At 71.5% G+C, this 57,671-nt stretch carries 47 protein-coding genes (1 of these 47 running past the window's edge); 27 read left to right on the top strand and 20 right to left on the bottom strand.

All coding sequences use genetic code 11. The annotated features are described in order from the left end of the window. From C3486_RS19925 to C3486_RS19905, 5 genes are all read right to left on the bottom strand, one after another. Positions 1 to 483, bottom strand: the start of a protein-coding gene (locus C3486_RS19925; protein ID WP_258052879.1) for a cytosine permease. 1,026 nt of this gene lie to the left of the window's left edge; the window shows 483 of its 1,509 coding nt (coding positions 1-483); its start codon is at positions 481 to 483; its stop codon lies beyond the left edge, outside the window. A gap of 74 nt (positions 484 to 557) precedes the next feature. Beyond that, on the bottom strand, positions 558 to 1,301 hold the full coding sequence (locus C3486_RS19920) for an enoyl-CoA hydratase/isomerase family protein (RefSeq protein WP_103834091.1): 744 nt from the start codon (positions 1,299 to 1,301) through the stop codon (positions 558 to 560). A gap of 1 nt (position 1,302) precedes the next feature. Next, a complete protein-coding gene (locus tag C3486_RS19915; RefSeq protein WP_103834090.1) occupies positions 1,303 to 2,475 on the bottom strand; it encodes an acyl-CoA dehydrogenase family protein in 1,173 nt (390 codons plus the stop codon). A 64-nt stretch (positions 2,476 to 2,539) separates the two neighbouring features. After that, a complete protein-coding gene (locus tag C3486_RS19910) occupies positions 2,540 to 4,621 on the bottom strand; it encodes an acetate--CoA ligase family protein (RefSeq protein ID WP_103834089.1) in 2,082 nt (693 codons plus the stop codon). Next, complete coding sequence (locus tag C3486_RS19905) at positions 4,618 to 5,466, bottom strand: SDR family oxidoreductase (protein ID WP_258052878.1); 849 nt, start codon at positions 5,464 to 5,466, stop codon at positions 4,618 to 4,620. The genes C3486_RS19910 and C3486_RS19905 overlap by 4 nt, the downstream gene beginning before the upstream one ends. A gap of 217 nt (positions 5,467 to 5,683) precedes the next feature. Here C3486_RS19905 and C3486_RS19900 point away from each other — a divergent pair, with 217 nt between their 5' ends. Then, positions 5,684 to 6,307, top strand: coding sequence for a TetR/AcrR family transcriptional regulator (locus C3486_RS19900; RefSeq protein WP_103834088.1), 624 nt, complete (start codon positions 5,684 to 5,686; stop codon positions 6,305 to 6,307). A gap of 67 nt (positions 6,308 to 6,374) precedes the next feature. Here C3486_RS19900 and C3486_RS19895 read toward each other — a convergent pair whose 3' ends face one another. From C3486_RS19895 to C3486_RS19875, 5 genes are all read right to left on the bottom strand, one after another. Then, the gene (locus C3486_RS19895; RefSeq protein WP_103834087.1) at positions 6,375 to 6,917 is read right to left on the bottom strand and encodes a DUF4232 domain-containing protein; all 543 of its coding nucleotides are present in this window, start codon (positions 6,915 to 6,917) and stop codon (positions 6,375 to 6,377) included. Between the two features lie 238 nt (positions 6,918 to 7,155). After that, complete coding sequence (locus tag C3486_RS19890; protein WP_258052877.1) at positions 7,156 to 8,496, bottom strand: DUF4041 domain-containing protein; 1,341 nt, start codon at positions 8,494 to 8,496, stop codon at positions 7,156 to 7,158. A gap of 483 nt (positions 8,497 to 8,979) precedes the next feature. Further along, positions 8,980 to 9,372, bottom strand: coding sequence for a hypothetical protein (locus tag C3486_RS19885; RefSeq protein ID WP_103834085.1), 393 nt, complete (start codon positions 9,370 to 9,372; stop codon positions 8,980 to 8,982). 26 nt (positions 9,373 to 9,398) lie between these two features. Next, the gene (locus tag C3486_RS19880) at positions 9,399 to 11,108 is read right to left on the bottom strand and encodes a hypothetical protein (RefSeq protein WP_258052876.1); all 1,710 of its coding nucleotides are present in this window, start codon (positions 11,106 to 11,108) and stop codon (positions 9,399 to 9,401) included. A 297-nt stretch (positions 11,109 to 11,405) separates the two neighbouring features. Beyond that, the gene (locus C3486_RS19875) at positions 11,406 to 12,935 is read right to left on the bottom strand and encodes a UDP-N-acetylglucosamine 1-carboxyvinyltransferase (protein ID WP_103834084.1); all 1,530 of its coding nucleotides are present in this window, start codon (positions 12,933 to 12,935) and stop codon (positions 11,406 to 11,408) included. 136 nt (positions 12,936 to 13,071) lie between these two features. On the opposite strand from C3486_RS19875, the gene C3486_RS19870 reads away from it, so the two are divergent. Together C3486_RS19870 and C3486_RS19865 are read left to right on the top strand one after the other, a co-directional pair. Continuing rightward, positions 13,072 to 14,238 carry a DUF1648 domain-containing protein gene (locus C3486_RS19870; protein WP_146075017.1) on the top strand — a complete coding sequence of 389 codons (1,167 nt, stop codon included), beginning with the start codon at positions 13,072 to 13,074 and terminating at the stop codon, positions 14,236 to 14,238. Then, positions 14,238 to 14,609, top strand: coding sequence for a GntR family transcriptional regulator (locus C3486_RS19865; protein ID WP_103834082.1), 372 nt, complete (start codon positions 14,238 to 14,240; stop codon positions 14,607 to 14,609). The genes C3486_RS19870 and C3486_RS19865 overlap by 1 nt, the downstream gene beginning before the upstream one ends. Positions 14,610 to 14,612: 3 nt before the next feature. On the opposite strand, the gene C3486_RS19860 is transcribed toward C3486_RS19865, so the two are convergent. Continuing rightward, positions 14,613 to 15,068, bottom strand: coding sequence for a carboxymuconolactone decarboxylase family protein (locus C3486_RS19860; RefSeq protein ID WP_103834097.1), 456 nt, complete (start codon positions 15,066 to 15,068; stop codon positions 14,613 to 14,615). Between the two features lie 170 nt (positions 15,069 to 15,238). On the opposite strand from C3486_RS19860, the gene C3486_RS19855 reads away from it, so the two are divergent. After that, on the top strand, positions 15,239 to 15,874 hold the full coding sequence (locus C3486_RS19855) for a TetR/AcrR family transcriptional regulator (RefSeq protein ID WP_103834081.1): 636 nt from the start codon (positions 15,239 to 15,241) through the stop codon (positions 15,872 to 15,874). Then, positions 15,874 to 16,500: a DUF4865 family protein gene (locus C3486_RS19850; protein WP_103834080.1), complete on the top strand. Its 627-nt coding sequence runs from the start codon at positions 15,874 to 15,876 to the stop codon at positions 16,498 to 16,500. Before C3486_RS19855 ends, C3486_RS19850 begins: the two co-directional genes overlap by 1 nt. Before the next feature lie 7 nt (positions 16,501 to 16,507). Here C3486_RS19850 and C3486_RS19845 read toward each other — a convergent pair whose 3' ends face one another. After that, complete coding sequence (locus C3486_RS19845; RefSeq protein WP_103834079.1) at positions 16,508 to 17,629, bottom strand: alkene reductase; 1,122 nt, start codon at positions 17,627 to 17,629, stop codon at positions 16,508 to 16,510. 80 nt (positions 17,630 to 17,709) lie between these two features. Here C3486_RS19845 and C3486_RS19840 point away from each other — a divergent pair, with 80 nt between their 5' ends. The 3 genes from C3486_RS19840 (at position 17,710) to C3486_RS19830 (ending at position 22,055) form a co-directional block, all read left to right on the top strand. After that, on the top strand, positions 17,710 to 18,714 hold the full coding sequence (locus C3486_RS19840) for a sigma-70 family RNA polymerase sigma factor (RefSeq protein WP_103834078.1): 1,005 nt from the start codon (positions 17,710 to 17,712) through the stop codon (positions 18,712 to 18,714). 152 nt (positions 18,715 to 18,866) lie between these two features. Next, positions 18,867 to 21,578, top strand: coding sequence for an aconitate hydratase AcnA (acnA, locus tag C3486_RS19835; protein ID WP_103834077.1), 2,712 nt, complete (start codon positions 18,867 to 18,869; stop codon positions 21,576 to 21,578). Between the two features lie 237 nt (positions 21,579 to 21,815). Further along, complete coding sequence (locus C3486_RS19830) at positions 21,816 to 22,055, top strand: hypothetical protein (RefSeq protein ID WP_103834076.1); 240 nt, start codon at positions 21,816 to 21,818, stop codon at positions 22,053 to 22,055. A 70-nt stretch (positions 22,056 to 22,125) separates the two neighbouring features. Here C3486_RS19830 and C3486_RS19825 read toward each other — a convergent pair whose 3' ends face one another. Beyond that, complete coding sequence (locus C3486_RS19825) at positions 22,126 to 25,512, bottom strand: GH92 family glycosyl hydrolase (RefSeq protein WP_103834075.1); 3,387 nt, start codon at positions 25,510 to 25,512, stop codon at positions 22,126 to 22,128. 422 nt (positions 25,513 to 25,934) lie between these two features. Between C3486_RS19825 and ngcE the strand changes: the two genes are divergently transcribed. The 9 genes from ngcE (at position 25,935) to C3486_RS19780 (ending at position 38,168) form a co-directional block, all read left to right on the top strand. Next, positions 25,935 to 27,377: an N-acetylglucosamine/diacetylchitobiose ABC transporter substrate-binding protein gene (ngcE, locus tag C3486_RS19820; RefSeq protein ID WP_103834074.1), complete on the top strand. Its 1,443-nt coding sequence runs from the start codon at positions 25,935 to 25,937 to the stop codon at positions 27,375 to 27,377. Positions 27,378 to 27,438: 61 nt separating this feature from the next. Continuing rightward, positions 27,439 to 28,362 (top strand): carbohydrate ABC transporter permease, encoded by a 924-nt coding sequence (locus tag C3486_RS19815; protein WP_103834073.1) that lies wholly within the window; start codon positions 27,439 to 27,441, stop codon positions 28,360 to 28,362. Then, on the top strand, positions 28,359 to 29,342 hold the full coding sequence (locus C3486_RS19810; RefSeq protein ID WP_374936898.1) for a carbohydrate ABC transporter permease: 984 nt from the start codon (positions 28,359 to 28,361) through the stop codon (positions 29,340 to 29,342). The genes C3486_RS19815 and C3486_RS19810 overlap by 4 nt, the downstream gene beginning before the upstream one ends. Before the next feature lie 256 nt (positions 29,343 to 29,598). Continuing rightward, positions 29,599 to 30,798 carry an ROK family transcriptional regulator gene (locus C3486_RS19805; protein ID WP_103834071.1) on the top strand — a complete coding sequence of 400 codons (1,200 nt, stop codon included), beginning with the start codon at positions 29,599 to 29,601 and terminating at the stop codon, positions 30,796 to 30,798. 188 nt (positions 30,799 to 30,986) lie between these two features. After that, positions 30,987 to 32,078 carry a substrate-binding domain-containing protein gene (locus C3486_RS19800; RefSeq protein ID WP_181138609.1) on the top strand — a complete coding sequence of 364 codons (1,092 nt, stop codon included), beginning with the start codon at positions 30,987 to 30,989 and terminating at the stop codon, positions 32,076 to 32,078. Positions 32,079 to 32,199: 121 nt separating this feature from the next. After that, a complete protein-coding gene (locus C3486_RS19795; protein WP_103834070.1) occupies positions 32,200 to 33,003 on the top strand; it encodes an ATP-binding cassette domain-containing protein in 804 nt (267 codons plus the stop codon). Beyond that, a complete protein-coding gene (locus C3486_RS19790; protein ID WP_103834069.1) occupies positions 33,000 to 34,295 on the top strand; it encodes a sugar ABC transporter permease in 1,296 nt (431 codons plus the stop codon). The genes C3486_RS19795 and C3486_RS19790 overlap by 4 nt, the downstream gene beginning before the upstream one ends. Positions 34,296 to 34,555: 260 nt before the next feature. Then, on the top strand, positions 34,556 to 36,496 hold the full coding sequence (gene dxs, locus C3486_RS19785; RefSeq protein ID WP_103834068.1) for a 1-deoxy-D-xylulose-5-phosphate synthase: 1,941 nt from the start codon (positions 34,556 to 34,558) through the stop codon (positions 36,494 to 36,496). Between the two features lie 169 nt (positions 36,497 to 36,665). Further along, on the top strand, positions 36,666 to 38,168 hold the full coding sequence (locus C3486_RS19780; RefSeq protein ID WP_103834067.1) for an amino acid permease: 1,503 nt from the start codon (positions 36,666 to 36,668) through the stop codon (positions 38,166 to 38,168). 7 nt (positions 38,169 to 38,175) lie between these two features. Here C3486_RS19780 and C3486_RS19775 read toward each other — a convergent pair whose 3' ends face one another. Further along, positions 38,176 to 38,586: an NTP pyrophosphohydrolase gene (locus C3486_RS19775; RefSeq protein ID WP_103834066.1), complete on the bottom strand. Its 411-nt coding sequence runs from the start codon at positions 38,584 to 38,586 to the stop codon at positions 38,176 to 38,178. A 99-nt stretch (positions 38,587 to 38,685) separates the two neighbouring features. On the opposite strand from C3486_RS19775, the gene C3486_RS19770 reads away from it, so the two are divergent. The 7 genes from C3486_RS19770 (at position 38,686) to C3486_RS19740 (ending at position 46,947) form a co-directional block, all read left to right on the top strand. After that, a complete protein-coding gene (locus tag C3486_RS19770) occupies positions 38,686 to 39,435 on the top strand; it encodes a Clp protease N-terminal domain-containing protein (protein ID WP_103834065.1) in 750 nt (249 codons plus the stop codon). 166 nt (positions 39,436 to 39,601) lie between these two features. After that, positions 39,602 to 40,780 carry a CapA family protein gene (locus tag C3486_RS19765; protein WP_103834095.1) on the top strand — a complete coding sequence of 393 codons (1,179 nt, stop codon included), beginning with the start codon at positions 39,602 to 39,604 and terminating at the stop codon, positions 40,778 to 40,780. Between the two features lie 275 nt (positions 40,781 to 41,055). Continuing rightward, positions 41,056 to 43,290: a HAMP domain-containing protein gene (locus tag C3486_RS19760; RefSeq protein ID WP_103834094.1), complete on the top strand. Its 2,235-nt coding sequence runs from the start codon at positions 41,056 to 41,058 to the stop codon at positions 43,288 to 43,290. Between the two features lie 7 nt (positions 43,291 to 43,297). Beyond that, complete coding sequence (gene pgsB / locus C3486_RS19755; protein ID WP_103834064.1) at positions 43,298 to 44,818, top strand: poly-gamma-glutamate synthase PgsB; 1,521 nt, start codon at positions 43,298 to 43,300, stop codon at positions 44,816 to 44,818. Continuing rightward, on the top strand, positions 44,815 to 45,297 hold the full coding sequence (locus tag C3486_RS19750) for a poly-gamma-glutamate biosynthesis protein PgsC/CapC (RefSeq protein ID WP_103834063.1): 483 nt from the start codon (positions 44,815 to 44,817) through the stop codon (positions 45,295 to 45,297). Before pgsB ends, C3486_RS19750 begins: the two co-directional genes overlap by 4 nt. 18 nt (positions 45,298 to 45,315) lie before the next feature. Continuing rightward, positions 45,316 to 46,425 carry a C40 family peptidase gene (locus C3486_RS19745; RefSeq protein WP_103834062.1) on the top strand — a complete coding sequence of 370 codons (1,110 nt, stop codon included), beginning with the start codon at positions 45,316 to 45,318 and terminating at the stop codon, positions 46,423 to 46,425. 9 nt (positions 46,426 to 46,434) lie between these two features. Continuing rightward, a complete protein-coding gene (locus C3486_RS19740) occupies positions 46,435 to 46,947 on the top strand; it encodes an NUDIX domain-containing protein (protein ID WP_103834061.1) in 513 nt (170 codons plus the stop codon). Between the two features lie 101 nt (positions 46,948 to 47,048). On the opposite strand, the gene C3486_RS19735 is transcribed toward C3486_RS19740, so the two are convergent. Together C3486_RS19735 and C3486_RS19730 are read right to left on the bottom strand one after the other, a co-directional pair. Then, positions 47,049 to 49,178 (bottom strand): 3-hydroxyacyl-CoA dehydrogenase NAD-binding domain-containing protein, encoded by a 2,130-nt coding sequence (locus tag C3486_RS19735; protein WP_103834060.1) that lies wholly within the window; start codon positions 49,176 to 49,178, stop codon positions 47,049 to 47,051. Next, a complete protein-coding gene (locus C3486_RS19730) occupies positions 49,175 to 50,395 on the bottom strand; it encodes an acetyl-CoA C-acyltransferase (protein WP_103834059.1) in 1,221 nt (406 codons plus the stop codon). The genes C3486_RS19735 and C3486_RS19730 overlap by 4 nt, the downstream gene beginning before the upstream one ends. 240 nt (positions 50,396 to 50,635) lie before the next feature. On the opposite strand from C3486_RS19730, the gene C3486_RS19725 reads away from it, so the two are divergent. Further along, positions 50,636 to 51,334: a PepSY domain-containing protein gene (locus tag C3486_RS19725; protein ID WP_103834058.1), complete on the top strand. Its 699-nt coding sequence runs from the start codon at positions 50,636 to 50,638 to the stop codon at positions 51,332 to 51,334. Positions 51,335 to 51,426: 92 nt separating this feature from the next. Here the strand turns inward: C3486_RS19725 and C3486_RS19720 are convergent, their stop codons facing one another. From C3486_RS19720 to C3486_RS19710, 3 genes are all read right to left on the bottom strand, one after another. Next, the gene (locus tag C3486_RS19720) at positions 51,427 to 52,701 is read right to left on the bottom strand and encodes a ribonuclease D (protein WP_103834057.1); all 1,275 of its coding nucleotides are present in this window, start codon (positions 52,699 to 52,701) and stop codon (positions 51,427 to 51,429) included. Between the two features lie 130 nt (positions 52,702 to 52,831). Next, positions 52,832 to 53,494 carry a response regulator transcription factor gene (locus tag C3486_RS19715; RefSeq protein WP_030261220.1) on the bottom strand — a complete coding sequence of 221 codons (663 nt, stop codon included), beginning with the start codon at positions 53,492 to 53,494 and terminating at the stop codon, positions 52,832 to 52,834. 251 nt (positions 53,495 to 53,745) lie between these two features. Beyond that, positions 53,746 to 54,393, bottom strand: a complete 648-nt coding sequence (locus tag C3486_RS19710) for a DUF3000 domain-containing protein (RefSeq protein ID WP_103834056.1) — start codon at positions 54,391 to 54,393, stop codon at positions 53,746 to 53,748. A gap of 158 nt (positions 54,394 to 54,551) precedes the next feature. Between C3486_RS19710 and hemE the strand changes: the two genes are divergently transcribed. Then, positions 54,552 to 55,619, top strand: a complete 1,068-nt coding sequence (gene hemE / locus C3486_RS19705) for a uroporphyrinogen decarboxylase (protein ID WP_103834055.1) — start codon at positions 54,552 to 54,554, stop codon at positions 55,617 to 55,619. 48 nt (positions 55,620 to 55,667) lie between these two features. On the opposite strand, the gene C3486_RS19700 is transcribed toward hemE, so the two are convergent. After that, positions 55,668 to 57,050: an FAD-dependent oxidoreductase gene (locus C3486_RS19700; RefSeq protein WP_103834054.1), complete on the bottom strand. Its 1,383-nt coding sequence runs from the start codon at positions 57,048 to 57,050 to the stop codon at positions 55,668 to 55,670. A gap of 203 nt (positions 57,051 to 57,253) precedes the next feature. Between C3486_RS19700 and C3486_RS19695 the strand changes: the two genes are divergently transcribed. Continuing rightward, positions 57,254 to 57,586, top strand: coding sequence for a hypothetical protein (locus C3486_RS19695; RefSeq protein WP_103834053.1), 333 nt, complete (start codon positions 57,254 to 57,256; stop codon positions 57,584 to 57,586). Positions 57,587 to 57,671 lie beyond the last annotated feature (85 nt).

Raw genomic sequence — 57,671 nt, 5'->3', positions numbered from 1 at the left:
CGCCACCGCCGCGTACCCGACGTAACTCACCCCGGCCGGCGTGCCGGCCAGGTGGTGCATCGTCTGCGCGATCAGGATCTGGTTGAACGCGGTGTACCCGATGTACGTCGTCAGCGCCACCACCCATACCAGCAGCGCCCCCACGTACCCGAACTGCGGCCGGGACTGCACCATCTGCGGCAGCCCCAGCTGCGGGCCCTGGGTGGAGTGGAAGGCCATGAAGAACGTGCCGAACGCGCCGCCGAGCACCACGGCGATCGCGGTCCATATGAGGTTGCCGCCCAGCGCGACGCCGATGGCGCCGGTCGCGATCGTGGCGAGGTGCGCGTCGCCCGCGAACCACACGGGGAAGAGGTGCCACACCTTGCCGTGCCGCTCGGCCAGCGGCACGTAGTCGATGGACCGGGTCTCGATCACCGGCTTGGCGGCGCCCCCGGAACCCGGCGGGGTCTGCGGCGAAGTACCGGCCTGATGAGCTGTCACGATGCGACTCCTTGGCTGAGGGAAACGGAAGGGGGCGGGCCACGGTCCCGGTCCGCGGCCCGCCCCCGGGGCTCTCATCGGTCGTCGGTGCGGTGCAGCGCCGCGTAGGCGAGCTGCTCCAGCAGCAGCCCCGTCTCGCGGGGCGACTCCGCTGCGGCACCGATCACCTGCTTGGTGAGCGACACCGCCAGCGGCGGCTGGCCGGCCAGCTCGGCGGCGAGTTCGCGCGCCCGGTCCAGGTGCGCGCCCGGCGGGACCACCTCGGTCACCAGCCCCCACGCGTGCGCCTCGGTCGCGGTGATCCGCCGGCCGCGCAGCACGAGGTCGCGGGTGCGGGCCGGGCCCACCGCGCGTACCAGCCGGGTCACCCCGCCCGAGCTGGGCAGGATGCCGATGCCGACCTCCGGCAGCGCGAACCCGGCGGTGCCGTCGGCGATCCGGAAGTCGGCCGCGAGCGCCAGCTCGAAGCCACCGCCGATGCAGTGGCCCGCGACCGCGGCGACCGTCGGCTGCGGCAGCCGGGCCAGCGCCTCGTACACCGCGCCCGAGGAGCGGTAGTACGCGGCGATCGCGGCGGCCGTCATCGCGCGCAGCTCCACGACGTCGGCGCCGGCCGAGAACACCCGCGGCCCGCCGGTGACCACCACGGCCCGGCTGTCGCGCACCTCGGGGGAGCGCAGCGCCTCCAGGAGCAGCGACTCCAGGTGCGTGGAGAGGGCGTTGAGCTTGGCCTCGCGGCGCAGCGTGAGCACGGCGACGTCGCCGTCCCTGGCCACCGCCACCTCGCCGCCCGGCGCCGTACGGGCCTCGGCGGCCATCTCAGTCCTCCGTCGCGAAGGACAGCAGGCCGTCGAGGCCGCGCTTGGTGATCTCGTTGGCGATCACCAGCCGCTGGATCTCCGAGGTGCCCTCCCAGATGCGGTCCACGCGCAGCTCGCGCCAGAGCCGCTCGACCGGGTAGTCCCGCATGTAGCCGCGCCCGCCGAAGATCTGCTGGCAGCGGTCCACCACGCGGTTGGACGCCTCGGAAGCGGCGAGCTTCACCGTCGCGGCCCGCGCGTGCAGCAGCTTGCGGTCGCCGCCCTCGGTGAACTCCCAGGCCACCTGGTGGGTGAAGGCCCGGTTGGTGGTGATGTCCACGACCGAGTCGGCGAGCATGCCCTGGATGAGCTGACGGTTGATCAGCGGCTCGCCGCCCTGCACCCGCTCCCTCGCCCAGTCGGTGGCGAGCCGCAGCGCCCGCTCGGCGGCGCCGATCGTGCGCGCCCCGATCATCAGCCGCTCCTCGGTGAACCAGTCGCGGGTCAGCTCGTACCCCTGGCCGACCTCGCCGAGCACGGCGCCCGGGCCGACCCGTACGTCCTCGAAGAGGAATTCGGGGTGCTCGTAGACGAAGGTGTGGGTGTAGCGCGGCGTGCGCTTGACCGAGACGCCCGGGGTGTCCTTGTCGATCAGGAAGAGCGTGGGTGCGCCGGCGGGCTGGACGGTGGCGAGCACGATGAGGAAGTCGGCGGCGTCGCCGACGGTGACGAACCACTTCTCGCCGTTGATGACGTAGCCGTCGCCGTCCGGCACGGCGGTGGTGCGGATGGCGGACGGATCGGATCCGGCGTCCGCCTCGGTGATCGCGACCGCGTCCCGGCAGCGGCCCTGGATGCCGGGCAGCAGATAGCGGGAGCGCTGCTCGGGGGTGGCGGCGCGCAGGCAGTTGGCGGGGCGCCAGACCGTGTCCCACAGCGCGCCGGTCAGCTTGCCCAGCTCCTCCTGGACCACGACCTGCTCCAGCACGGTCAGCCCGGCGCCGCCCCACTCGACCGGCATGTTGATCGCCTGCAGGCCGCTGGCCAGCACCTCGTCCCGGATGGCGGCCAGCGCCTCGGGCGTCAGGCCGTTGCGGGCCTCGCACTCCTCCTCGTACGGCATGATCTTCGCGGCCAGTCCGGCGGCACGTTCCTTCAGCTCGGCCAGGCGCGGGGTGTAAGCGAACTGCACGGTGTCTCCCAGGTGATGAGGTGGTGCGGAGCGGTACGGGGGCAGTACGGAGTGGCGGGGGTGGTCAGTCGGCGAGGACGATGCGGGCGTCCAGGCCGACGCAGCCGTCCGGCGTGGCGAGCAGCGGATTGACCTCCAGCTCGGCGATCTCGGGGTGCCCGGCGGCGAGGGTGGCGACGGCCGCGACGGACTCGGCGAGCGCGTCCAGGTCGACGGCGGGCCGGCCGCGCACGCCGTGCAGCAGGGCAGCGGCGCCGAGCCGCAGCAGCAGCTCCCTGGCCTGCGCGGGGACGAGCGGGGCCAGCGCGAAGGTGACGTCCCGCAGCACCTCGGTGGTGATGCCGCCGAGGCCGACCATGGCGACCGGGCCGAACCGCGGGTCGCGCCGCACCCCGACGATGATCTCCACGCCGTCGGTCAGCTCCGCCATGGCCTCGACGCAGAAGCCGGGCGGTGCCAGCCGGCCGGCCATGTCCTCCGCCGCCGCCCGTACGGCGGCGGCGTCCGCGAGCCCGAGGGCCACGCCGCCCGCGTCGGACTTGTGCAGCAGCCCCAGCGCCTTCACGACGTACGGGCCGCCGCCCAGCTCCCGCGCCGCCTCCGCCGCCTCGTCCGGAGTCGTCGCCCGCCGTGCGGCGGGGAACGCGACGCCCGCGGCCCGGACCAGTTCGCGCGCGGTCCAGTAGCCGTCGTCGGTGACCGGGCCGCCGGACCCGTCCGCGCTGCCGGGGCGGCGGTCCGGCTCGGCGCGGCGGGCCAGCATGGCCAGGCACTGCGCGGCGTCCTCCACCGCGGTGAAGACCGGCACGCCCCGGCGGCACAGCTCCTCGACGGCGGCGCTGCCGGGACACATCGTGTGCACGGCGACCGGCTTGCCGTGCTCGCGGACCAGCTCGCCCAGCTCCGCCGCGGTGGCCAGCTCGGCGTCCGCCAGCCGCTCGCCGTAACTGCCGTACCCGCCGAAGTACCCGGTCAGCAGCACCGAGTCGACGTCCGGATCGGCGAGCAGCAGCCGCAGCGTGCGCGCGAAGACAGTGATGTCCCGCTCGCCGGCGCCCGCGATGTCGACGGGGTTGCCGACGCCGGCGGACGGCGGCAGCCCGGCCCGCAGCGCGGCGGACAGCTCCGGCCCGAACTCCGGTACCGACAGGCCCTGCGCCTCGGCCAGATCGCAGGCGAGCGCCGCGTGCCCGCCGCCGTCGGCGAGTACGGCCACCCGCCGGGCCCGGCTCGGCCCGAAGCGGTGCAGCGCCGTGAGCAGGTCGGCCATCTGCCGGGGGCTGGTCACCCGGTCGATGCCGGCCGCCCGGCAGGCCGCGTCGATGACGCTGGTGTCGCTGGTCAGCGCGCCGGTGTGGGACTTGGCGCCGCGTACGGAGGCGGCGCTGCCGCCGACGGTGAGCAGCACGACCGGCTTGCCCGCCGCCACCGCGTCGGCGGCCGCCGCGACGAAGTCCCGGCCGTCCCCGAAGTCCTCGCAGTACACGGCGATCAGCTCGGTGCCGGGGTCCGCGGCGCAGGACCGGATCAGGTCGGCGGCGCCCAGGTCGGCCTGGTTGCCCAGCGAGGCGAAGCGGGAGAAGCCCAGGCCCCGGTCGGTGAGGAAGCGGCTCAGCTCCAGCGCCACGTTGCCGCTCTGCGAGAGGAGACCGACGGTCCCGGCGGGCAGCGGGTTGGGGGCCAGGTAGAGCCCGGTGGTGCTGTCCAGCACGCCGAGGCAGTTCGGGCCGAGCAGGACGGCACCGGCCGCGCGCACCCGTGCGGCCAGCGCCGCCTCCCGCGCCCTGCCCTCAGCGCCCAGCTCGCCGAAGCCCGCGGTGATCCCCACGATCGCCTTCGCGCCGGCCGCGAGCGCGTCGTCCACGGCGGCTTCGAAGCCGGCGGCCGGCACCGCGATGACCACGAGGTCGACGGGCTCGGGGAGGTCGGCGAGCGTGCGGTAGGAGGGCTCGCCGAGCACCGGCTCGCCGCGCCGGCTGACCAGGTACACCGCGCGCCGGCCCCGCATCCGCAGCGCCTGCACGGAGAGCCAGTTGCCGTACTTGGCCTGGTCGTTGCTGGCGCCGACCACGGCGACCGCGCGGGGTGCGAAGAGCGCGGTCAGATCGCGTGCCCCGGCCCGGCTCTCAGGGGTGAGCAGCGTCATGGGTTGGCCTCCTCGGAACGCAGCGGGGACGGGGCGGGGGCGGGGTGCCCGGCGCCCCAGGCGTCGGCGCCGCCGTCGACGACGACGGTGGTGCCGGTGACGTACGCGCCGCCGGACGAGGCGAGGAAGGAGATCAGCCCGGAGACGTCCGCGGCGCGGCCGAGCCGGCCCAGCGGCACGGCGGCGGCCCAGCGTTCCCGGTCGGCCTCGGTGTAGGTCTCTTCGAGACCTTCGGTGGCGATGGTGCCGGGCGCGACGCACACCGTGCGGATGCCGTACCGGCTCCACTCCAGGCTGAGCCCGGCGGCCAGGTTCTCCACGGCGGCGCGGGCCGCGGTGGCGTGCACCATGCCGGGGATGCCGCGGCGCGGTGAGAACGCGAGGAAGAACACCACGCCCGACCGCTGCGGGATCATCGCCTTCCGCGCGACCTCGCGGGTGACGTGCCAGGCGGCGTCCACGGCGAGCCGGTGCACGGCCCGCCAGCCGTTCGCGCTGATCTCCTCGGCGGGCGCGGTGAACTGCCCGCCCGCGTTGTTGACCAGCACGTCGATCCGCCCGAAGGCGTCCAGCGCGCGGTCCACGACCGCGGTGACCTGCTCCTCGTCGCGGATGTCGGCGGGCAGGTCCAGGCAGCGGCCGCCGGCCGCCTCGACCTCCTTGCGGACCTCGGCCAGGGGGCCGGGGCGGCGGCCGCAGACCACCACGTCGGCGCCGCCCGCCGCGAGGTCGAGCGCGGTGGCCCGGCCGATGCCGGTGCCGCCGCCGGTGACCAGTGCGGCCTTGCCTTCGTGTACGTCGGGCCGGAGCACCGGCCGGCCGGCGTGCGGGGGTGATGCGCTCACCACGGGGCGCCCTCCTCGTTGCGGACAACACGGCTGACTGATGCGTCAGTCAGCCTCATCACAAGGGAGGTCGTCAAGGGATACGCAGCGGTAATTCCGGGGGAACCGGCGGGGTGTTCGGCGGCGGGATTGGTCTTTGACTGACGCATCAGTAGGCTGAGCGGGCGCAACGCCGGAAGGCGGCGCGCTGACCGTGTCGCCGGACGCAGGAGGCAGGATGACCGACCGGTCGGGTGCGGACGAGGACCGTCGCCGGGCGATCCTCGAGGCCACCTGGCAGCTCATCGCCGAGCGCGGCATCCACTCCGTACGGATCGCCGACATCGCCCGCGTCTGCGGCACCAGCACCGGTACGGTCCACTACTACTTCCCCGGCAAGAGCGATGTGCTGGCCGAGGCCCTCAAGTACTGCGTGGAGCAGGCGTTCCTCCGGCAGAGCGAGGAGCTGCGGGGCATCGACGACGCCCACGCGCGGCTGCTCAGACTCATCGACATGCAGCTGCCGCGGCTCGGCCGGGTGCGCGACGAGTGGTCGATCTGGCTGCAGTACTGGGCCGAGGCGGTGGTGCGGCCCGAATTCCGCGCCGCGCACAACGAGTTCTACGCCCGCTGGCAGGACGCCGTGATCCGCATCGTGCTGCGCGGCCAGCGGCAGGGCGTCTTCCGCGCCGACCTCGACCTGGAGGGCGTCGCCCTCCGGCTGACCGCGCTCACCGACGGCGCCGCGATCCAGGTCCTCACCGGAGCGCCGCGCATGACGGTCTCCGTCATGCGGGAACTCCTCATCGACTTCGTGCACAGGGAACTGGTCGCCCCGGCGGCGGTCCCCGCGCAGGGGTGACCGGCCCGACCCGGAACGCCGAGGGGCCGGGCACGCCACCGTGCCCGGCCCCTCACGCGGGTACCGCTCAGAAGTCGTACGGCTTCTGCTTGTTCCAGTTCAGGACGTCGGCCTCGGACCAGGTGAACTTCGACGTCGCGCCCTTGGCGTTGCGGGAGGTCAGCGTGGTGGCCGCGCCGCCGTGGCCGGCCTGGTCGCGCAGCGCGAGGGACAGCGTCGACGCGGTGTGCTCCTGCCCGATGCCGGCGAAGAGGGCCACGGCCGAGTAGACCTTGCCGCCCGGCTGGACCGTGATCCGGTCCTTGCCGCCCGGCGCGTCCTTCGTCGAGTGCGGGAGGACGTTCGTGGTCTTCCCGAGCGTGACCGACGGGAGGGACGTCACCCAGCAGGCCTGCGAACCGTTGTTCCGCGCGGTGATCAGCAGGTGCTCGCCCTGCTGCTGCGGGAAGCGGTGCAGCACGGAGTAGGCCAGGTCGTTGACGCCGCACTGGTGGGTGGCGGTGGTGGCGGACTTGGCGGCGGGCGCCGCGGTGGCGACGGCGGCGCCCCCGGCGGTCAGGGCCAGCGCGGCGGCGGTGGCGGCCAGGACGGTGGTGCGGACGGTACGCATGGTGGCTCCCCGTTGGGTCATTCGTCAGACGCGGGCGGTCGTTCCCGCTGAGAACCACCCTGGCCGCCCCCGCTGACGTTCCACTCACGTTTCACTAATGCCCGGCAAATCCCCCGCAATGCCCGGCAAATCCCCCCACCGTGGAACGGGCGGGCACGGCGCCGCAACGGACGCCGTGCCCACCACGCCGGTCAGATGTCCCGGAAGATCTCGATCTGGGCGCCCAGAGGGCCGCACCCTACGATGTTCGGACGGGTGTTCTGTCCAGGCGTACTCCCGGGCCGCCTGCTGCGTCGGCCGGCTTGCTCGCCCGCCATTCCAGTGCCTGCGGTTCTTCGGTGAATTCGATCAGGTGCTGCCCCGCGAATCTGCGCAACGCGTCCCGCACCTCGGCCGGGGTGGCGTAGAAGAACTCCTTCCGGCTGTTCACCTGGTTCACTCGCTGTGAGGCGAAATGCCGGTGCAGTTCTGTCTCCAGCCCCACCGCGTCCTTGCTGAAAATCAGCGCGTGGACGTCGAAGCGGAACGGGACTGCCGCGCCGCTCAACTCGTAGATGCGTTCCAGGGGCTCGAGCCGTCGGGTCATCCCGATCTTCACCATGCGGTCACCGAAGGCGCCGATGTTCGAAATGACGTAGACGTAGCCGGTGCGGACGTTCGCAGCGCGGGATTCGACGTCCTGCAGAGCGTTCTCGATCTCCGACAGCTTGCTCTGTATCTCCGCGACGGCTGCCTCGTCGCCACGCTGCCGCAGGCGCTCGAGTGCCGCTTGGTAGTGGCCGAGTTCCTTGTTCAGCTTCTCCCGCTGGCGGTCGAGCTCCCGCTGGACAGCGGCTTCTTCGCGCTCCCGGGCGCGTGCTTCGCGCTGTGCCTCCTTTTCCTCTTCCTTCTTCTGCAGGTAGTCGGCTGTGAGCTCCAACTCGCGCACCCGGGCGTTGTGGTATTCGTCGGTAATGCGGATGTGCATGGTGGCACCCAGCCTGGCGATCGTCTCGCGGCTCTTGTAGAGCCGGTTGACGAGCGAGTTCAGTCGGTGCGGGCGCATGGACCGCACTGCGTAGTCCGCTTCGGCGTTGTAGGCGCGGAGCATGAGCTTGGAGAAGTCACGCACCATCTTCTGCCCCTCGCGCTTGGAACCATTGACGGTCCAGTCAGTGGCCGCGTGGACGGCGCGACCTCCGCGAGCGAGTGTCTTGATTTCACTCTGCAAGGAGTCGAGTTGGCTGCGGTAGGCGATCGCGTCGTGCAGGGCGTGCCGGTAGGCGTAGATGCCCGCCTCCTGCAGCATGGCGGTCTCTTCTGTATTGACTATCCGTACCTGCAGTTCGGCGAGGCGTTGTTCGGCCTCGAAGGCCGTCCTGCGGTGACGGTCGGCTTCCTTGCGAGCCTTCTCGGTGTCCTTTGCCGTCCGACGCGCTTCTTCGAGTATCTCCTTCGCCGTCTCCCGCGCATCCCTGAGGATTCCCTCGGCTTCCGCGGCGGCTTCGGCCTTGACCTCTCGTACGAGGCCGGCGAGCCGCGCAGCATCCAGCCCTTGGGTCCGCGCGATCCACTCCCGCAGTTCTTCGGCCTCGGACACGGCATCCGCGCGGCGTCGTCCGAAAAGCCCGCTCTTCCGTGGCGCCGGACCCGCCACTGGGCTGCCAGGAACGGCCGTGGCCGGTGGCGGGAGAACACCTGTGGCAGCGTCAGTGCCGGAAGCATTGACGGCGTCGGTTTCCGCGACCCACAGCTGCCACCCCGCCGGGACCGGCGGCCACGACGGGTCGGGCCGCCAGTCCTGCGGCGGCACCCACCCGGCAGGCGGTACAGGCCACCCCGGCGGCGGATTGAAGCGATACGTACTCATTCCCCGGCCCCCTCGCCCCTGAGGCGCTCCCCAGCGCCTGGAATCGCCTGCTAAATCAGACGAATACGGAGAATGACATTCTGTTGCTTCGCCCTTACCGGGTCACTGGCATATTCACTCTCGTGACCATTTCGTGACTACGGGAGGTGAAGCGTTCGACTGCCCGGCGCGTCACAGCGGCTCCCTGCGCCACGTCCCCAGGCATCGGGAGCCTCAGGAACTGGGCAGCAGAGCCGTGACGGTGGACTGGACGAGCTGCGCCGCGGCCAGAACTCCAGGGATTCCTCCGCAACGTTCGACGAGGTTCTGGAGCATGTAGCGCATGGTGCCGGGATCGCGTTCCGGATCATCCAGTCGCGGGGCGATCATGTCGAGGTCGCGCAGGGCGCGGTCCGCCTCGGGGTGCTGGCTGCGCAGTTCTTCCAGGCGCCGCCGCAGGTCCTCGATGCTTCTATGGGCACTGTCAACGGTTTCACTGATGTGGTTGTTCTGGGCGGCGTTCCGGGAGAACGGCGCGGCTTGCGCCGGCCCGGTCATGCTGCCGGTATTGATAATGCCGAAGTTGGCGTTGTCCGGGATCGGGTCCGGCTGGCGGCGGATGGACATGTTCGGGGCTCCCAGCGGGCTCGGTGTCAGTTCGTCATGGAGGAGTCGACGGAGAACGGCGTGGCCTGAACGGCACCGGTCATGGTCCCGCCGTTCATGACGCCGAAGTTGTAGATGGCGGTTGACTGCTGGCGGTAGGCGGCGATATCGACGTTGTGGTCGCGCAGGAATACTTCGGTGGAGTCGAAGACGCGGCGTTGCATCATCTGCACGTAGTAGCGGGCGTCGTCGTACATGTGCATGTCCTCCAGCCGGCGGATGCTGTACACCTCGCGAAGGCTGACCGGCCCGCTGCCGGGGTCGAGTTCGGGGCAGGGGCGGGCCTTGCGGCGTACGAGTCGGCCGAGTCCTGCGAAGATATCGACGAGCGCGTTGAATGCGGCCCGGCCCAGCCATCTCGGGGTGAGCAGGTCTGCGGATCCGAGGTCGGCCACCCTCGGGTTGAGGGGGCCCATGATGTGCGGGCGGACGGTGACGCGGAGGAAACCGCCCCGGTAGGCGAAGTTAACGAGAATTGCGGCGATGAGTTCGCCGTTCCAGGCGGTGACGCGGGCCCAGATGTAGCGCCGGGCGATCTCCTCGGCGGGTTTGTCACCGGTGCTGTCGACGGCAAGGGCGTGCAGGCTGCGCCAGCCGTCGTCGTCGATCTGGTCCCACCGCTTGTGGTGGATACCGGCGATGCCCGTCACCTCGACGCGCAGCTTGGGGTGATCGGGGTGGTGGGAGGGTGCCGGGTCGTTCAGTCGGCGTGCGATGTAGTCGTGCAGCTGAGCGGCCGTGAAATGCTTCAGCGGCTTTCGGTCCACCGGCTTGCTGTGCTTCGCCAGCGCCTCCAGGACAGCGTTGGCCATCTGGACCATGTCAGGATGCCCCGGGTTCCGCGTCGTTGAGCTTGTGCTCGGGGCAGGCCCCGTGTTGTCGTCCTCGTCGTCCTGGCTCTCGGGGGCGGGCTCGACATCGATGCCGATGACAGCCTCTTGCCATGCCTGCAGCCCTGCCCCGATGAACCGGTGCCGGTCACCGCTCCGGCGACGCTCGTAGAAGTACGGCAGGGCGCGGGACTGCTCCGTTTCTGCCTGGCTGCGCAGTTCCCCGGCCAGCAGCGCGTTCATACGCAGTTGCGCCAGACAGCGCTCTGCCAGGTGGATACCCCATAGTCCCGCCAGCAGGGCGACGACTGCCCATCCCACGGTGAGCGTAGCGACGGCGGCCTGCCAGAGAACGAGCGCGGACACCGCCAGGACGGCTGCTCGGCGTCTGCGCATGTGCTGGAGGGCGCGATCGCACGCGTGCACCACGGGCTCCTGACGGAAGCCGTGGGTCGGCACCGGCCGTGCCGACTTCTTGATCCGACGGCGGACCCAGACGGCGTAGTCCTCGCCCAGCACAACCGCCGGCGGTGTCGGCCCTTTCGTATCGACGACCTTTTCCGCCTTCTCCGCTGGGAAGAGCCAGCGCAGGCGTCTGCGCACGGCAGCTGTGAGTTTCTGCCGCAGGTGTGTCAGTACGGCGCGGAGCGTGGCCAGCCAGTCGGTACGGGCGAAGGCGGCGGCGCTCATCCGGCGGGTGATGTCCTCGGTGTAGACCCCGTGCCTGACCGATTCGCGGGCGCCGGCCGAGGCTCCCAGTGGTACTGCGGGCGCCAAGAAGACCGGCTCGTCCTCCGCGTATGGCAAGTCCTTACCCCCGATTTCCCCATGCCGACCGTGGCCACGGCGACGGTCGGTGACGGACAAAGGGGCATTCTCACCGGGCGCAGTAGGCGGCGCCATGCCGCAAAATTGCACAAAGCGCACTGGGCGGAGTTCCGGGCGAACAATGACCGAAAGTCAACTGCCGCCCGGTGGCCCGGTGTGGGGGTGAGCGGCGCAGCCGCGGGGCTCGGCACTGTGAGCGGCCGGTGCCGGGCCAGGGGCGGGCGAGGGGCTTTGCCTCGGGGCGGGCGCTGATTGTTCGGGAAGGGGCCCGGAGGTACCGCCGGACCCCAGCGGGCCTGCGGGCGGCGCAGGCCGGAGGGTCCGGCGGAGTGTGCCTCAGATGTCCCGGAAGATCTCGATCTGGGCGCCCAGGGAGTTCAGGCGTTCGGCGAGGTCTTCGTAGCCGCGGTTGATGACGTAGACGTTGCGCAGGACGGACGTGCCCTCGGCGGCCATCATGGCCAGGAGGACGACGACGGCGGGGCGCAGGGCCGGCGGGCACATCATCTCCGCCGAGCGCCAGCGGGTCGGGCCGTCGACCAGGACGCGGTGCGGGTCGAGCAGCTTGACCTGGGCGCCGAGGCGGTTGAGGTCCGTCAGGTAGATCGCGCGGTTGTCGTAGACCCAGTCGTGGATCAGGGTCTGGCCCTGGGCGCTGGCCGCGATGGCCGCGAAGAACGGCACGTTGTCGATGTTCAGGCCCGGGAACGGCATCGGGTGGATCTTGTCCAGCGGGGCGCTGAGCTTGGACGGACGGACCGTCAGGTCGATCAGCCGGGTGCGGCCGTTGTCGGCGGTGTACTCGGCGCTGCGCTCGTGGTCCAGGCCCATCTCCTCCAGGACCGCGAGCTCGATCTCCAGGAACTCCACCGGGACCCGGCGGATCGTCAGTTCGGACTCGGTGACCACGGCGGCGGCCAGCAGGCTCATCGCCTCGACCGGGTCCTCCGACGGCGCGTAGTCCACGTCGCGGTCGATGTGCGCGACGCCGTGCACGGTGAGGGTGGTGGTGCCGATGCCCTCGACCCGAACGCCCAGCTGCTCCAGGAAGAAGCACAGGTCCTGGACCATGTAGTTGGAGGAGGCGTTGCGGATGACCGTGACGCCGTCGTGCCGGGCCGCGGCGAGCAGGGCGTTCTCGGTCACGGTGTCGCCGCGCTCGGTCAGCACGATCGCGCGCTTGGGGGCCACGGCCCGGTCGACGTGCGCGTGGTAGGTGCCCTCGGTGGCGGTGACCTCCAGGCCGAAGTGGCGCAGCGCGGTCATGTGCGGGGTGACCGTACGGGTGCCGAGGTCGCAGCCGCCCGCGTACGGGATCTTGAAGTGGTCCATGCGGTGCAGCAGCGGGCCCAGGAACATGATGACGCTGCGGGTGCGCCGCGCGGCCTCGGTGTCCATGGAGTCCAGGTCCAGCTCGGCGGGCGGCACGATCTCCAGGTCGTTGCCGTCGTTGATCCAGCGGGTGCGGACGCCGATGCTGCCGAGCACTTCGAGGATGCGGTAGACCTCCTCGATGCGCGCGACCCGGCGCAGGGTGGTGCGGCCGGCGTTCAGCAGCGTCGCGCAGAGCAGTGCCACACAGGCGTTCTTGCTCGTCTTGACGTCGATGCTGCCGGACAGCCGCCTGCCGCCGACTACGCGGAGATGCATGGGTCCTGCGTACCCCAGGGAGACGATTTCACTGTCGAGCGCCTCGCCGATGCGCGCGATCATCTCAAGGCTGATGTTCTGGTTACCGCGCTCGATGCGATTCACCGCGCTCTGGCTGGTGCCGAGCGCCTCCGCCAGCTGCGTCTGTGTCCAGCCCCGGTGTTGCCGGGCGTCACGGATGAGCTTGCCGATACGTACGAGGTAGTCGTCTGCCATGAGGAGAACGGTATCTCAGATATGAGATGGATGTTCAACCGTCGATTGTTCTACTACTATGCGAACAATAGGCCGTACGGCGGCAGGGGCAGGAGTGCCGGGACGGCTGCGGACGGACGCGAGGGGGGATCGGGAGATGGCCGGTCGGGGAGGCATCGCCGCAGGACAGCGGGGTGACGGGACGGGCGCACGGGGCGGCCCCGGCATCCGCCGGGTGATCGTCGCGGCGGCACCCTTTCCGGTGGCCGCCGCAATCGTCGCAACGGCGTACGGAACCCTCGCCGATCGGCTGCCCGCCACGCTGGCCACACACTTCCGCGCGGACGGCCGTGCCGACGGCTTCACCTCGGCAAGCGGCTTCCTCGCCCTGGCGCTCGGCATGCTCCTCGTATTCGGTGCCGTTTTCGGGCTCCTCGTCCTGCTGCCCGCCACCGGTCGGCGTACGGGGGCGGTGCGGCGCCCGGGGGACGGGCATCGTGCGGACGGCGTACGGGGCGCGTACCCACGCCCGGTGACCGCCGGGAAGTGGCGGCCGGGGCAGGCGCTCGGCGCGGCACGCGCCGCCCTCACCCTCGCCTACGGTCTCGCGGGCCTCCTGGCCTACGCGTTCGTGAGCACACTGCAGGTCAACGCGGCGGCCGGCGGTGACCCTGCAGCAGCCGAGCTCCCGCTGTGGCAGCTCGCCGCCGCGGTCGGTGCCGGCGTGGTGGCCGGTGCGCTCGGCCGGCTGCTGGCCGGCAAGGACACCCCGCTGCCGGACGACGGCGTACGCGGCGCGGCCCCGCGCCTGCCCCTCGCCGATTCCGAGGTCGCCGGCTGGTCCCGCACGGTCGCCTCGCCGTTCATGTACGCCGTGGGACTCGCGCTCCTCCTCGCGGGCCTGGTCTGGGGTCTGGCCGCCGACTGGTCGGCTGCACCCGGCCTGTTCGTCGGCGCGGTCCTCGTCCTCGCACTGGCCGGGCTGCGGGTGACCGCCGACCGGCACGGCCTGACCGTGAGCCCGCCGCTCCTCCGCTACCCCCGCATGCGCATCCCGCTGTCCCGCATCCAGGAGGCCGACCGCCGGGAGATCGTCCCGCTGCGCGACTTCGGCGGCTGGGGCTACCGGATCCGGCCCGGTCGCAGCGGATTCGTCCTCCGCTCCGGCGAGGCGCTGTCGCTGCGGCTGGCGGGCGGCAAGGAGTTCGTGGTGACGGTCGGCGACGCGGCCACCGCCGCGGCCCTGCTCAACACCCTCGTCGACCGTGCGGGCCCGGGGACCGGCGAGGCCGGCGGCGCGCCGGGCCCGGAGGGCGGCGCCTGATGCTCGTCCGCATCGACCCGGCGTCCCCCGTGCCGCTGGGCGACCAGATCGCCGCCTCCGTGCGCGGCGCCATCGCCGACGGCTCGGTACGGGCGGGGGAGCGGCTGCCCGCGGCCCGTACCCTCGCCGGCTCGCTCGGCGTCAACGTGCACACCGTCCTCCGCGGCTACCAGCGCCTGAAGGACGAGGGGCTGATCGAACTGCGGCGCGGCCGCGGCGCCGTGGTGACCGGCGCCGCTTCCCCCGCCCGTGCCCGCCTCACCGACGCCGCGGCCGGCCTGATCAGCGATGCCCGTGCCCTCGGCCTCTCGGACGAGGAGATCGTCTCCCTGGTCCGCCGGGGCCTGGGCGGGCCGCTGGGTGCGGGCTGAGGTTCACCAGGTCGGGCCCGCCACCTGCCGGGTCGTGACGTTGATCCGGTTGAAGAGGTTGGTCACGCCGACCATCAGGACGATCGACGCCAGCTGCCGCTCGTCGAAGTGCTCGGCGGCCGCGTCCCAGACCTCGTCCGGCACCGGGTCCGGGCGGTCGGCGAGCCGGGTCGCGGCCTCGGCCAGCGCCAGCGCCGCGCGCTCGGCGTCCGTGAAGAACGGCGCCTCGCGCCAGGCCGACACCGCGATCAGCCGCTCGTCGGTCTCGCCCGCCTTCTTCGCGCTGTGCGCCCCGCCGACCACGCAGTAGCTGCACCCGTTGATCTGGCTCGCCCGCAGGTGCACCAGCTCCAGGACCGTCTCGGGCACCCCGCCCGACTTCGCCGCCTTCAGCAACTGCTGCACGGCCGGCACGGTCTCGGGGAAGAGGGCCGCGGGGTTCTTCATACGTGCCTGCATGATCTGCTCCTCGGTAACGTCCTGCACGGCCTGTTCGCTGCTACACCCCACTGACGGACGGCACCCGGCGGAATGTGACACGGCCGCGCAGCTTTTTTCCGACGGCCCGGCCCGCGGGCCTTTCCGGCAGTCGGCCCGCCTCTGTACCTACTGGTATGTATGCTGACCGCATGACCCCAGTGACCGGACCGCCGTCCGACGCACCGGACGGCCGCCCGAGCGGTACGCCGGGCAGCACCGCCGAACGCCTCATCGAGAGCACCCGCGAACTGCTGTGGGAGCGCGGCTACGTCGGCACCAGCCCCAAGGCGATCCTGCGGCGCGCCAACGCGGGCCAGGGCAGCATGTACCACCACTTCAGCGGCAAGCCGGACCTCGCGCTGGCGGCCATCCGGCGGTCCGCCGAGGAGCTGCGGGCCGAGGCGGCGCGGCTGCTCGACGGGCCCGGCACGGCGCTGGACCGGGTCGGCGCCTACCTGCGGCGCGAGCGCGAGGTGCTCAAGGGCTGCCCGGTCGGGCGGCTCACCCAGGACCCGGACGTGATGGCCGACCCGGCGCTGCGCGCGCCGGTCGACGAGACCTTCGACTGGCTGCGCGGCCGCCTCACCGAGGTGCTCGCCGAGGGCCGCGAGCGCGGCGAGCTGGACCCGGCGCTGGACCCGGCCGCCACGGCCGCGAGCGTGGTCGCCGTGGTGCAGGGCGGCTACGTCCTCGCCCGCGCCGCCGGTGCGCCCGCCGCCTTCGACCAGGCGGTCGCGGGCGTGCTCGGGCTGCTCGCCGGCCACGACACCACCCGGCGGCCCTGATGTACGCGGCGCAGTACGAGATCACGCTGCCCGCAGGCCACGACATGGCGACCATCCGCAGGCGGGTGGCGACGACCGGTCATCTGCTCGACGACCGCGCCGGGCTGGGCCTGAAGGCGTATTTGGTCCGCGAGCGCGGCAGGGACGGCTCGCCGGTCAACCAGTACGCGCCGTTCTACCTCTGGCGGGACACGGGCGCGATGGGCCGCTTCCTCCTCGGCGGGGGCGGCTTCCAGAACATCGTCCGGGACTTCGGCCGGCCCGCCGTGCGCACCTGGACGGGCGTGGCCGCCCTGCTGGGCCCGGCTCGCGGAATGCCCCCGCGCGCCGCCTCCCGCCGTCTCACGCCCCTCCCGGACGGGCCCGGCCCGGACCCCGACGGGCTGGCCCTCAGCCGCCTCCTGGAGCGGGAGACGGCAGCCCTGCGCGAGCTGGCCCGGCACCCCGCCGTGCACACCGCGGCGCTCGCCGTCGACCCCCACCACTGGCAGCTCCTCCGCTTCGTCCTGTGGTCGGACGCCGCCCCCGGAGCCGAGGACGGGGCTGACGAAGCCACCGTGCGGTACGAGGTGCTCCACCTGTCCGCGCCGGAGCTCGCCGGGCTGCCGGAGGGCAGCGTCTGGTGACCGGCCGTCAGGCGCCGCTCGGCGGATAGTCCACGTATCCGGCCGCGCCGCCCGTGTAGTACGTGGCCGGATCGCCGGCCGTCAGAGGGCGGCCGAGCGCGAAGCGGGTGACCAGGTCCGGGTTGGCGATGAAGTGGGTGGCGTACGAGACGGCGTCGGCGAGGCCCGCGTCGAGGACGGCGTCCCCGGACTCCCCGTCGAAGCCGTTGTTCACGATCAGGGGGCCGCTGAACCGGCGGCGGCAGCGCGCGAACGCCGCGAAGTCCGGGGCGGCGCCGGGCTCCGTGCCGTCCGGGCCGCGCAGGTGCAGGTAGGCCAGCGGGCGGTCGTCGAGCTCCGTCACCAGCGCGTCGTGGTCGGCCAGCGCCGCCTCGTCGGCCGGGAAGCGGTCGGAGGCGGACAGGTAGGGCCCCAGCCGGACGCCGACCCGCCGCCCGGCCCAGGGCTCGGCCACCGCGTCGACGACCTCGAGGAGCAGCCGCCGGCGGCGGACCCGGTCGCCGCCGTACGCGTCGGTGCGCCGGTTCAGCAGCGGGCTGAGGAACTGCGGCAGCAGGAACGGGCCGAGCGCGCCGATCTCGACGCCGTCGAAGCCCGCGCGCCGGGCGTTGGCCGAGGCGGTACGGAAGCCGGCCACCGCGGCCGCGATGTCGGCCGCGGTCATCTCGCGCGGCGTGACGGTCGGCTTGAAGCCGCCCGGGGTGAAGGACCGTACCCGTGGGTCGACCGCCGAAGGCCCGGCGGGCAGCCGGCCGCCGAGGTGATCGGGGTGCGAGGCGGCGCCGGTGTGCCAGAGCTGCAGCACGATGCGGCCGCCGAGGGCGTGCACCAGGTCGGTCACCCGCCGCCACCCGGCGACCTGCGCCGCGCTGTGGATGCCGGGGACGTGCACGAAGCCCACCGCCTCCGGGCTGACCCAGGCGCCCTCGGTGATGATCAGGCCGGCGCCGGCCCGCTGGGCGTAGTACTCCGCGTGCAGCTCCGTCGGCACCCGCCCGGGGCCGGTCGCGCGGGCGCGGGTCACCGGGGCCATCACCACCCGGTTGGGCAGCCGGAGGTCCCCCAGCGCCGTGGGGCGCAGCAGGGGCCGGACACCGGTGGTGGGGGCGGTCGTCGGCAGGGCGTTCATCCGTGTGGTCCTCTCCTTGTCACCTCCGCGCTGTCGCGCGCGTCAACCAGGTGACGGACCGCGCGGCGGAAAGGTGACCGATGGACGAGCACGAGGGGCCGGCGGAGGCCCGGACGGCGGCCGGACACGGGGCGGCGGCCCCCGGCGGCGATGCGCTGGCGGAGCGCTTCGAGGGCCACCGCGATCAGCTGCGCGCCGTGGCGTACCGGATGCTCGGCTCCCTCGCCGAGGCGGAGGACGCGGTGCAGGAGACCTGGCTGCGGCTGGGCCGCGTCGACGCTCGGGAGATCGCCAGTCTGGGCGGCTGGCTGCGCACCGTCCTCTCGCGGGTCTGCCTGGACATGCTGCGTGCGCGTGCGGCGCGGCGCGAGGATCCGGTGGGGGACGGGATGCCCGAAGCGGCCGGGCCGCCCCCGGGCGGCGGCGCGGCGGAGGGGTCCGGTACGCCGGAGGACGAGGCGGTGCTGGCCGAGTCGGTCGGCCGCGCCCTGCTCGTGGTGCTGGACACGCTGACGCCCGCCGAGCGCGTGGCCTTCGTGCTGCACGACCTGTTCGCCGTGCCGTTCGGGGAGATCGCCGCCCTCCTGGAGCGCTCGCCGGCGGCCACGAAGAAGCTCGCGAGCCGGGCGCGCCACCGTGTGCGGGGCACGGCCCGGATGCCCCGCGCCGAGCTGGACCGGCAGCGGCGCGTCGTCGAGGCGTTCCTCGCCGCCTCGCGCCGCGGCGACCTCGACGCGCTGCTGGCGGTGCTCGCGCCCGGCGTGGTGCGCCGCGCCGACCCCGCGGCGCTGCCGCCGGGTGCCGCTCCGGTGCTCAGCGGGGCGCGTGCCGTGGCGGAGGGGACCCTCGTCCTCGGGCGGCGCGCCCGGTTCGCGGAGCCCGCGCTGGTCGACGGCGCGCCCGGAATCGTCGTGGCGCCGTACGGCCGGCTGCTGCTCGTGCTCACCCTCACGGTCGAAGCGGGCCGGATCAGCGCATACGAGGTCATCGCCGACCAGGCCCGGCTGGCCCGCCTGGACCTGGCCGTACTGGAGGAAGCGGACACCGGGCGGGCAGGGCATGACCGCGCGGCAGCGATGTACTAGAGTTATCTCGACATCGAGATATCTGCCGAGAGGCGTACCGCTGCCGCGCTAGTAAGGCTCACCTAACTAAGCCTTACCTTAGCTGATCGGCTGGGGCCGGTGACGGCAGGATTGCGGTGGTACGCGCGAATTCATGCATGAAGGAGACTGTCGTGTCGGCGAACAGCTTCGACGCCCGCAGCACCCTGCAGGTGGGCGACGAGTCGTACGAGATCTTCCGGCTGGACAAGGTGGAGGGCGCAGCCCGCCTGCCCTACAGCCTGAAGGTCCTGCTGGAGAACCTGCTCCGCACCGAGGACGGCGCGAACATCACCGCCGACCACATCCGGGCGCTGGGCAACTGGGACTCGCAGGCCCAGCCGAGCCAGGAGATCCAGTTCACGCCGGCCCGCGTGATCATGCAGGACTTCACCGGCGTCCCCTGCGTCGTGGACCTCGCCACGATGCGTGAGGCCGTCAAGGAGCTCGGCGGCGACCCGGCGAAGATCAACCCGCTGGCCCCGGCCGAGCTGGTCATCGACCACTCCGTCATCGCCGACAAGTTCGGCACCAACGACGCCTTCAAGCAGAACGTCGAGCTGGAGTACGGCCGCAACAAGGAGCGCTACCAGTTCCTGCGCTGGGGCCAGACCGCCTTCGACGAGTTCAAGGTCGTCCCGCCCGGCACCGGCATCGTCCACCAGGTGAACATCGAGCACCTGGCCCGTACGGTCATGGTCCGCAACGGCCAGGCCTACCCCGACACCCTGGTCGGCACCGACTCGCACACCACGATGGTCAACGGCCTGGGCGTCCTGGGCTGGGGCGTCGGCGGCATCGAGGCCGAGGCCGCGATGCTCGGCCAGCCGGTCTCCATGCTGATCCCGCGCGTGGTCGGCTTCAAGCTGACCGGTGAGCTGCAGCCCGGCACCACCGCCACCGACCTGGTCCTCACGATCACCGAGATGCTGCGCAAGCACGGCGTCGTCGGCAAGTTCGTCGAGTTCTACGGCGAGGGCGTCGCCGCCACCTCGCTGGCCAACCGCGCCACCATCGGCAACATGTCGCCGGAGTTCGGCTCCACCGCCGCGATCTTCCCGATCGACGACGAGACCCTGAACTACCTCAAGCTCACCGGCCGCTCCGAGCAGCAGGTCAAGCTGGTCGAGGCGTACGCCAAGGAGCAGGGCCTCTGGCTCGACCCGGCCGCCGAGCCCGACTTCTCCGAGAAGCTGGAGCTGGACCTGTCGACGGTCGTCCCGTCGATCGCAGGCCCGAAGCGCCCGCAGGACCGCATCGTCCTGGCCAAGGCCGCCGAGCAGTTCGCGCAGGACGTGCGCAACTACGTCGCGGACGACGAGGAGGCGGGCAAGGAGTCCTTCCCGGCCTCCGACGCGCCGGCCCGCACCAACGGCGTGCCCAGCAAGCCGACCCAGGTCGTCGCCGCCGACGGCTCCACCTTCGAGATCGACCACGGCGCCGTCACCGTCGCCGCGATCACCTCCTGCACCAACACCTCGAACCCCTACGTCATGGTCGCCGCCGCGCTCGTGGCCAAGAAGGCGGTCGAGAAGGGCCTGACCCGCAAGCCGTGGGTCAAGACCACCCTGGCCCCGGGCTCCAAGGTCGTCACCGACTACTTCGACAAGGCCGGCCTGACCCCGTACCTGGACAAGCTGGGCTTCAACCTGGTCGGCTACGGCTGCACCACCTGCATCGGCAACTCCGGCCCGCTGGACGAGGAGATCTCCAAGGCGATCAACGAGGCCGACCTCGCCGTCACCTCGGTGCTCTCCGGCAACCGCAACTTCGAGGGCCGGATCAACCCCGACGTCAAGATGAACTACCTGGCGTCCCCGCCGCTGGTCGTCGCGTACGCCATCGCCGGCTCCATGAAGGTGAACATCACCGAGGAGGCCATCGGCACCGACACCGAGGGCAACCCGGTCTACCTCAAGGACATCTGGCCCTCCGAGGCCGAGGTGAACGACGTCGTCGCCAACGCCATCGGCCAGGACATGTTCTCCAAGTCCTACGAGGACGTCTTCGCCGGTGACGCCCAGTGGCAGGCGCTGCCCATCCCGACCGGCAACACCTTCGAGTGGGACCCGCAGTCCACCTACGTCCGCAAGCCCCCGTACTTCGAGGGCATGGAGATGGAGCCGGCCCCGGTCGAGGACATCGCGGGCGCCCGCGTCCTCGCCAAGCTGGGCGACTCGGTCACCACCGACCACATCTCCCCGGCCGGTGCGATCAAGGCCGACACCCCGGCCGGCAAGTACCTCACCGAGCACGGCGTCGAGCGTCGCGACTTCAACTCCTACGGCTCCCGCCGTGGCAACCACGAGGTCATGATCCGCGGCACCTTCGCCAACATCCGCCTGCGCAACCAGATCGCGCCGGGCACCGAGGGCGGCTTCACGCGTGACTTCACGCAGGAGGACGGCCCGGTCTCCTTCATCTACGACGCCTCCCAGAACTACCAGGCCGCCGGCATCCCGCTGGTCATCCTGGCCGGCAAGGAGTACGGCTCCGGCTCCTCCCGCGACTGGGCCGCCAAGGGCACCGCGCTCCTCGGCGTCAAGGCCGTCATCGCCGAGTCCTACGAGCGCATCCACCGCTCGAACCTGATCGGCATGGGCGTCCTGCCCCTGCAGTTCCCCGAGGGCGCCTCCGCCCAGTCCCTGGGCCTGACCGGCGAGGAGACCTTCTCCATCACCGGCATCACCGCCCTGAACGACGGCGGCATCCCGGAGACGGTCAAGGTGAAGGCGGGCGACGTCGAGTTCGACGCCAAGGTCCGCATCGACACCCCCGGCGAGGCCGACTACTACCGCAACGGCGGCATCATGCAGTACGTGCTGCGCAGCCTGATCCGTAAGTGATCACCGGCTAGGCCGTAACGCCGAGAAGGGCCGCACCCCGCCGGGGTGCGGCCCTTCTCGTGCGCGCGCCCGTGGGCGGGACACGCCGTCCCCGTGCGGCCGGTCGGGTGAACGGCAGAGGGCGACCGGTCGGATCGTACGGCCGGGGGAGTGGTGTTCGGGGCCGGGCGGTAGGGGTGCGGGACGCGGCGCGGTAGATCTTCGCTCGTCCTTACCTCGCGCTTACAGGAGAGACACATGCGCAAGACCATTGGCCGATCCGTGGCCGCCGCGGTGCTCGCCGCGGCCGCCGTCGTGCCGCTCGCGGGCACGGCCCAGGCCGCTTCGCAGGCCGCCCCGGCCGCCGCGACATGGAAGCACGACAGCCACAAGCACTGCGGCTGCCACCACGGCCGTGACCACCACCGGGGTGACTGGGGTGACTGGGACGACTGGGGCGGCGGTCTGCTCACCGGTCTCCTGCGCATCCTGCTCTGACCGGTCCGGAAAGCCGCAGGGGCCGCACTCCTCGCCCTGAGGAGCGCGGCCCCTGCGCGTGCGTACCGGGTCAGGACAGCAGCTCCACCTCCGCGAGGGTCGCCCGGCCGGCCGGGACCAGGCGGTAGTGCCGGTACGTGCCCGGGCGGTCCACCGAGAAGACGCGGGTCTGCTTGTCCCATGTGAAGGTCTCGGCGGAGCGCCGGTCCACGGTGGTCCACCGGCGGCCGTCGCGCGACCCCTGCAGCGTCCACCCGGCCGGTGCCTCGGCCTTCGCCGACGAGGTCAGCGTGTACGAGGTGACGCGCGCTTCCTTCGTGAGGTCCGTGGCCGCCGTGGTGAAGGCCGCCGAGGTGTCCGAGGTGTTGTCGAAGAGCGCCGAGCCGTCAGCGGGGGCCACGTCAGCGGCCGGGGCCGGCACCTTGTCGTCCCGGGTGATCGAGGTGGGTCCGGCGTTCTCACCGGTGCCCCAGCGGGACGGCTCCGGGCCCATGGCGAACTCCAGGGTGCCGCCGCGGGCAAGGACGGAGTGCGGGAGCGCCGTGGAGTTCCAGGACTTGCCGTTGACCTTCACGCCCTGCACGTAGACGTTCCGGGCGCTGTTCCCGGGCGCCTTGATGACCAGGTCCCGGCCGTTCTCCAGATGCACGGTGGCCTTGGTGAAGAGCGGCGAGCCGATCGCGTACTCCGGGGCGCCCATCACCAGCGGGTAGAAGCCGAGGGCGCTGAAGACGTACCAGGCGGACATCTCGCCGTTGTCCTCGTCGCCCGGGTAGCCCTGGCCGATCTCGCTGCCGAGGTAGAGCCGGGAGAGCACCTCGCGGACCTTCTCCTGGGTTTTCCACGGCTGCCCGGCCGCGTCGTAGGCGTACGCGATGTGGTGGGAGGGCTGGTTGCTGTGGCCGTACATGCCCATCCGGGTGTCGCGGGCCTCGGTCATCTCGTGGATGACGCCGCCGTAGCTGCCGGCGAACTCCTTGGTGCCGGTCTCCGGCGTGGCGAAGTACGTGTCCAGCTTCTTGGCCAGGCCCGCGCGGCCGCCGTAGAGGTTGGCGAGGCCCCTGAGGTCCTGCGGGGCGGTGAAGGCGAAGGTCCAGCCGTTGGTCTCGGTGTAGTCGTAGCCCCACACCCGCGGGTCGTACTTCTCCGGCGACAGCCGCCAGTCGCCCTGCTCGTCCCTGCCCTGGAAGAAGCCGACGCGGTCGTCGAAGAGCTTCACGTAGTCCCGGGCGCGGTCCAGGAAGTAGGCGGACTCCTCCTTGTAGCGCTTCTCGTGGGTCTTCTTGTAGAGCGCCTGGCCCATCCGGGCGATGCCGAAGTCGTTGAGGTAGCCCTCCAGGGCCCAGGACAGGCCCTCCTTGGTCCTGGTGGAGGTGTAGCCGAGGAAGGGCGAGGTGTTCATGCCCTTGCGGCCGACGCCGGGGCTCGGCGGGGCGACCGTGGCGTTCTTCAGCGCCGCCTCGTAGGCCGCCTTCGCGTCGAAGCGCACGCCCTTGCCGTAGGCGTCGGCGAAGGCCACGTCGGAGCTGGTGCCGGTCATGAGGTCGGCGTAGCCGGGGGAGGACCAGCGGGAGATCCAGCCGCCGTCCTTGTACTGCTGGACGAACCCGTCGGCCAGCTCGCCGGCCCGCTTCGGGGTGAGGAAGGAGTACGCGGGCCAGGTGGTCCGGTAGGTGTCCCAGAAGCCGTTGTTCACGTGCACCTGGCCGTCGACGATCTTCGAGCCGGTGTGCGTGGGGGTGTCGGGGCCGGTCGCGGGGGAGAAGGGGCTGGCGTAGCGCTGCTCTCCGTCCACCTTCTCCGAACCGGAGTTGGGGTAGAGGTAGAGCCGGTACAGGCTGGAGTAGAGGGTGGTCAGCTGGTCACGGCTCGCGCCCTCGACCTCGATGCGGCCGAGGATGTCGTCCCACTGCGCGCGGGCGCGGTCCCGGACCGAGGCGAACGAGGCGTCGTCGGCGATCTCCTGGCGGAGGTTCGCCTTCGCCTGGTCCACGCTGATGAGGGAGGTGGCGATGCGCATCGTGACCGTGCGGTCGGCACCCGGCCTGAAGCGCAGATAGCCGGTGACGTCGGGGCCGCCGCCCCCGGAGAGCTTGCCGCCGGCGGTGACGGGCGCGTCGAAGACGGCGTACACGAACAGCCGGGTGGCGCCGGTTGACAGCCCGCTCTTGACGTCGGAGAAGCCGGTGACCACGCCCTTTTCGGTGTCGAGCGACAGCCCGCCCTTGTTGTTGACGTTGTCGAAGATCAGGCTCGCGTCCGCACCCGGAAAGGTGAACTTCATCATCGCGGCGTGGTCGGTGGGCGCGATCTCGGTCTTCAGCCCGTTGTCGAAGGTGACGCCGTAGTAGTGCGGCTTCGCCGTCTCGCGGGAGTGGTGGAAGGGGAGCGCGCGGGCGGTGCGGGAGACGTCGGGGGTGCCGGCCGCGGCGGACGGCATCACCTGGAAGGTCTGCCGGTCGCCCATCCAGGGGCTGGGCTCGTGGCTGGCGCTGAACGCCTGGAGCGTGGGGAGGTTGTCGGCGTTGTTCTTGCGCGCGTACTCGTAAAGCCAGTCCTGGGAACCGGCGTTGGTCACCGGCGTCCAGAAGTTGAAGCCGTTGGGGACGGCGGTCGCGGGGAAGGTGTTGCCGCGCGAGAAGCTGCCGCTGGAGTTCGTGCCGCGCACGGTGGAGGCGTAGTCGGCGAGGTGCGCGAGCGGCTTCTCCGGCTTTGCCGGGGCCAGTGACACATCGTCCAGCCAGCCGCGGAAGTCCCCGGTGCCCTTGGGCGCGTCGTACGCGAGGAGGATGCGGTCGACCGTCTTTCCGGCGGCCACCGCTCCGATCCGCGACTCGCGGTTGTTCCACTGATTGACGTAGAGCGTCTTGGCCGCGCCCTGGCCCTGCGGGGTGAGCGGAGCGCCGTTGGCGTCGGCCGGCTTCAGGTCGCTGAGGTAGGTGCCGTCGGTGAAGGCGAGGTCCACGGAGACCTGGGTGGCGCGGTAGTCACGCGCCGATCCGGCCATTTCGGGGAAGAGCTTGTAGGACAGGACCGTGTCGGGGCGCACCGGCACGTCCACGTCGAACAGCTTGTTGTACGCGTAGCCGTGGCCCTCGGCGGTGTGCGTGCCGCCGTAGCGCAGCGCGTGCGTGCCGGTGAAGCCGGCGTTCCGCTTCGCGGTGGGGGAGTCCGTGGGGCCGGTGTCGACCCGGCTGGTCATGCCGGGCGCGGTGGCGCCCTCGGGGTGAACCCCGGAGACCTTCGGGGTGCCGTCGGCGGTCTTCTCGGCGGTGTCGCGCCAGTCCGGCGCGGGCTGCCCGGACTCGAAGGACGAGGCGAACTCCGCCGGTCCGCCGGGTGGTGCGTGAGGGGTGGCGGGTGCGGCCACGGCCGCGCCCTGTGCCGTCACGGTCAGGAGGGCTGCCGCCGCCAGGGCGACGGGACGGCTGCTCCCCCGCAGGTGTCTGTGCCGCACGCGAGCTTCTCCACTCTTCCGGGCTCTGCCGGCAGGTCGGCTGACATCGTTGTCATATCTGCGGTGCAGAGATAACCAACAGCGGTGCGGCCTTTGGTGTCAAGGGAGCCGTATGAGGTGGCGGAAATGCCGCCCCGCCGTTCCGTGCATGCCGACGAGGTCTCAACTCGGGAAAGACTGGCGGCCGGTGCTGCTTTTGATCTTGCCCCGTCCGTGTGAAGTGGACTATACCTGTCGGCGTCCGAATGGCTGTGCGCTTCAAGCCGTCGGATCCGGGGGACATCAGCGGGGAGCACCACGTTTTCCCTGCGTATCTCTAGCGCGCCCGGTGCACATCCCGTACAACTCAGCTGCATCTGACCCGCGGTGCCGGGGTGGCTCCGGTACACCGCCTGAGTCCTGGAGAAGGCGAGGACTTGAGCATGGGATCCACCTCAGAAACCAGCCGTCGCGATCTGATCAAGCGGTCCGTGGCGCTCGGAGTGTTCGCCGTTCCGACGATGAGCATGCTCGCCTCGTGCGCGAGCGGCGGCGACAGCGGCGGCGGCGACAAGGTGAACAAGGGCACCAAGTCCGCGAAGAACCCGCTCGCCGTGAATGAGAGCGCGCCTTTGGACGTGGTCATCTTCGACGGCGGCTTCGGCGAGAAATACGCCAGGGACGCCGAGGCGATGTTCGTCGCCGCGTACCCCAAGACCAAGGGCAAGATCAAGCACGCGTCCACGCAGAAGATCCAGTCCACCCTGCAGCCCCGCTTCAACGGCGGCAACCCGCCCGACCTGGTGGACAACTCCGGTGCGGAGCAGATGGACTTCTCCACCCTGGTCAGCAAGGACCAGCTGACGGACCTGACGCCCCTGCTGGACGCGCCCTCGGTCGACGACCCGTCGAAGAAGGTCCGCGACACGCTGCGTCCCGGCGTCGTGGAGATGGGCCAGTTCGGCGGCTCGCAGATCCTGACCCTGTACTACGCCTACACCGTCTACGGCGTCTGGTACTCCAAGACGAACCTGAAGAAGCTGGACGCGGAGTACCCGGAGACCTGGGACGAGATGCTCGCGCTCTGCGCGAAGGCCAAGAAGAAGGGCGTCGCGGGCTGGACGTACCCCGGCAAGTACCCGTACTACGTGCCGTTCAGCCTCTACCCCTTCATCGCCAAGATCGGCGGCGCCGAGGTGCTGCGCCGGATCGACAACCTGGAGCCGGGTGCCTGGAAGGACCCCGCGGTCCGCGCCGCCTTCGAGGCGTACTACGAGCTGTACAAGAAGGGCTACATCCTCAAGGGCAGCCCGGGCCTGGACCACCTGCAGTCGCAGAAGGCGTGGGCCGAGGGCAAGGCGCTGTTCATCCCCAACGGCTCCTGGGTGGAGAACGAGTCCGGCAAGCAGATCGACAAGGCCGGCAACTTCGACCTGGCCGTGGGCGCCCCCTCCAGCCTCTCCGCCTCGGACAAGATGCCGTTCGGCACCCTCTGGGCGTCCGGCGGCGAGCCGTTCATCGTCCCCAAGCAGGCGAAGAACCCCGAGGGCGGCATGGAACTGCTGCGCATCATGCTCGGCGAGAAGGCGTCCAAGAACTTCACCAAGCAGGTCTCCTCGCTCACCTCGCTGAACGGCGGCACCGAGGGGCTGACGCTCCCGCCGGGTCTGGCGTCCGCGCAGCAGGCCCTGGAGAAGGCCGGCAAGAACGTCCTCAACCCCCGTCTGCAGGACTGGTACGTGGCCCTGCAGAAGGAGAAGATCGGCGTCGGCTGCATCGGCGAGATGATGGCCGGCCGGATGACGCCCGCCGAGGCCATCAACAAGATCCAGAAGTACGCGGACGAGACCCGGAAGGACCCCAGCATCAAGAAGTACAAGCGCTGACCGACGAATTCGCTGTGTCACCAGCGGCAGCCGCCGCAGGATAAGAACGGAATCGTACGTCATGCAGCACGGTAAATACCGCTTCATCGCCGGGTTCCTGGTCCTTCCGCTGGCCATCTACGCGGTCTTCGTCATCTCCCCGTTCGTGCAGGCGATTTACTACTCCTTCACGGACTGGACGGGACTGAGCCCCGATTTCTCGATGGTCGGGTTCGGCAACTACACGCGGCTTTTCCAGGACGGCGTGTTCTGGTCAGCGGTGGGCAACAGCGTGACCCTGCTCCTGCTGCTGCCGGTGGTGACCCTTTCGCTCGGACTGTTCTTCGCGTTCATGCTCAACGTCGGTGGCCGCCGCAAGAAGAAGGCGGTCATCGGCGGGGTGCGCGGTTCGGGCGCGTACAAAATCCTCTACTTCTTCCCGCAGGTGCTGTCGGTCCCGATCGTCGCCCTGCTCTTCCAGTTCGCGTACAACCCGGAGAGCGGCGCGCTCAACTCCTTCTTCTCCGCCGTCGGCCTGGACGCCGTGCAGCCGAACTGGCTGGGCGACCCGCAGCTCGCGCTGTGGTGCGTCATGGCGGCGATGGTGTGGGCCAACGTCGGCTTCTACGTCGTCCTCTTCTCCGCCGGGATGAGCTCCATCCCCAAGGACTTCTACGAGGCCGCGCTGCTGGACGGCGCGAACCGCTTCAACACGTTCTTCCGCATCACCCTGCCGCTGCTCTGGGACACCGTGCAGACCGGCTGGATCTACATGGGAATCCTGGCCCTGGACGTGTCGGCCTTCGCGTTCGTGCAGATCATGAGCGTCGGCCCGGGCGGCCCGGACTACTCGACGGAAGTACTGCCGCTGTACGTCTACCAGAAGACCTTCCGTGACGGTCAGGCCGGCTACGCCACCGCGATCGGCGTCTCGCTGCTCATCGTCACCCTGATCTTCGCGGCCGTCGTCATGCGGCTGGGCCGTCGAGAGCGACTGGAGTTCTGATGACCGCACAGACCGATCCCCCCGAGCTCCAGGGCGTCAGGAAGGACGCCGCGCAGGGCGTCGTGCCGGCCGGCGGTGCGGGAGCGGGCGGCGCGGCCGCGCCGGAGCCGCACGCCCCCGCGGGCAGGGGCCCGCGGCGGCGCAACGGCGGCGAGGGCGGCGTGCTGAACGTCTTCTCGCACGGCGTGCTGGTGATCTGGGGCATCCTCGTCACCATGCCGCTGCTGTGGGCGGTGGTCAGCTCCTTCAAGGACGACACGGAGATCTTCGGTTCGCCCTGGGGCCTGCCGTCCGCGCTGCACTTCGAGAACTGGGCGCGGGCCTGGGAAAAGGCCAACATGGCCCAGTACTTCGCGAACTCCCTCATCGTGGTGGGCGGTTCGCTGGTCGGCACGATGCTGCTCGGGTCGATGGCCGCGTACGTCCTGGCCCGCTTCGAGTTCCGCGGGAACCGCTTCATCTACTTCCTGTTCGTGGGCGGCATGGGCTTCCCGGTGATCCTCGCGCTGGTCCCGCTGTTCTTCGTCATGAAGAACATGGCCCTGCTGGACACCTACCACGGCCTGATCCTGGTCTACATCGCCTACTCGCTGCCGTTCACCGTCTTCTTCCTGAGCGGCTTCTTCCGCACGCTGCCGACCTCGGTGGCGGAGGCCGCGCTCATCGACGGGGCCTCGCACGCCAGGACCTTCTTCCAGGTGATGCTGCCGATGGCCAAGCCCGGCCTGATCAGCGTCGGCATCTTCAACTTCCTGGGCCAGTGGAACCAGTACCTGCTGCCCACGGTCCTCAACGTCGGCGACCCCAACAAGAAGGTGCTGACCCAGGGCCTGGTCGCGCTGGCGGTCAGCCAGGGGTACAAGGGCGACTGGTCGGGGCTGTTCGCGGGCCTGACCATCGCGATGCTGCCGGTGCTCGCCGCGTACATCGTCTTCCAGCGGCAGGTGGTCGCGGGCCTGACCGCGGGGGCGGTGAAGTAGCGGGGCGCAGCCGTCCGTACCGATCACCAGGGGCCTTCCGCCGCCGGCCCGCGGCGGGAGGCCCGCGGGCGTGTCCACGCGGCGCGTCGGCCGTCGAGCGTGGATATGCGCCCTCCTGCGGTCGAGGACTTGACGGGAGCGGACCCGGGCAGCTCAGCTTAGATTCACATGTTGGAGACAAGCCGGGCCCCGTTGACGCGGCCCGGCCGGCGGGCGGTCGTCGTGCCGCCCGCGGCAGGCGGGAGTGGATGAGTCGATGGAGACTCCGGGGTCGCAGTCCTCGCTGCACCGGGCCAATCTGGAGCGGGTCGTGCGTGCCGTACGGATGGCGGGATCGCTCACCCAGGCGGAGATCGCCCGGACCACAGGGCTGTCGGCGGCCACCGTCTCCAACATCGTGCGGGAGCTGAAGGACGGCGGGACCGTCCAGGTCACGCCCACCTCGGCGGGTGGCCGCAGAGCCCGCAGCGTCTCCCTCTCCGGCGACGCGGGCGTCGTGGTCGGCGTCGACTTCGGCCACAGCCACCTGCGGGTCGCGGTCGGCAACCTCGCGCACCAGGTGCTCGCCGAGGAGTCCGAGCCCATCGACGTGGACGCCTCCGCGGCCGAGGGCTTCGACCGGGCCGAGCAGCTGGTCAGCCGGCTGGTGGAGACGACCGGCATCGACCGGTCCAAGGTCGTCGGGGTGGGCCTGGGCGTGCCGGGCCCGATCGACGTGGTCTCCGGGACGCTCGGCTCGACCGCGATCCTGCCGGGCTGGACGGGCACGAACCCGGGCGAGGAGCTGTCGGCCCGGCTGGGCGTGCCGGTGCACGTCGACAACGACGCCAACCTCGGCGCGCTCGGCGAGCTGGTGTGGGGCGCGGGCCGCGGCGCCGCCGACCTCGCGTACATCAAGGTGGCCAGCGGCGTCGGCGCCGGGCTGGTGATCAGCGGGCAGATCTACCGCGGTCCGGGCGGCACGGCGGGCGAGATCGGGCACATCACGCTGGACGAGTCGGGGCCGGTGTGCCGCTGCGGCAACCGCGGCTGCCTGGAGACCTTCGCCTCGGCCCGGTACGTGCTGCCGCTGCTGGAGCCGGCCCACGGCCCGGATCTGACCATGCCGGGCGTGGTCCAGCTGGCCCGGGACGGCGACCCGGGCTGCCGCCGGGTCATCGCGGACGTCGGCCGGCACATCGGCAGCGGCGTGGCGAACCTGTGCAACCTGCTGAACCCCAGCCGGGTGGTGCTCGGCGGCGACCTGGCCGAGGCCGGTGAGCTGGTGCTGGCGCCGATACGGGAGTCGGTGTCGCGGTACGCCATTCCCAGTGCGGCGCGGCAGCTGAGCGTCGTACCGGGCACGCTGGGCGGCCGGGCGGAGGTGCTCGGCGCGCTGGCGCTGGTGCTCAGCGAGATGGGGGACTCCACGCTGCTGGACGGGTCGCTCAGCCCGGACGCTCCCGCCCTTGCCTGAAGCGCGCCATTGTCTGAAGGGAAAAGGGCGCCCGGGCACCGCCGGGGCGCACTCTGAGTTCAGACAGCTAACGGATGGCACCGTTGTCATCTCGTTAAGGATTTACTCCTTGACGCCCTGCGAGCGGCCGAGTTGACTCCAAGCACCTCGGCCGCAAGGACGCGGCCATGTCAGGGAGGGCCATCCCCATGAACGCATTTGTGCGTCGCGTCGTCATAGCCACCACCGCGGTCTCCATGGCCGTGACCGTGGCCGCCTGCGGCAAGGCCGGCAGCGGCGGCGACAGCGGTGGTGACAACAAGACCATCGGCCTGTTGCTGCCGGAGAACAAGACCACGCGCTACGAGACCTTCGACCGCCCGTACATCGAGAACAAGATCAAGGAGCTCTGCTCCGACTGCGTGGTGAAGTACAACAACGCCGCGCAGGAGACCGAGACCCAGAAGAAGCAGTTCGACGCGCTGATCACGCAGGGCGTCAAGGTGATCATCCTGGACTCGGTCGACTTCAAGGCCACCAAGTCCTGGGTGAACCAGGCGGCCAAGAAGGGCGTCAAGGTCGTCGCTTACGACCGCCTCGCCGAGGGCAAGATCTCGGCCTATGTCTCCTACGACAACGAGAAGATCGGCCGCCTCCAGGGCGAGGGCCTGGTCAAGGCCCTGGGCAGCGACGCCAAGGATGCCAACGTTGTCATGATCAACGGCTCGCCGACCGACCCGAACGCCCCGTTCTTCAAGAAGGGCGCGCACTCCGTCCTCGACAAGCAGGTCAAGAAGATCGCTTACGAGCAGGACATCCCGGACTGGTCGCCGGACGAGGCCAACAAGAAGATGAACTCGGCGATCGACGCGCTCGGCAAGGACGGCTTCCAGGGCGTCTACTCCGCCAACGACGGCATGGCGGGCGGCATCCTCACCGCCCTGAAGCAGCGGAACATCGACGTCCCGGTCGGCGGCCAGGACGCCGAGCTGGCCGGTCTGCAGCGGATCCTGAAGGGCGAGCAGGCCTTCACCATCTACAAGCAGATCAAGCCGCAGGCGGAGACCACCGCCGAGGTCGCGGTCAAGCTCCTGAAGGGCGAGAAGCTCGGCTCCGTCACCCCGGACAAGGTCGACAGCCTCAGCGGCGAGGTCAAGGGCATCCCGGCGAAGCTGTACGACGCGCAGATCGTGACCAAGGACGACATCAAGGACACGATCATCAAGGACAAGGTCTACAAGGCGAGCCAGCTCTGCACCGCGGACTACAAGAAGGCCTGCGAGGAAGCCGGCATCAAGTAGCCCCTCGGGCGGCCCGCGCACGGACGGTGCGCGCCGCCCCGGCCCCGGCCCGCGCCCGTGGAGGCGCGGACCGCCGGGCAGCCTCGTACGCACCATTCCCGCCCGACAGGCGGCGAAGGAGATGATTCACGTGTCCGCTGCGCCCGTGCTGGCGTTGCGCTCGGTCTCCAAGCGGTTCGGCGCCGTCCAGGCGCTCACGGACGTCACGCTGGAGATCGAAGCCGGTGAGGTGGTCGCCCTGGTCGGCGACAACGGCGCCGGCAAGTCGACCCTCGTCAAGACCATCGCCGGGGTCCACCCCATCGACGAGGGCACCATCGAGTGGGAGGGGCGTCCGGTCCGCATCAGCCGGCCGCACGACGCCCAGGAGCTCGGTGTCGCCACCGTCTACCAGGACCTCGCGCTCTGCGACAACCTCGACGTCGTCGCCAACCTCTTCCTCGGCAGCGAGCTGCGCCGCGCCTCCGTGCTCGACGAGATCGCCATGGAGAAGCGCGCCAAGGAGCTGCTGGACACCCTGTCCATCCGCATCCCCAGCGTCCGCATCCCCGTGGCGGCGCTCTCCGGCGGTCAGCGCCAGGTCGTCGCCATCGCCCGCGCGCTGATCGGCGACCCCAAGGTCGTCATCCTCGACGAGCCCACGGCGGCCCTCGGCGTCGAGCAGACCGCCCAGGTCCTCGACCTCGTCGAGCGGCTCCGCGAGCGTGGCCACGGCGTCATCCTGATCAGCCACAACATGGCCGACGTGCAGGCCGTGGCGGACCGGGTCGCGGTGCTGCGCCTCGGCCGCAACAACGGTGTCTTCTCCGTGGCGGACACCTCCCACGAAGAGATCATCGCCGCCATCACCGGCGCCTCGGACAACGCCGTCACCCGCCGCAAGGCGCGTACGGACCAGGTGAAGAAGGAGCAGGGCGCGTCATGAGCAGCGACCTCACCAAGAGCGGGAGCGCGGCGGGCGCCCCGGCGGAGGAGAGCGCCGTCCCGGCCGCCGCCGTCGACCCGCGGCTGCTCGTCCGCGAGCAGGGCTTCAAGGGGTACTGGACCGACTTCACCCGGCGGATGCGCGGCGGCGAGCTGGGCTCGATCCCGGTCGTCCTCGGCCTCATCGTCATCGCGGTCGTCTTCCAGCTGCAGACCAGCAGCTTCCTGTCGGCCGGCTCCCTCGCGAACATCGGCGTCTACACCTCCGGCCTCGGCATCATGGCCGTCGGCATCGTCTTCGTCCTGCTGCTGGGCGAGATCGACCTCTCGGTCGGCTCGGTGGCCGGTGTGGGCGCCGCGGTCTGGGCGGTGCTCAGCGTCACCAACGGCCTGAACGACTGGCTGTCCGTGCTGATCGCCATCGCCTGCGGCCTGCTCATCGGCGCGCTGCACGGCTTCTTCTTCGCCAAGATCGGCGTGCCGGCCTTCGTGGTCACCCTCGCGGGCTTCCTCGGCTGGAGCGGCCTGCAGATCTGGATGATGGGCAAGGAAGGCTCCATCAACACGCCGGACGACAGCGTGGTCTCGTACCTCACCGGTTACTACTTCGAGGACAAGGCGGCGGCGTACGGCCTGGCCCTGGTCGCGGTGCTGGCGTACGCGGGCTCGCTGCTGCTGGACAGCAAGCGGCGCAAGGCCGCCGGGCTGCCCTCGCGGCCGCTGAGCGAGGTGGGGCTGCGCACCGCCGTGGTCGCGGTGATCGCCTTCGCCGTCGCGTACGTGCTGAACGAGCCGGCCGGCGCGCGGGGCCTGCCGCTGGCGCTGGTGCTCTTCCTCGCGGTCCTGGTCATCGCCGACTTCGTGGTCCGCAGGACCAGCTACGGCCGGCAGATCTTCGCGGTCGGCGGCAACGCGGAGGCGGCCCGCCGGGCCGGCATCAACGTCGACAAGGTCCGGATCACGGTCTTCGCGATCTCCGGGATGCTCGCCGCGTTCGGCGGGCTCTTCATCGCCAGCCTCTCCGGCGGCGCGACGAAGAACCTCGGCGCGGGCAACACGCTGATGAACGTGATCGCCGCCGCGGTCATCGGCGGCACCAGCCTCTTCGGCGGCCGCGGCAAGATCTGGTCGGCGCTGCTGGGCATGCTGGTCATCCAGTCCATCCAGCAGGGTCTGAACCTGCTGGGCATGGCCAGCGAGATCCAGTTCATGATCACCGGTGCGGTGCTGCTGGCCGCCGTCGTGATCGACTCGGTCTCGCGGCGGACCCAGAAGACGGCCGGCCGCACCTGACGGCCGCGCCCGCACGTAACAGCTCTGCCACGAAATCCGGACACGCGCGGGCGGCCGAAACGCCCGTCCCGGTCATCTCCGTCCGACCCGTACGGCCCTGCCAGGCACGACGTGCCAGGTGGGGCCGTACGGGTGAGATAGATCGCACGGCCCGGGCGCGGCGGCTCCGGGCGGAACATTAGACTCGACTGATCGGCAAGCTCGATCAAGCTCGAACCGGCGACCAGGTTCGAACAACGCTCGAACGCAAGGAGGCACGGGTGGCCCTGCTGACCCGCATCACGGGACCGCGCGATCTGGACCGGCTCGGCCCGGAGCAGCTGGAGCAGCTGGCGGGAGAAATCCGTACGTTCCTGGTCGACGCCGTCTCCAAGACCGGCGGGCACCTCGGCCCGAACCTCGGCGTGGTCGAGCTGACCATCGCGCTGCACCGCGTCTTCGAGTCGCCCAAGGACAAGGTCCTCTTCGACACCGGCCACCAGTCCTACGTCCACAAGCTGCTCACCGGCCGCCAGGACTTCTCGAAGCTGCGGGCCAAGGGCGGCCTGTCCGGCTACCCCTCGCGTGCCGAGTCCGAGCACGACGTCATCGAGAACAGCCACGCCTCCACGGTGCTCGGCTGGGCCGACGGCCTCGCCAAGGCCAACCAGGTGCGCGGCACGGACGACCACGTCGTCGCGGTGATCGGTGACGGCGCGCTCACGGGCGGCATGGCCTGGGAGGCGCTGAACAACATCGCGGTCGCCAAGGACCGCCCGCTGGTCATCGTCGTCAACGACAACGAGCGCTCGTACGCGCCGACCATCGGCGGCCTCGCCAACCACCTCGCCACGCTGCGCACGACCGACGGCTACGAGCGGTTCCTCGCCCGCGGCAAGGACCTGCTGGAGCGCACGCCGGTCGTCGGCAAGCCGCTCTACGAGACGCTGCACGGCGCGAAGAAGGGCCTGAAGGACTTCATCGCCCCGCAGGGCATGTTCGAGGACCTGGGCCTGAAGTACGTCGGCCCGATCGACGGCCACGACATCGAGGCCCTGGAGTCCGCGCTGCAGCGCGCCAAGCGCTTCGGCGGCCCGGTCATCGTGCACTGCCTCACCGAGAAGGGCCGCGGCTACGAGCCCGCCGAGCAGGACGAGGCCGACCGCTTCCACGGCATCGGCGTGATCCACCCCGACACCGGCCTCCCGGTGGCCGCCTCCGGCGCCGACTGGACCTCGGTCTTCGGCGAGGAGATGGTCAAGCTCGGCCGGGAGCGCGAGGACATCGTCGCGATCACCGCGGCGATGCTGCAGCCGGTGGGCCTCAAGGCGTTCGCCAAGGAGTTCCCCGAGCGCATCTACGACGTGGGCATCGCCGAGCAGCACGGCGCGGTCTCCGCCGCCGGCCTGGCCACCGGCGGCCTGCACCCGGTCTTCGCGCTGTACGCCACGTTCCTGAACCGCGCCTTCGACCAGGTCCTGATGGACGTGGCGCTGCACAAGTGCGGCGTCACCTTCGTCCTGGACCGCTCCGGTGTCACCGGCACCGACGGCGCCTCGCACAACGGCATGTGGGACATGTCGATCCTCCAGGTCGTACCGGGCCTGCGGATCGCCGCGCCGCGCGACGCCGACCAGGTGCGCGCCCAGCTGCGCGAGGCCGTCGAGGTCGACGACGCGCCGACCGTGGTGCGCTACTCCAAGGGCGCGGTCGGCCCGGCCGTCGAGGCCGTGGACCGGATCGGCGGCATGGACGTGCTGCGCGCGCCGGCCGAGGACGTCAAGAAGCCCGACGTGCTGCTGGTCTCCGTCGGCGCGCTCGCCCCGATGTGCCTGGAGATCGCCGACCTGCTCGACAAGCAGGGCATCTCCACGACCGTGGTCGACCCGCGCTGGGTGAAGCCGGTCGACGCGGCGCTGCCGGGCCTGGCGGCGAAGCACCGCGTCGTGGTCACCGTCGAGGACGGCATCCGCACCGGCGGCGTCGGCTCCGCGGTCGCGCAGGCGCTGCGGGACGCGGGCGTGGACGTGCCGCTGCGCGACTTCGGCATCCCCGAGCGCTTCCTCGACCACGCCTCGCGCAAGGAGATCATGGCCGAGATCGGCCTTACCGCGCCGGACATCGCGCGTCAGGTCACCGGCCTGGTCGCGAAGATCGACGGGCGTTACGACGAGGCCGCCGACGGCCGTTCCGCCGAGCCGGCCCAGGTCATTCAGGACTGATCGCAGCGGTCAAGGGGCCGGTGCTCACTCCTCCGGGTGAGCACCGGCCCCTCCGCATATCGAGTGATCTCCGGATCCTGCGGGCAAGCCGTCACTGACTGTTCCCGGCCATTGCCGAAACTCGGTCAGTCGGGGATTCCCAGACGGTCGTCCAGGCGGAGGTCCGCACATGAGCAGTTCGTTGCCAGAGCCGGAGGGGCGCCGCCGCGGCCTCCTCCGGACCAAGACGGTCGAGGAGTCGATCCGCGACACCGAAGAGCCGGAGCACGCGCTCAGGAAGTCGCTGTCCGCGCTGGACCTCACGGTCTTCGGTGTCGGTGTGATCATCGGTACCGGCATCTTCGTCCTCACCGGAAAGATCGCCAAGGAGTCGGCCGGCCCGGCGGTCGCCGTCTCGTTCGTCGTCGCCGGCGTGGTCTGCGCGCTGGCCGCGCTCTGCTACGCCGAGTTCGCCTCCACCGTCCCGGTCGCCGGCTCCGCGTACACCTTCTCCTACGCCTCGCTCGGCGAGTTCCCCGCCTGGATCATCGGCTGGGACCTGGTCCTGGAGCTGGCGCTGGCCTGCGCCGTGGTGGCCGTCGGCTGGTCCGGCTACATCCGCTCGCTGCTGGACTCGGCGGGCTTCCACCTGCCGCAGCAGCTCTCCGGCACCCACGAGGGGCACTTCGGGTTCGACCTGCTCGCCTGCATCCTCGTCCTCGTGCTGACCGCCATCCTCGTCGCCGGCATGAAGCTGTCCTCGCGGGTCACCGCGGTGGTCGTCGGCATCAAGGTCACCGTCGTCCTGCTCGTCATCATCGTCGGCGCCTTCTTCATCAACGGCGCCAACTACCACCCGTTCGTACCGGAGTCCGTGCCCAGCTCGGGCGGCGGCGGTCTGCAGGCGCCGCTGGCCCAGGTGATGTTCGGCTTCACCCCGGCGAACTTCGGCGTGATGGGCATCTTCGCGGCCGCCGCCGTGGTGTTCTTCGCCTTCATCGGCTTCGACATCGTCGCCACCGCCGCCGAGGAGGCCCGCAACCCGCAGCGCGACGTGCCGCGCGGAATCCTCGGCTCGCTGCTCATCTGCACGGTGCTCTACGTCGCCGTGTCCATCGTCGTGACCGGCATGCAGAAGTACAGCAAGCTGTCCACGGACGCACCGCTCGCCGACGCCTTCAAGGCCGTCGGGCACCCCTTCTGGGCGGGCCTGATCAGCTTCGGCGCCGCGGTCGGCCTCACCTCGGTCTGCATGATCCTGCTGCTCGGCCAGAGCCGGGTCTTCTTCGCGATGAGCCGCGACGGCCTGCTGCCGCGGGTCTTCTCCACGGTCCACCCGCGCTTCGGCACGCCCTACCGGTCCACCATCGCGCTGGGCGTGGTGGTCGCGGTGGTGGCGGGGTTCACCTCCATCGACGTACTCGCCGAACTGGTCAACATCGGGACCCTGTTCGCGTTCGTCGTGGTCGCGCTCGGCGTGATCATCCTGCGCCGTACCCGGCCCGACCTGCCGCGTACCTTCCGTACCCCGCTGGTGCCGCTGGTGCCCGTCCTGTCGGTGCTGGCGTCCCTGTGGCTGATGGTCAACCTGACCGCGGAGACCTGGCTGCGGTTCGCCGTCTGGATGGCGATCGGGCTGGTCTTCTACTTCGTGTACGGGCGGTCGCACAGCCGGCTGGGCCGCCGCGGCTGACCGCCCCTCACCTGCCGTGCGCCCGGCCGCCGGGGCCGGCCGGGCGCACCGAGCGCGGGCCCGCCACGCGGGCGCCCAGCGCCTCGACGCGGGCGCGCAGGCCGCGGTCGGCGGTCACGACCACGCAGGGCCGCCCGTCGGGCCGCTCCGCGACCAGCTCCACGATCCGGTCGTCGCCGCTGCCGCCGGCCGACTCCACCCGTACCCCGTCGACGCTGCGCACGCCGCGTGCCGCGCCCTCCACGACGAGGACCAGCTCGACGGGCGGGTCGGCGACGCCTGGGATGCCGGTCTCGCCGTACGCCACGAGACCGTCGCGCAGCCGCTCGGCCGCGCCCCGCCGGTCGTGCCACCAGCCGTCGGGCACCGAGCCGACGACGTTGGCGCCGTCGACGATGAGGGTGGTTGTCGCTGTCATGCGTTCATCGTGGCACCGATGCGGCGCCGCGGGCTCCCGTTACGGCAGAATCGACAACCCAGGGTTGACGGCCCGAGGTCGTCAACCTATGGTTGACGCATGGCAGATTCCGTGGAACCCGTACGTAGCACGCATCCGGTACGCCTCGACGACCTGATCGAGGCCATCAAGAAGGTCCACACCGACGCGCTCGACCAGCTGACCGACGCGGTCCTCGCGGCCGACCACCTCGGGGACGTGGCCGACCACCTGATCGGCCACTTCGTGGACCAGGCGCGGCGCTCGGGCGCCTCCTGGACGGAGATCGGCAAGAGCATGGGCGTCACCAAGCAGGCGGCCCAGAAGCGCTTCGTCCCCAAGGGCCCCGCGACCCCCGACCTCGACCCGAACGAGGGCTTCGGCCGCTTCACGCCGCGCGCCCGCAACGTCGTCGTCACCGCGCAGAACGAGGCCAAGGCGGGCGGCCAGGCCGAGATCGGCACCGGGCACCTGATCCTCGGCCTCCTCGCCGAGCCGGAGGGGCTCGCGGCGCGCGCCCTGGCCGCCCAGGGTGTCTCGGCCGAGGCCGTGCGCGAGGCGGTAGCGGCAGCGCAGCCGCCGGCCGCCGAGGACGGGACGCCCGCCCTCATCCCCTTCACCGCGGCCGCCAAGAAGGCCCTGGAGCTGACCTTCCGCGAGGCCCTGCGGCTGGGCCACAACTACGTCGGCACCGAACACGTGCTGCTCGCCCTGCTGGAGCAGGAGGACGGCGACGGGCTCCTGACCGGCCTCGGCGTCACCAAGGAGGCCGCCGAGACCTGGATCAGGGAGACCCTGGACGCCCTCACGGCGGCCGGCCCGAAGGAGTGACGCGCGGCCGTTGCGGCGCCGGTCACGGCCGGCGCCGCAACGGCCGCGAGCCGGCCGCCCGTTCGCGCAATCGTTATCCTGTTCGTCCGAACGACGGTCAAAGTTGTATAAAGTTGACTGAGTGACGAATCGCCCTTACCGGAGTCCCCGTGCCTCCCGGAGACTTCTGGCCGCCACCGCCGCCCTCCTCGCCCTGACCGGCCTCACCGGCTGCGCCGGCGCGGAGACGGAAGCCGCGGTGAAGCCGGACGGCCGCCGCTTCACCCTCGCGGCGGCCGGTGACATCCTGATCCACCCGGAGCTGACCGAGCAGGCGCGCAAGGACGCGGCGGCCACCGGCGGCGGCGCGCAGGGCCTGGACTTCGACCGGATCATGGCCGGCGTGAAGCCCGTGATCAGCAAGGCCGACCTGGCCGTCTGCCACTTCGAGACGGTGGCGGGCGAGCCCCGCGGCCCGTTCCGCGGCTTCCCCGACTTCGTCGTGCCCCCGCAGATCGCCACGACGCTCAAGAAGACCGGGTACGACACCTGCTCCACGGCCTCCAACCACACCCTCGACCACGGCGCTTCCGGGGTGCAGCGGACGCTGGACGTGCTGGACGCGGCGGGGCTGAAGCACACCGGCTCGGCACGCAGCGCCCGCGAGGCCGCCACCCCGCTGATCACCGACGTCAAGGGCCTCAAGGTCGCCCAGCTCTCCTACACCTTCGGTTTCAACGGCACCGGTGTGCCCGCCGACAAGCCGTGGCTGGCCAACACGACCGACCTCGGGAAGATCAAGGCCGCCGAGCACGCCGCGCGCAAGGCCGGCGCCGACGCCGTCGTCCTCAGCATCCACTGGGGCAGCGAGCACCACCCCGAGCCCAGCGCCGACCAGCTCGGACTGGGGCGCAGGATCGCCCGGGAGACCGGCATCGACCTGGTCATCGGCCACCACGCGCACGTCGTGCAGCCGATGGAGAAGGTCGACGGCACCTGGATCGCGTACGGGCTCGGCAACCAGCTCGCCCGGCACGAGAAGCCCTCGGGCCTGACCGAGGAGGGCGTGATCGGCTGGTTCGAGTTCGCCGAGCGGCAGGACGGCGGCTGGGACGTCAGCCCCAAGTACGTCCCCACCCTCGTCGACCTGCCGCCGGACCCCGACGAGAGCGGCCGGCTGCCCGCGGGGGCTGTCACCGCCCACCGGCTGGTCGACGTCGCCGCCGCGCTCCGCGACCCCGACGGGCTGAGCGAGGACCGCGCGGCCCGCTACCGCCTCGCCTTCGAGCGCACGCGGGGCACGCTGCTCAACCGCGGTGCCGCCGCCGACGGACTGCGGCCGCTGGAGCCGCTGCCGGCCGGCTGAGCCGCACCGCGCGCCGCCCCGCCCGGCGCGGGACGTAGTCCACGTCACAGCTTGTTCTTACGAAATCCGTACAACCCTTCGGTCGCCGTACGGGTCTTCCATGCGGTTCCACCGCAGGAGCGTGCCCGTACCGCTCCCGCGCCGGGAGCCACCGTCCACCCGCACGTCAGCCCGTACGCAGCCCTGGAGCGCGCTCCGGCTGAGCTCCAGGAAGGGAGCACCCGTTGGCCGCTTCGGCTGCGAAGCGGCGGCACAAGGTCCGCCGACGGGCCGACATGTCCCTGCTGGGCGGCATCCGGCCGCCCATCGCCGTGCTGTCGGCCCTCATCCTCACCTTGACCGGCATCACCGCGCTCACCCTCGGCCGGATGGGCCAGGACCCCGTCGCCAAGGCGGTGCTGACCTCGCAGCAGCACTTCGCCGAGGACGGCGCCCTCGCGATGCGCGCCTCGATCGACGAGGGCGTCACCGACCTCACCCGGGTCGCGGGCCTCTTCAGCGCCTCCGACCCGGTCCCGGCCGACGCCGTCCTGGACAAGCTGGGCAACGTCTACCAGAAGTGGCGCGGCACGGCCGTCATCGAGATCAAGTCCGGCAAGCTGCTCGCGGCCCGCGGCGAGAACGTGCCGCTGACCGCCATCGACCGCTCCCGGCTCTCCGAGGAGGGCGGCCTCGCGCCCCGCATGATCCGGCTGCCGAACGGTGAGACCCGGCTGCTCACCCTGGCCACGCTCACCTGGAAGGGCCGGCCGCAGCAACTCCTCGTCTCCACCAGCAACCTGAAGTTCCCCGGCATCAGCCTCGGCGACTTCCGCTCCATCGCCGTCGTCGACCAGCGGGGCGAGGTGCTCAGCAGCGACGGCATCCCCGAGCCCGAGCAGGTCTCCGGCGACGCCGAGCGCGCGGACGTCGCCCGGTCACGCAAGCAGCTGCGGTCCTTCGCGGCCGACGCGGCCCGGCGGACCGCGCAGCACCCGCTGGGTGCAGAGGAGCCCGGCTCCGGCGACTTCCGCGGCGCCAGCGGCTCGCTGGTCGGCGAGCGGTACTCCGGCACCCGGTCGGTCGCCGGGTACGCCGCGCTCCCGGCCGCCGACCCCGCCGAGCCCTCCGTCGCCACCGGCCTCGGCCTGACCGTGGTCGCCGTGGTCGGCGTCGCCGAGGACCCGACGGCCGCCAGCAGCCCGCTGATGGGCCTGATCGCGGCGGGCGCGCTGTTGGTCATCGGCGGCCTGAGCGTCGCGCTGCTGCTGGGCACCGTGCAGCGCCCGCTCATCCGCCTCTTCCTGGAGAGCCGCCGCCTCACCCGCGGCGACCTCACCCGCCCGGTGACCGTGCCCCGCTACGGCGAGGCCGCCCGGATCGGCACGGCACTGGAACGGCTGCGCCGCCAGCTCCTCGGCGAGAGCGCGGGCCCGGCCGCACCGGCGGGCCGCCGCGGCTCCCGGTTCGGCACCCGCGCGCTGATCGCCGTCAGCGCCGTCCTGCTCTTCGTGTGGTGCGCCCCGCTGCTGCTGCTCGTCAACCGGGCCGGCGACTCCGTCGTCGTACCCCAGCAGCTCGTCAACGACCAGCGCGAGCGCACCGACACGCTCACCGACCGGGTGCGCCGCGCCCTCAACGAGGGCCAGGCCGACCTGGTCTCGCTCGCCGCGCTCATCGGCGACCGCACCGAGCCCGCGCAGATGGCCAAGGTCCTCCGCGAGACCCGCACCGAACACGCCCGCTACCGGTCGCTGTACGTCCTCGACGGCAACGGCAAGGTCCTGGCGCGCGACGGCGACGAGCCGCGGAGCCCGGCGGGCAGGGCGCCCACGGGCGCGTCCGTCCGGCTGCTGAACCACACCGGCAAGGAGCCGGTGGTGCTGGGCACCGCCGAGGTGCCGGGCCGCGCGGGCGCCGCCGTGGTCGGCGAGTTCCGCATCGACTTCCTCAACGCGCTGCTGAAGCGCCCTGGGCTGGGCGTCGTCCGCGTCGTGGACCGCGAGGGCCGCGTCATCGGCGGCAACACCGGCTACCGGGCCTTCCAGGAGCTGCCGGACGACCGGCTGACGGAGCTGGTCGCCGCCGGCCACCAGAAGGCCGCGCGGGGCGCGCGTCCCAGCGGCGTGCTGTACCGCGACGGCTCCGGCGTCCGGATCGCGGCCGCCGCGCCGTTCGCCGGCGGCGGCGCCGCCGAGGACCTGCAGTGGACCGTCGTCAGCTGGCAGCCCGCCTCGAACCTGGAGATCCCCGCCTACCGCCTGCAGAACCGCACCGTGCTGGCCGGCCTGCTCGGCTACACCGCGGCCGTGGCCTGCCTGGGCTGGCTGCACATCGTCGTCGTCCGCCCGCTGCGCGCGCTCGCCGGGCAGGCCGAGGCGCTGGCCGGCGGGGACCGCCGCACCGTGCTCTACCCGCGCCACCACGACGAGGTCGGCGCCGTCACCCGCAGCCTGGAGATCATCCGGCAGCAGCTGCAGGGGCAGCCGCGCAAGCGGGACGGCGCGGCCACCCTCGCCGGAAGGAACTGACCCCACCGTGCTCTTCCTCTACACCGTGCTGGTGGTGTCCGGTGCCGTCCTGCTGGTCGCGGGCGTCATCGAGCAGCGGCGGCACTTCGCCAACCTGGACCGGATACCGACCCGGGTGCTGGTCAACGGCATCCGCGGCAAGAGCTCCATCACCCGGCTGTGCGCGGGCGCGCTGCGCGGCGGCGGGCTGACCACGGTCGCCAAGACCACCGGTACGGCGGCCCGCTTCATCCACCCGGACGCCACCGAGGAGCCCGTCTACCGGAAGTTCGGCATCGCCAACGTCGTCGAGCAGATCGGCATCGTCCGGCGCGCCGCCACCTACCGCCCTGACGCGCTGGTCATCGAGTGCATGGCGGTCATGCCAGCGCTCCAGGAGATCAACCAGTCCAAGCTGATCCGCTCCACGATCGGCGTGCTCTGCAACGTCCGCGAGGACCACCTCGCCGAGATGGGCCCCACCCTGGACGACGTGGCGCGCTCGCTCTGCCGCTCGATGCCCGAGGGCGGCATCTGCGTCACCGCGGAGAAGGACCGTTTCCACATCCTCCAGGAGGAGGCCGAAGCGCGGGACTGCGAGCTGATCTACGCCGATCCCGAGTCGGTCACCGACGAGGAGCTGCGCGGCTTCAGCTGGTTCACCTTCAAGGAGAACGTCGCCATCGCGCTGGCCGTCGCCGAACTCCTCGGCGTCGACCGGGACACGGCACTGAAGGGCATGTACGACGCGCCGCCGGACCCCGGCGTGCTCTCCGTCGAGCGGTACGCCACCGAGGACGGCAAGAAGCTCCGCTTCGCCAACGTCTTCGCGGCCAACGACCCCGAGTCGACGCTGATGAACATCAACCAGCTGCTGGACCTCGGCGCGATCCACCGCCCCCTGAACGTCGTCATCAACTGCCGCCCCGACCGCGTCGAGCGCAACGGCCAGATGGGCGAGATCATCCCCGACCTCGAACCGGAGCAGGTCTTCGTCATCGGCCATCCCGCCAAGTCGGCCATCGACGCGATTCCCGCCGGGTGGCGGGACCGCGCCGTCGACCTCGGCGGCGACCGGCGCGACCCCGAGGAGTTCATGGCGCAGCTGCTCGGCCGGCTCGGCCCGGACTCCTCGCTCGTCGCCATCGGCAACATCCACGGCCAGGGCGAACTCCTGCTGGAGCACCTGGCCGAGCTGCCGCCGGACGACACCCCGGACCCGGCGGCCGCCGGCGTGCCGGAGCACGTGGACACCATGCAGCTCTACGCGCCCACGGTCGATCCGTACGCGCCGTACCCGGAGGGGTACGAGGCCCGGCACCAGCCGTGGGCCCCCGCGCACCAGCCGTACGTGCCGGTGCAGCGGAGTGAGCCGGAGCCGTACGTGCCCGTGCAGCGGAGCGAGCCGGAGCCGTACGCACGCGGCATGTTCGAGCCCCGCGTGCCGCCGGCCCCGGCCGGCGGCACGCCCCAGGAGTGGCCCCAGCTGCCGCCGCCGTCGCACCAGCCGCACCAGAGCCACAGCCAGAGTCCAGGAGAACACCGTTGATCCCGTCCGTCCTCACCCCCGAGATCGCCGCGATCGGGATCGCGCTCGGCCTGCTCTTCTCGCTGGTCTGCTACCTGACGACCAACCTCTCGCCGGGCGGCATGATCACGCCCGGCTGGCTCGCGCTGACCCTGGTCGAGGACCTCCAGCGCGCCGCGATGGTCGTCGGCGTCACCGTCCTCACGTACGTCTCCGTCCTGCTCATGCAGCGCTTCGTGATCCTCTACGGCAAGCGGCTGTTCGCCGCCGTGGTGCTCACCGGCGTGGCCCTGCAGGCGACCGTCATGATCATCCTGTCGGTCGAGTTCCCGCTGATGTACGCCAACCAGACCCTCGGCTTCATCGTCCCCGGCCTGATCGCCTACCAGCTCGTCCGCCAGCCCAAGGGCCCGACGCTGCTCGCCACCGGCTCCGTGACGCTGATGGCGTTCGTCGTCCTCACCGCCGGGATCCTCCTCGGCTTCATGCCGTCCGCCTGACCCGTACGGAGACCGCTGATGACCGCCACCGGCAAGACGACCGGCACGTCCAGCAGGACGGCCGGCAAGAAGAAGCGCGCCGTCGTGCACACCGTGACCGTGCTCGCGCTGCTCGGCACGAGCGCGTTCCTGACCGTGGAGCTGCGCAAGCAGGAGCAGGCCAAGGCCCCGGCCGTGCAGGCCGTCACCGACAGCCCGGTCCTGGAGTCCAGCACGAAGACCGACACGGGCGCGCAGCACTGGGAGCGGCTGCGCCACCCCGACCGCTCGGTGCTGCGCGGCCGGAACGGCGCGGTGCTCGCCACCTTCACCGACGGCGCCCGCACCGCCACCCTCAAGGGCCCCAGCCGGACCTTCGCCGAACCCGCGTACACCAGCTCGCGGGTGGTGACGGAGGACTGGGTGCGGCTGCTGCCGGAGCCGTGGCGCAAGGGCGCCGAGAAGGAGAAGTGGTTCAAGGACTGGTTCAAGCAGTACTTCGGGAGCGAGGAGGACGACGTCTTCGCGATGGGCTTCCAGTACGTGGACCGGGCCCCGGTGAAGAAGGACGACGAGGGCATCGCCTACGCGGGCGACGCCAACTTCGGCCCGCTGAACCCCAACGGCAGCGAGGGCAACGACCTCCGCGAGGAGCTGTCGGACTTCTACGACTACCTCGGCATCCCGTACACCTTCCGGGACGGCGTCACCCAGGTCCCCGAGGCCAAGCGCGCCCGCTCGGTGGACTGCTCGGGCTTCATGCGGCTGCTGTGGGGCTACCGCGCCCGCTACCCCCTGATGTCCAGCGACAAGTCCGGTGACGGACTGCCGCGTACGGCCAACGGCATCGCCCGCTCCGACGTGGGCACCGACGTCATCCCGCTCAAGGGCGTGGGCCCGGCGGACCGGCCCGCCTCGATCGACGTCCTCCAGCCGGGCGACCTGGTCTTCTTCAAGCTCGACGCGCGGACGAAGCAGCGCCTGGACCACGTCGGGATGTACCTCGGGCACGACACCGACGGCCACAAGATCTTCCTCTCCAGCCGGGAGGAAGTGAACGGCCCCACCATCGGCGACAAGGGCGGCACCTCCCGCCTGGACGGCAACGGCTACTACGCGTCCCACCTGCGCAGCGCGAAGCGGCTGTAGGCTGCGCGGATGCCGCTGCTCACACGGTTACGGGGCGGGCGCCGCTCCGCGCGGGTGCTGCTCGTCGACGGCGGCGGCCGGGTGCTCCTCTTCCGGTCGCTGCGGGTCATGGGGCGGCCGGAGGCCGGGTACTGCTGGCTCACGCCCGGCGGGGGAGTGCGGCGCTGGGAGCGCACGGCGCGGGCAGCGGCGCGCGAACTGGCCGAGGAGACCGGCCTGTCGGTCCCGCACACCGCACTGACCGGCCCGGTGGCCCGCACCTCGGGACACGCGGACCTGGGCTGGCGCACCGGCCTGTTCGAGGACGTCTTCTACCTGTACCGGGTGTCCCGGCACGACGTGGACACCGGCGGCTTCGAGGCCCACGAGCGGGCCACGATCGTCGGCCACCGCTGGTGGACCCCCGAGGAGCTGGCGGCCGCACCGGAGGAGGTCTACCCGCACGGCCTCGCCGCCCTCCTCACCGCCATCCTGGCCGGCCGCCTCCCGGCCACCCCCGTACGCCTGCCCTGGCACCACTGACGGCCCGCGGCGCGCGTCCGGGCACGGAACTGCCCCGGCACCACTGAGGGATGGTGCCGGGGCAGTGACCCGTGGAGGCGGCGGGGCCGCCCGGTGGGGAGTTACGCGGGGACGCTCGCGACGCCCGGGGCGAGGAACTTCTTGCCGTTGACCCGCTCGGAGACGCCCGCACGGTCCAGGTACGGCGTGATGCCGCCCAGGTGGAAGGGCCAGCCGGCGCCGGTGATCAGGCACAGGTCGATGTCCTGCGCCTCGGCCACCACGCCCTCGTCCAGCATCAGGCCGATCTCCTGCGCCACCGCGTCCAGGACGCGGTCGCGGACCTGCTGCTCGGTGAGGACCGTGTCGCCCTGCTGGAGCAGCGCGGCGACCTCCGGGTCCAGCTCGGGCTTGCCCGAGTCGTAGACGTAGAAGCCGCGCTTGCCGGCGTCCACGACGGCCTTCAGGTTCGGCGACACCTTGAAGCGCTCCGGGAAGGCGCGGTTCAGGGTCTCCGAGACGTGCAGGCCGATGGCCGGGCCGACCAGCTCCAGCAGCACCAGCGGGGACATCGGCAGGCCGAGCGGCTCGATGGCCTTCTCCGCCACGTCCACCGGGGTGCCCTCGTCGATGACGTTCTGGATCTCGCCCATGAAGCGGGTGAGGATGCGGTTCACGACGAACGCCGGGGCGTCCTTGCAGAGCACCGCGGTCTTCTTCAGCGACTTGGCGACCGAGAAGGCGGTGGCCAGCGACGCGTCGTCGGTCTTCTCGCCGCGCACGATCTCCAGCAGCGGCAGGATCGCGACCGGGTTGAAGAAGTGGAAGCCCACGACCCGCTCGGGGTGCTTCAGCTTCGACGCCATCTCCGAGACGGACAGCGAGGAGGTGTTGGTCGCGAGGATGGCGTGCGCCGGGGCGACCGCCTCGACCTCCGCGAACACCTGCTGCTTGACGCCCATCTCCTCGAACACGGCCTCGATGACGAAGTCCGCGTCCGCGAAGCCGTCCGCCTTGTCCAGGACGCCGGAGACCAGGCCCTTGAGGCGGTTGGCCTTGTCCTGGTTGACGCGGCCCTTCAGCAGCAGCTTGTCGATCTCGTCGTGCACGTACTGCACGCCCTTGTCGATGCGCTCCTGGGAGATGTCGGTCAGCACGACCGGCACCTCCAGGCGGCGCGCGAACAGCAGCGCCAGCTGGCTGGCCATCAGCCCCGCGCCGACCACGCCGACCTTGGTGACCGGGCGGGCCAGGCTCTTGTCCGGGGCACCCGCGGGCCGCTTGGCGCGCTTCTGCACCAGGTTGAACGCGTAGATGCCGCTGCGCAGCTCGCCGCCCATGATCAGGTCCGCGAGGGCCTGGTCCTCGGCGTCGAAGCCCTGGCGCAGGTCGCCGTTCTTGGCCTTGGCGATGATGTCCAGCGCGCGGTAGGCGGCCGGGGCCGCACCGTGCACCTTGCCGTCGGCGATGGCCTTGCCGCGCGCCACGGCCTGGTCCCAGGCCTCGCCGCGGTCCAGCTCGGCCCGGACGACCTCGGTCTCGCCCTTGAGGACGGACGCGGTCCAGATCAGCGACTGCTCCAGGAAGTCCGCGCCCTCGAAGATCGCGTCGGCGATCCCGAGGTCGTAGACCTGCTGGCCCTTGAGCTGCTTGTTCTGGTTGAGCGAGTTCTCGATGATGACCGAGACCGCGCGGTCGGCGCCGATGAGGTTCGGCAGCAGTACGCAGCCGCCCCAGCCGGGCACCAGGCCGAGGAAGACCTCGGGCAGCGAGAAGGCGGGCAGCGCCTTGGAGACGGTGCGGTACGAGCAGTGCAGGCCGACCTCGACGCCGCCGCCCATGGCAGCGCCGTTGTAGTACGCGAAGGTCGGCACGGCGAGCGCGGACAGCCGCTTGAAGACGTCGTGGCCGCCCTTGCCGATGGCGAGCGCGTCCTCGTGCTTCTTCAGCAGCTCGACGCCCTTGAGGTCGGCGCCGACGGCGAAGATGAACGGCTTGCCGGTGATGCCCACACCGACGATCCCGCCGTCCGCGGCCTCCTTCTCGACCTGGTCGATCGCCACGTTGAGGTTGGCGAGCGACTGCGGCCCGAAGGTGGTCGGCTTGGTGTGGTCCAGGCCGTTGTCCAGGGTGATCAGCGCGAACCGGCCGGCGCCCTGGGGGAGGTCGAGGTGGCGCACGTGCGCCTGGGTCACGACCTCGTCGGGGAACAGCTCGGCCGCCCCCTTGAGAAGCTCTGCGGTGGTGCTCACTTGCCTGCCCCCTCGAAGTGCGGGTTCTCCCAGATCACGGTGCCGCCCATGCCGAAGCCGACGCACATGGTGGTGATGCCGTAGCGGACGTGCGGCTGCTCCTCGAACTGGCGGGCCAGCTGCGTCATCAGACGCACGCCGGAGGAGGCCAGCGGGTGGCCGAACGCGATGGCGCCGCCGTACTGGTTGACGCGCGGGTCGTCGTCGGCGATGCCGTAGTGGTCGAGCAGCGAGAGCACCTGGACGGCGAACGCCTCGTTGATCTCGAACAGACCGATGTCATCGATCGTCAGACCGGCCTTGGCCAGCGCCTTCTCGGTCGCCGGGACCGGGCCGATGCCCATGACCTCCGGCTCCACGCCGGCGAACGCGTAGTCCACCAGGCGCATCTTGACCGGCAGGCCCAGCTCGCGCGCCACGTCCTCGGCGGCGATCAGCGAGGCGGTGGCGCCGTCGTTCAGGCCCGCGGCGTTACCGGCCGTCACGCGGCCGTGCGCGCGGAACGGCGTCTTGAGGTTCGCCAGGTTCTCCAGCGTCGTGCCGGGGCGCATCGGCTCGTCGGCGGTGGCCAGGCCCCAGCCGGTCTCGCCCGCCTCCGCGTTGGTGCGGCGCACGGAGATCGGCACCAGGTCGGCCTGGATCTTGCCGTCCGCGTACGCCTTGGCCGCCTTCTCCTGGCTGCGCACGGCGTACTCGTCGGCGCGCTGCTTGGTGATGTGCGGCAGGCGGTCGTGCAGGTTCTCCGCCGTCATGCCCATGAAGAGCGCGGACTGGTCGACCAGCTTCTCGCTGACGAACCGCGGGTTCGGGTCGACGCCCTCGCCCATGGGGTGCCGGCCCATGTGCTCGACACCGCCGGCCACGGCGATGTCGTACGCGCCGAAGGACACGCCGCCCGCGATGGACGTCACGGCGGTCATCGCACCGGCACACATCCGGTCGATCGAGAAGCCGGGCACGGACTGCGGCAGACCGGCCAGGATGCCGGCCGTCCGGCCCAGGGTCAGGCCCTGGTCACCGATCTGCGTGGTCGCGGCGAGCGCGACCTCGTCGATCCGGGCCGGGTCCAGGTCCGGGTTGCGGCGCAGCAGCTCCCGGATGCACTTGACGACCAGGTCGTCGGCGCGGGTCTCGTGGTAGATGCCCTTCGGGCCCGCCTTGCCGAACGGGGTGCGGACGCCGTCGACGAAGACGACGTCCCTAGCGGTACGAGGCACGTTGGCTCTCCTCCAGGTGCGGGGTGGCACTGCTGCGGGGCGCGCTCATGGCGCGCTGCCCACCGTCATGCTACTTGCGGGTAACCAACCTGCCCAGCCCCCTCGGCCGGAGCGGCGAACGTCACATTCACCTGCTGTTGCTCCAGGGGCGTTCCGGGACTTGGCGCGATCCGGGTGGCTTCGCCCGGTCCTCGCTGTGCCGCGGACTTAAGGGGACGTATCACCCCTACTCTGCCTCCCATGGATACGAAGCGAAGCGGAACGCTCGCGTACGGGAATCGCCCGGCGCGGCTGCGCGCGGCCGGCCTGGTGTGTGCCGTGGCCGTGGCGGGCGCGCTGGTCACCGGCTGCGGCGACGACAAGGGCGGCGGCGGGGGCGGCTCCTCGTCCCCGTCGGAGTCCGGCGGCGGCAAGTCCGCCGCCGCCTCGCCGAGCGGGAGCGGCAAGCTCACCCAGGACCAGGCCGAGCGCAAGGCCCTCATCCCGAAGGCGAAGATCACCTACGACAAGGCGCTGGCGGCCGCCACCGGCGCGGTGTCCGGCTCCAAGCCGGTCAGGGCCGAGCTGAAGCGCGGGATGGACGGCAAGCCGGAGTGGGAGGCCGAGGTCGCCACCTCCGACGGCACCAAGAGCGAGGTCGTCGTCGACGCGGTCTCCGGGAAGGCGGCCAAGCCCCGGCCCGACACCGACGAGGACAGCGAGGACAAGCAGAAGCTCGCCGGCCGGCTCAAGAAGGCCACGGTGACCGCCCAGCAGGCGGCCCAGGTGGCCACGGACAAGAAGCAGGGCAAGATCAGCTCGATCGAGCTGGACGACAACGACCAGGGCAAGGTCATCTGGTCCGTCGACGTCGTCACCACGAACGACTGGAACAAGACGACGTACGACATCGACGCGTCCAGCAAGAAGGTGCTCCGCACCCACGTCGACAGGGACTGAGCGCCGAGTACGGCCCCGCCGCGCCGCAAAACGCCGGACGGGCCGGTGCGTACCGGCCCGTCCGGCGATTGAGGACAGGACGCCCGCAGGCGTCAGCCCGCAGACGAGGTGCTCAGCGCCTCCACCAGCAGCGGCGTCACCAGCTCGACCTGCCAGGGCCGCGCACCGTACCCGGCCAGCGCCTCGGCAACGGCCGACGGAGTCGGCTCCGGCGGCTCCCAGCACACCCGCCGCACCGTGTCCGGCGTGATCAGGTTCTCCTGCGGCAGGTGCAGCTCCTCCGCGAGCGCGGTCACCGCGGCGCGGGCCGCGGTGAGCCGGGCGGCGGCGGCCGGGTCCTTGTCGGCCCAGGCGCGCGGCGGCGGGGGACCGTTCAGCGGCTGGCCCGGCTGCGGCAGCTCCGACTCGGGCAGTGCCCGCGCCCGGTCGATCGCCGCCTGCCACTGCTCCAGCTGCCGGCGGCCCATGCGGTGCCCGAAGCCGGACAGGGAGGCGAGCGCGTGGACGTTCGGCGGCACGTTCAGCGCCGCCTCCACGATCGCCGCGTCGCCCAGCACCTTGCCCGGCGAGACGTCCCGCTTCTGCGCGACCCGGTCGCGGGCCGTCCACAGCTCCCGTACGACCGCCATCTGGCGCCGTCGTCGCACCTTGTGCATCCCGGACGTACGGCGCCAGGGGTCCTTCCGGGGCGGGGCCGGCGGAGCGGCGGCGATGGCCGCGAACTCCTGCCGGGCCCACTCCAGCTTCCCCTGCCGGTCCAGCTCCTCCTCCAGCGCGTCCCGCAGGTCGACCAGCAGCTCCACGTCGAGCGCGGCGTACCGCAGCCAGGGCTCCGGCAGCGGGCGGGTGGACCAGTCCACCGCGGAGTGGCCCTTCTCCAGCGCGTAGCCGAGGACGTTCTCGACCATCGCGCCGAGGCCGACCCGCGCGAAGCCGGCCAGCCGGCCGGCCAGCTCGGTGTCGAAGAGCGAGGCCGGGACCATCCCTATGTCACGCAGGCAGGGCAGGTCCTGGGTCGCCGCGTGCAGCACCCACTCGGTGCCGGCGATCGCCTCGCCCAGCGCGCTCAGGTCGGGGCAGGCGACCGGGTCGATCAGGACGCTGCCCGCGCCTTCGCGGCGCAGCTGGATCAGGTAGGCGCGCTGGCCGTAGCGGTACCCGGAGGCCCGCTCGGCGTCCACGGCGACCGGGCCGCTGCCGGCCGCGAAGGCGGCGACGACCTGCGCGAGGTCCTCGTCGGTCGCGGTCACGGGCGGGATGCCCTCGCGGGGTTCGAGAAGCGGGACCGGTGCCGGCCGGGGGTCTTCCGTTGCGTCCCCGGGGGTTCGCAGTGTCGAGTCTTCTGCGGTCTTTTGGGCGTCGGTCACCAGTCAAGGGTATCGGTGTATGCACCACGTCCGCCGAGGGAACGTTCCCTCGACGGACGCTGTACCTATGTAAAGCCAGGAGAAGCGGGCGGGCGGACGGCCGGGCGGTCCGGGCGGGCGGTCCCGGAGCTCAGTGGATGATCCCCGTACGCAGCGCGACGGCGACCATGCCGGCCCGGTCTCCCGTGCCGAGCTTGCGGGCGATGCGGGCCAGGTGGCTCTTGACGGTGAGGGCCGACAGGCCCATCGAGACGCCGATGGCCTTGTTGGACTGGCCTTCGGCGACCAATCTCAGCACCTCGACCTCGCGCCCCGAGAGCTCGCGGTACCCGCCGGGGTGGCCGGGGGCGCCGGGCGGACGGCGGTGCATGCGGGCCGCGCCGGCGCCGATGGGCGCGGCGCCGGGACGGCCCGGGATGCCGAGGTTGGTGCGGGTGCCGGTGACGACGTAGCCCTTGACGCCGCCGGCGAGGGCGTTGCGTACCGCGCCGATGTCGTCGGCCGCGGAGAGCGCGAGGCCGTTGGGCCAGCCCGCCGCCCGGGTCTCGGACAGCAGGGTGAGGCCGGAGCCGTCGGGCAGATGGACGTCGGCCACGCAGATGTCGCGCGGGTTGCCGACGCGGGGGCGGGCCTCCGCGATGGACGATGCCTCGATCACGTCGCGTACTCCGAGGGCCCACAGGTGGCGGGTCACGGTGGAACGGACGCGCGGGTCGGCCACGACGACCATGGCCGTCGGCTTGTTCGGGCGGTAGGCGACCAGGCTCGAAGGTTGCTCGAGGAGAACAGACACCGGGCCTCCTGGGGAGTGGCGGGGACGGAAGCCGGCTTCAGGGGAGGGTGAGCCGGAGTGCTCCCGTGTTTGAAGGGTCATAGACCTCTTCGGCAGTAGTCCGGCCGGACTTTAGAGTTTGATCACGATTTAATTGGGACCAATTCGGGCAAATCGGAAGCGTGATCGGGGCCGGGGCAGCACGACCGCGGCCCGGAACCGCCTCGGAGGCGGCCCGGGCCGGACGGGGAGGAACCGGAAAGAGGAGCTGATCAGCGCGGCTGCGGCCCCCGCCGCTGCGGCAGCGGCACCACGCCGCCCCGCGCCGTGGGCTCGACCGGCGCCGGCGGCAGCCCCGCCACCTGGCACAGCAGATCGCACCACGCCGTCAGATGCAGCTCGGCGTCCCGCACCCCGCGGGGCCCCTCGGCCGGCGTCCACGAGGCACGCAGCTCGATCTGGGTGGTCGGCTGCCGGTCGCCGAGCCCGCCGAAGTAGTACGACCCCGCGCGCGTGACCGTGCCGCTCGGTTCCCCGTACGGCACCCCGCGCGCCTCCAGCGCGCCCGTCAGCCAGGACCAGCACACCTCCGGGAGGAGCGGGTCGGTGCCCATCTCCGGCTCCAGCTCGGCGCGGGCCAGCGTCACCACCCGGAAGGTGCCGCGCCAGGCGTCGTGGCCCGCCGGGTCGTGCAGCAGCACGAGCCGGCCGTCGGCCAGGTCCGTGTCGCCCTCCGCGTCCCGTTCGACGACCGTCGCCTCCAGCGCGTGCGCGAACGGCGCGAGCCGTTTCGGCGCGGGCATCGGCGCGATCTCGATCTCGGGTCGCAGCCTGGTCGCGTGGAGGGCCTCGACCGCCTGACGGAAGGCGATCGGGGTCTCGTCCGCGCTGTCCGCGAGGTGTTCGTGAGCCGCTGCCATGCTGGGAAGGTTAGGCGCAATGCGGCGTTCATATGCGGAGGACACCCGGTGGGCGGGTCGCCCGTTCGGAGGTGTCTCGCGCGCGTGCGAAGATTTGGGGCGTGAGTGCCAACGACGTTGCCCGCGCTCTCCACTCCGACCGAGCAGGGGAGACCCCCATGACGGGCCAGCAGCCAACCGCCTCCTTCGCCCCGGAGAGCACGCGCGAGTCCGCGTTCCTCAAGGCCTGCCGCCGGGAGCCGGTCCCGCACACCCCGGTGTGGTTCATGCGCCAGGCCGGGCGCTCACTGCCGGAGTACCGCAAGGTCCGTGAGGGCATCGCCATGCTCGACTCGTGCATGCGGCCCGACCTGGTCACCGAGATCACGCTGCAGCCCGTCCGCCGGCACAACGTCGACGCCGCGATCTACTTCAGCGACATCGTCGTCCCGCTCAAGGCCATCGGCATCGACCTGGACATCAAGCCCGGCGTCGGCCCGGTCGTCGAGCGGCCGATCCGCACCCGCGCCGACCTGGAGCGGCTGCGCGACCTCACGCCCGAGGACGTCTCGTACGTCTCCGAAGCGGTCCGCATGCTCGTCGGCGAGCTGGGCTCCACCCCGCTCATCGGCTTCGCGGGCGCCCCCTTCACCCTCGCCAGCTACCTCGTCGAGGGCGGCCCGTCCCGCAACCACGAGCACACCAAGGCGCTCATGTACGGCGACCCGCGGCTCTGGGCCGACCTGCTGGACCGCCTCGCCGACATCACCGCGTCCTTCCTCAAGGTGCAGATCGAGGCCGGCGCCAGCGCCGTGCAGCTCTTCGACTCCTGGGTCGGCGCGCTCGCCCCGGCCGACTACCGCCGCTCCGTCATGCCGGCCTCCGCCAAGGTCTTCGAGGCCGTCTCCGGGTACGGCGTACCGCGCATCCACTTCGGTGTCGGCACCGGCGAGCTGCTCGGCCTGATGGGCGAGGCCGGCGCGGACGTCGTGGGCGCCGACTGGCGGGTGCCGCTGGACGAGGCGGCCCGCCGCGTCGGCCCCGGCAAGGCGATCCAGGGCAACATCGACCCGGCCGTCCTCTTCGCCCCGCGCGAGGCCGTCGAGGCCAAGGCCCGCGAGGTGCTGGACGCCGCCGCGGGCCTTGAGGGCCACGTCTTCAACCTCGGCCACGGCGTCCTGCCGAACACCGACCCCGAGGCGCTGACCCGCCTGGTCGAGTACGTCCACGAGCAGACGGCACGCTGAGCCGCGCCGGGCGTCCGCCGCACGGCGGACGCCCGCGGCCCGGCACCGCTATCGCGCCACCGCGTCCGCCCGTACCGCCTGGACGGCCTTCCGCGCCGCCACCAGCACCGGGTCCCACACCGGCGAGAACGGCGGCGCGTAGCCCAGGTCCAGCGCCGTCATCTGCTCCACGGTCATCTTCGCCGTGAGCGCCACCGCCGCGATGTCCACCCGCTTCGCCGCGCCCTCGCGCCCGACGATCTGCACGCCCAGCAGCCGCCCCGTCAGCCGCTCGGCGAGCATCTTCACCGTCATCGGCGCGGCGTCCGGGAAGTACCCGACCCGGCTCGTGGACTCGATCGTCGCGGTGACGTACTGCAGGCCCACCGCCCGCGCGTCCTTCTCGCGCAGCCCGGTACGCGCGATCTCCAGGTCGCAGACCTTGCTGACGGCCGTGCCGACCACCCCGGGGAAGGTCGCGTAACCGCCGCCCACGCCGGAGCCGATGACCTGGCCGTGCTTGTTCGCGTGCGTGCCGAGCGCGATGTGCCGGTCCCGTCCGGAGACCAGGTCCAGCACCTCCACGCAGTCGCCGCCCGCCCAGATGTCCTCGTGGCCGCGTACCCGCATCGCCTGGTCGGTGAGGATCCCGCCGGACGCGCCCAGCGGCAGCCCCGCCGTCTCGGCGAGCGCGGTCTCGGGCCGTACGCCGAGGCCGAGCACCACCACGTCCGCCGGGTACTCCTTCTCCGCCGTCACCACCGCGCGGGCCCGGCCGTCGTCGCCGGTGCGGATCTCCGTCACCTCGGCGCCGCTGACCATCTCGATGCCCAGACCCGTCATCGCGTCGCGCACCAGGCGGCCCATGTCCGGGTCGAGCGTGGACATCGGCTCGGCGCCGCGGTCGACGACCGTCACCTCGTACCCGCGCTGGATCAGCGCCTCGGCCATCTCCACGCCGATGTACCCGGCGCCCACCACGACCGCGCGCCGCCCCTTGGTACGGGTCAGCGTGTCCAGCAGCGCCTGTCCGTCGTCGAGGGTCTGCACGCCGTGCACGCCCGGCGCGTCGATGCCCGGGAGCGGCGGCCGGAGCGGCTTCGCGCCGGTCGCGAGGACGAGCTTGTCGTACTCCGTCCACTCCTCCGCGCCGGTTTCGAGGTCGCGCGAGCGCACCCGCCGCTTGTCGACGTCGAGCTCGGTGACCTCCGTCCGCATCCGCAGCTCGATGTCGCGCGCCCGGTGCTGCTCCGGCGTCCGCGCGACCAGCGCGTCCCGGTCGTCCACGACGCCGCCCACCCAGTACGGGATGCCGCAGGCGGAGTACGACGTGAAGTGCCCCCGCTCGAAGGCGACGATCTCCAGCTCCTCGGGCTTGCGCAGCCTGCGGGCCTGCGACGCCGCCGACATCCCGGTCGCGTCCCCGCCGATGACCACCAGCCGTTCCGTCATGACAGGTTCCCCTTCGCACTCCGCGGCCTGCCCGGACACCGACCCGCCGGGCATCGCAAGGCTACGGCCTGCGCACTCCCGTCCGGCGCGGGTGACGGTGTCACGCGTGTGTCACAGCACTGTGTCCAGTGTTGGCAGCGATGTCCCTGAGTTGCCACGATGTATCCGGAAACGATGGTCCAGTTCGTGGCAGGGGGAGCCAGATGAAGTTCGACATGGGTGCGTCGACGCTGTCGACGCTGCAGTCCAAGTCGCAGGGGTCGAGCGAGGACCTCGGCTCACTGATCCGTCAGCTGGTGGATGCCGCCGCCCCGTTGGAGGGCAAGTTCAACGGTTCGGGCAAGGCGGCCTTCGATCAGTTCAAGGCGCGTTCGGACGAGATCGCCGCGTCGCTGCAGAGTTCGCTGTCGGGCATTCTCGGCGGCCAGAAGGGCATGGACTCGGCGTTCAGCTCGGGTGACCAGGAGCACGGCGACAACGCGCGGCAGCAGATGTCGGCGGCCAATTTCGACGCGGCCCGTTTCGGCGGCCGCTGACCGGTTCATCCTCCGTGCCCGCCCGAACGGGGCGTGTTTTTCGGTGTGACGGGAGTGAGTGTTGATGGGTGCTGCGGGTAAGGAT

It is taken from the genome of Streptomyces sp. Ru73 (assembly GCF_002920575.1).
GTDB lineage: Bacteria > Actinomycetota > Actinomycetes > Streptomycetales > Streptomycetaceae > Streptomyces.
This window is presented reverse-complemented; position numbering and strand designations above follow the sequence as displayed.

Coding starts and splice junctions, on each gene's coding strand:
- C3486_RS19865 (WP_103834082.1), top strand. CDS start 14,238: ATGCTCGTCCGCATCGACCCGGCGTCCCCCGTGCCGCTGGGCGACCAG.
- C3486_RS19910 (WP_103834089.1), bottom strand. CDS start 4,621: ATGACGCTGCTCACCCCTGAGAGCCGGGCCGGGGCACGCGATCTGACC.
- C3486_RS19870 (WP_146075017.1), top strand. CDS start 13,072: ATGGCCGGTCGGGGAGGCATCGCCGCAGGACAGCGGGGTGACGGGACG.
- C3486_RS19710 (WP_103834056.1), bottom strand. CDS start 54,393: ATGGCAGCGGCTCACGAACACCTCGCGGACAGCGCGGACGAGACCCCG.
- C3486_RS19700 (WP_103834054.1), bottom strand. CDS start 57,050: ATGACGGAACGGCTGGTGGTCATCGGCGGGGACGCGACCGGGATGTCG.
- C3486_RS19770 (WP_103834065.1), top strand. CDS start 38,686: ATGGCAGATTCCGTGGAACCCGTACGTAGCACGCATCCGGTACGCCTC.
- C3486_RS19815 (WP_103834073.1), top strand. CDS start 27,439: ATGCAGCACGGTAAATACCGCTTCATCGCCGGGTTCCTGGTCCTTCCG.
- C3486_RS19840 (WP_103834078.1), top strand. CDS start 17,710: ATGGACGAGCACGAGGGGCCGGCGGAGGCCCGGACGGCGGCCGGACAC.
- C3486_RS19775 (WP_103834066.1), bottom strand. CDS start 38,586: ATGACAGCGACAACCACCCTCATCGTCGACGGCGCCAACGTCGTCGGC.
- C3486_RS19695 (WP_103834053.1), top strand. CDS start 57,254: ATGAAGTTCGACATGGGTGCGTCGACGCTGTCGACGCTGCAGTCCAAG.
- C3486_RS19860 (WP_103834097.1), bottom strand. CDS start 15,068: ATGCAGGCACGTATGAAGAACCCCGCGGCCCTCTTCCCCGAGACCGTG.
- C3486_RS19745 (WP_103834062.1), top strand. CDS start 45,316: ATGACCGCCACCGGCAAGACGACCGGCACGTCCAGCAGGACGGCCGGC.
- hemE (WP_103834055.1), top strand. CDS start 54,552: ATGACGGGCCAGCAGCCAACCGCCTCCTTCGCCCCGGAGAGCACGCGC.
- C3486_RS19805 (WP_103834071.1), top strand. CDS start 29,599: ATGGAGACTCCGGGGTCGCAGTCCTCGCTGCACCGGGCCAATCTGGAG.
- C3486_RS19900 (WP_103834088.1), top strand. CDS start 5,684: ATGACCGACCGGTCGGGTGCGGACGAGGACCGTCGCCGGGCGATCCTC.
- C3486_RS19780 (WP_103834067.1), top strand. CDS start 36,666: ATGAGCAGTTCGTTGCCAGAGCCGGAGGGGCGCCGCCGCGGCCTCCTC.
- C3486_RS19800 (WP_181138609.1), top strand. CDS start 30,987: ATGAACGCATTTGTGCGTCGCGTCGTCATAGCCACCACCGCGGTCTCC.
- C3486_RS19845 (WP_103834079.1), bottom strand. CDS start 17,629: ATGAACGCCCTGCCGACGACCGCCCCCACCACCGGTGTCCGGCCCCTG.
- C3486_RS19875 (WP_103834084.1), bottom strand. CDS start 12,935: ATGGCAGACGACTACCTCGTACGTATCGGCAAGCTCATCCGTGACGCC.
- C3486_RS19895 (WP_103834087.1), bottom strand. CDS start 6,917: ATGCGTACCGTCCGCACCACCGTCCTGGCCGCCACCGCCGCCGCGCTG.
- C3486_RS19795 (WP_103834070.1), top strand. CDS start 32,200: ATGATTCACGTGTCCGCTGCGCCCGTGCTGGCGTTGCGCTCGGTCTCC.
- C3486_RS19920 (WP_103834091.1), bottom strand. CDS start 1,301: ATGGCCGCCGAGGCCCGTACGGCGCCGGGCGGCGAGGTGGCGGTGGCC.
- C3486_RS19850 (WP_103834080.1), top strand. CDS start 15,874: ATGTACGCGGCGCAGTACGAGATCACGCTGCCCGCAGGCCACGACATG.
- C3486_RS19830 (WP_103834076.1), top strand. CDS start 21,816: ATGCGCAAGACCATTGGCCGATCCGTGGCCGCCGCGGTGCTCGCCGCG.
- C3486_RS19790 (WP_103834069.1), top strand. CDS start 33,000: ATGAGCAGCGACCTCACCAAGAGCGGGAGCGCGGCGGGCGCCCCGGCG.
- C3486_RS19725 (WP_103834058.1), top strand. CDS start 50,636: ATGGATACGAAGCGAAGCGGAACGCTCGCGTACGGGAATCGCCCGGCG.
- C3486_RS19760 (WP_103834094.1), top strand. CDS start 41,056: ATGTCCCTGCTGGGCGGCATCCGGCCGCCCATCGCCGTGCTGTCGGCC.
- C3486_RS19740 (WP_103834061.1), top strand. CDS start 46,435: ATGCCGCTGCTCACACGGTTACGGGGCGGGCGCCGCTCCGCGCGGGTG.
- C3486_RS19855 (WP_103834081.1), top strand. CDS start 15,239: ATGACCCCAGTGACCGGACCGCCGTCCGACGCACCGGACGGCCGCCCG.
- C3486_RS19885 (WP_103834085.1), bottom strand. CDS start 9,372: ATGTCCATCCGCCGCCAGCCGGACCCGATCCCGGACAACGCCAACTTC.
- ngcE (WP_103834074.1), top strand. CDS start 25,935: ATGGGATCCACCTCAGAAACCAGCCGTCGCGATCTGATCAAGCGGTCC.